Source organism: Natrarchaeobius chitinivorans (assembly GCF_003841505.1).
Lineage (GTDB): Archaea > Halobacteriota > Halobacteria > Halobacteriales > Natrialbaceae > Natrarchaeobius > Natrarchaeobius chitinivorans.
Map to the genome: position 1 here is coordinate 55093 of NZ_REGA01000008.1, position 56373 is coordinate 111465.

Consider the following 56373-nt stretch of genomic DNA (forward strand, 5'->3'; position numbering starts at 1 on the left):
GCCCGACAAGACGATCCGTGTCTCCGAGGAGACGTGGCGGAGACTGCGGGCTCGCAAACGGGGCGAGGAGAGTTTCGACGCCGTCATCGAACGTGAACTCGAAGACGGTGATCCACTGGCCGGTTTCGGTGAGTGGAGTGATACGACGATCGACGACGCCGTCCGAGAGGTCAAATCCGAACTGGACGAGGATTTCGAAGTCGATCCATGAAAATCCTCGACAGCAGTTACTTCGCCGACTTTCTGCGCGGTCGAGAGTCGGCGAAACAGTACCGTCTCGACCACCAACACGAGAACTTCGTGCTCCCGTCGGTCGGCCACTACGAACTGTATCACGGTGCTGTCAAGGAACAGCGCGATCCCGTTCTCGTCGACGACCACCTGCCGTGGGTCGAACGCCTCGAATACACTCGAGAACACGCGCTCGAATCGGCCCGCATCCGTCAGGAACTGGAAGCAAACGGACTGCGTATCCAGCACCCGGATATGATGATTGCCGGTGTCGCGCGAACGCTCGGAGCCCCGATCGTCACGTCAGACGCCGGATTCGAGCGTATCGACGGCCTCGAAATCGACAACCACCGCGAACTGTACTGAAACTGACTCCGTCTCGAGACGCTCGCTTCGCTCGCCGACCGGGTCCAAACTACCCGCTCACTCCTCGTCTTCGAACACGAACGTCCCGTCCTCCTGGACCCGTTCGCCGTCGACTTCGATGAACGAATCGCTCCGAACTTTTTCGCTGGGTCCTCGCTCACGTCGTTCGCTCGAACCCAGCCAAAAACTTCGATGAAAAAGTCCACGACTCACTGACGTTCGTCGCAGCCAATACTCTTCACGGCTCGCTTCGCTCGCCGACCGGGTCCAAACTACCCGCTCACTCCTCGTCTTCGAACACGAACGTCCCGTCCTCCTGGACCCGTTCGCCGTCGACCTCGATGAACGAATCCTCGCTCATGTCGACGATCATGTCCACGTGGACGGCGGAGTCGTTTTGCTCGTTGCCCTCGCCGACGGTGTCGTCGTAAGCCCGGCCGACGGCCATGTGGACGGTGTCGCCCATCTTCTCGTCGAACAGCATGTTGTACGTGAACTGGTCGATGTCGCGGTTCATCCCGATACCGAGTTCGCCGAGTCGGCGCGCGCCGTCGTCGGTGTCGAGCACCTCGGTGAGGACCGCCTCGTTTTTCGCCGCCGAGTGATCGACCACGTCGCCGCCCTCGAACTCGAGGTAGACGTTCGTAATCTCCCGGCCCTGATGGTAAAGCGGCATGTCGAACAGCACCTCGCCCTCGACGCTGTCGGGTTGCGGGGCGGTGAAGACCTCGCCGCCCGGCAGGTTGTGCTCGCCGTGGTCGTTCAGCGTCGGATTCCCCGAAAGCGACATCGTTACGTCCGTGGTGTCGCCGCTTTTGATCCGGATCTCGTCTGCCGGATCGAGGATCTCTACCATGTTCGCCTGATGCTCGCGCTGGGCCTCCCAGTCTTTGTTGACCGCGTCCCAGACGAAGTTCTCGTAGGCCTCCGTGCTCATCTCGGCGAGTTGCGCGTTCGCCGGAGCGGGATACTGCGTGAGACACCAGCGTTTCGAGAGGCGCTTTTCGAGGATCGGTCGCTGGGCCTGACTGTAGGCGGCGCTGGTCTCGGGATCGACGTCCGCAGTCTGGGTGACGTTGTCGCTCGCCCGGATGGCGATGTAGACGTCGGTGTTCTCGATGAGCGCGAGTTCGTGTTCGGGCGTCTCGAACTCGAGATCTGCGTCGTCGGCTGCAGCCCGGAGGTACGCACGCTGCTGTCGTTTGCCGGTTCGCTGACTCGTCGTCACCGGGTTCGCACCGCGGTCCCCGACGACCTCGTGGAGTGCAACGACGAGATCCTCGGCGACGGGATGGGCGTCGATTACGACGTTATCGCCCTCCTGCAGGTCGACCGAGTGGTTCGCGATGATCTCGGCGTGTTCGCGAATGCGCGGGTCCATGTGCCACACGTACCCGAAGCGCCGGGATACCGTTTTCGAATCGGCCCTCGAGAGGGGATCGTCATCACGGGACGTGTCCCCTCAGAATCGAATCGCCCGGGACCGAATTCGAAAGAGCGTGTCCAAACCGAACGGAGCGCCACCCCCGCGACGAAGTCACGCCGCAACCACCCCGTTGCTTTCTACTTCGTGTGCAAGTGTTTCGCCGCTTCGCGTACAACCTCGAAAGAACGTGACTAATCATGAGCGTTACCGTAGAGATTGCCGAAGGTCAGAGTATACGGGTCGTCGAAGACCGGATCGAAACGCAACCACCAGATCGACTCGCGTTCGAAATCGAAGGAGTTCTATCGATGACCGACCAGTTGTTGGCCCAGTTCGAGGGAACGACGCTGAAGCCCTCGCAGATCGAAATTTCGACCGGTGACGCCGAATCGGTCGAGATCGATCTCACAGAAGAGCCGTCGCTCAGACTCACGGCAATGGACGTCGGCGTACAGACGCCGGATTCGGACGATCTCTCGGAGGGGATCGACACCCTTCGGTCGACGATGGGCGATCCAACGGAGATCGTCGACGCGAAACCGGCTGCGCTCGCGTTTACCGTCGAAGGTTCGATTTTGGACGTGTCCGAGGAGACGTTCGACACACTCACCGAGGGGGACGTATCGATCGAAACGCTCAGCTTCGCCGTCGAAGACGCGAAGATGAGCGACGGTGGGTCGGCCGACGACGTGATGCTCGAGATTGGTCTGCTCGGATACGGCATCACTGTCCGCCGGGACGGGACCGTCACCATCGGTATCCCGGGAGTTTCGGCCGGAACCGGGCTTCTTTGAGACGGGACGGTGCCCGTCAGTATCGGTGCGACCGCGGAGAAGCCGACCCCACCGCCGAAACGGTACAACAATCCGTATGAGAGGCGACAGTCGGAGTTCTACCGGGAGTATCTCCGAACCCTTTCGACCAGTTCGAGGATAAAATGACCCGATACATTTCGAGGTTCGCCTGTCTCCGTGGCATCCTACCGACGGTTCTCACAATTGCCATAGGGAAGCCGAGCGGTGGACAACCAGAACGTCTTGAACGCTCGAATCGTCGTTCGAAGCTCGTCGGGACCGTCCGGTCTCGGTAGACAGGCGTTCACGTTCAGTTCATACACCTCGCGAACCTGTTTCTCGGTTACTGTTCCAGTAACGACGATAACGGGGATGTGTGCGTGAGCCGGATCGTCGTTCAATTCAGAGACGACTTCTTTGGCGCTCAGTCCTGAAAGGTGCCAGTCGAGAATAACGAGATCGGTCGGTGGGACGTCGGAGTGCTCACCACGCTGGTTTACGAAGTCGAGTGCTTCCGATCCAGTAGAAACAGTGTGAAGTACGCTCGAGAGGTTCAGATCGTCACAGATCTCTTCGACGAGACGCGCGTCGCCCGGGTTATCCTCTACGAGCAGGATGGTCCGGTGTCGACTCGCGTCGTCGTTACAATCAGCCATGTTATCAGTTACCGTGTGATGGTCATGAACATTGCCTCTTCTCGCAACGGTTATATCATTTAGCTGATATCACTCCGGCGGCTACTGTACGTCGCCTGTACTTCGACTTGTCCAAACAATTACAGAAGATGTATCATAAACGTATCGTCGAACAGGCAGATTTGGGTCGATCCTTCCTCCGGAGGAAATCCATCAGCGGGTTCGACGGGAATTACATGAAGTCCTCGATCCCCGACTGCTTGTTCTTGTCGTTTTCGAAGATACTCTCGAGGGCCCGTTCTAACACCTCGAGGCGCTGTTTGGTGTAGTCCCGGCAGTCGTACTCGTCGGCCACCTGGATCGCGGTCTGCATGTACTTGTTCACCGATCCCTCGTGGACGGTGAGGTTGACCCGGCCGCCACACTCCCGGCAGTCGCCGGTCAACGGCATCCGCCGGAACTTCTCGCCACAGTCCAGACACCGGGTTTCCTGACGGGAGAACGCACGGAGGTTGCCGATCAAATCCGGCAGGAAGTGGTACTCGATCACCCGCTCGGCGACGTCGGTCTCGTCGACCGCCTCGAGTTTCCGCGAGAGCTCGAGCTGGGCGTCCATCTTGTCCATCATCGAACCGAGCGTCTTGTACGCCGAGAGATCCGGCCCCATCGCGATGTCTGTCGTGTCGTGGGTGTGCTCGAAGCCGGTGTACTCGCCGTCGGTGCCCAGCGTGTCCTCACCGATCTGGATGTCGATGGATTCGGGATCGGCCTGCTCGAGGGTCGCCTCGTAGAACTCGCGGGGATACCGCGAGACGATGTCCATGTTGTGTGCCTCGTCGTCGATCTCGGAGGGATCGATGCGCGAGGACATGACCAAAGGTGCGTCCATACGCCCGCCCCGTTTATTTGGCAAGAAGCTGATGCTAAAGTTCAGTAGGCCGTCCATGAGCAGCATCACACAATCTTCGTCACCGTCGCAATTTCGGCGTTTCGCGGCGTGAAAGTACGGATGTGCGTATCCGACCGCGGCACTCGTGAAACCAATCACTCTCCCGACAGTTGCCGCGCTCGTGTGGGGCGCCATCCCGAACACCAGTTCCCCCACGAGGTCCTGGCGATCCTCGAGTTCGTAAAACGGCTCGAGGCCGTAGTACTGCTCGAGCAGGTCGTCGACGAAGTCGGCGGTCTGTAGCATGTGCTCGGCTGCGCCGTCCGAGAGGACGACGTCCTGTACTCTGAGTTCGACGAGCTGGTCTTCGTGGGTGAGCGGATCGCCGTGGACGTCTTCCTCGTAGCCCAGTGCCTGCAACTGGCCGACGTCGATATCGAGTTCGCTGGCCCGAACCGACGTGACGGGGAGGTCGGTCATGTCGTAGCGGACGGTGCCGTCTTTGAACGAACTCACGTCGTGTTTCGCCCGGAGAATCCCTTTCTCGATCGGTTCTGGGATTTTGTTCGCCGAGGAGAGGCCCTTGACGCCTTTCAGAATCTCGAAGGCGTTCTCGCGTTCCCCGACGGACTCGAGGGCGTCCCGGTACTCCTCGTGGACGTCGATTGCCCGGGATTCGACGCAGGTGGCTTCGCGCTCGCAGTGACCGCACTCGACGCGGCCGGCCTCGTCCGGCTCGATTCGCTGGTCGCAGTCGGGACACCGGTAGTCGGGGACCGTCCGGTCGTTGCACTCGGGACAGCGATTCTTGAACGTCTCCGCTCCGCAGCTCTCACAGCGCTGTCGGCCGATCTGTAGTTCGACGACGCCGGGCGTGTCCGACATCGTCTCGGCGTGTTTGGCGGCGTCGGCGACGTTTCGCTGTGCGCCCCCGGCCTCGCCGATCGGAAACAGCGTGTGGACCGGCGGACTCAGGTCCCGGCGCTCGGATTTCTCCGGCCGACCCATGCGATTCCCGACTCGTGTGGGCGCACGCTCGCGAACATCGAACGGAGCGACCTCGTTGACGGCCTCGATCGCGTTCGCGCCGTCGGGTTCGTCCTCGTGGCCCCAGTTTCGAGCGCGTTCGGAGAGGTCGTCGTCGCGCCAGGTTCGCTCGAGTTCGATACTCGGCGTCCCGTCTCGCTCGCCCGAGTCCATCGTCGCACCGTCGGCGACCGCCCGCCGAGGTTCACAGCCGACCGTCCGCACGAACGGCCGCCAGTCGTCGAGTTCGATCCGGTTTTCGTCCGGACGCTGGCGGTGTTCGACGATGATCGTCTCGAGGGCGTCCCGAACGGACTCGCTGTACTCGAGGACGAGCGGTCCGCCGTCGTCGGGGTCGCCTTCGACCCGGCCCTCGGAGACGGCGGCCGCGAGCTCACAGAAGGCGTCGACCGAGAGGTCGTGCCAGAGGTAGGTGTACTGTGGATGCAACGGCGCGTCGTACGTCGTGGCCCACTCGAGGGCCTCGTCTGGGTCGGGATCCTCGAGTTCGATCCTGGGATCGTCTTTCAACGCCTGCGTGTCCGCGCCCGCGGCGTCCATGTCCTGAATCCACCACTCGTAGACGTAGGATGCCGGCGAGAGGGGGTGGTTGTTCTCGACAAACTCGCCGTAGTTGACCAGATACTCCCCGGTGTCGAGGATCTTCTCGACGCCGTTTCTGATCTCGAGGGCTTCGGCGGGGTCGTCGATCCGGCGAACGTCGCCGTTTGCGAGTTTGACCGTCGGTCCGTCGATGGTGTCGACGGGGACGATTCCGTGGGCTTTCCCCGGCCGCTCGGTTTTGATCTGTGTGCCCGTCGCGAGGAAGTCGTCGACGAGGTGCATCGTCGCGGGGTGGATCCCACCGGTCGCGAAGCCGTGATTGCGCGCACGGCCGTACCGGAGTCGAAAGCCGCCTTTGGCGCTGGGGTGAGAGAAGACCGGACGCCCGGCGATCAGGTCCCGGAGGAACTTCTTCGAGGGCTCGGCGCGTGGCGGTCCGGGCGGTTCGTCGTCGTCGACACCGTCTTCGTCGGCCGCCCCGTTCGCTTCGCCCGCTTCGTCGTCCGACTCCGCGTCGTCCTCGAGTTCCCCCTCGTCGACTGTGTCGTCCTCGCCGTCACCGTAGTTTCCGTCGATGAGATCCTGCAGCCACGGCCAGTCGATCTCGTCCAGGTTACGGGTGTATCGCTGTATCTTCGGCGCTTTCAACGCGATTCCCTCGCCGAGGACGAGACACATACCACCGCGGGCGCTGTTCGTATCGACCCGTTCGAGGTCCCGAAAGCCCGACACCTCCTCGTCGCCGGTGGCCTCCCCGTCGAGCATGATCGGGATGTTTTTCGCGATGAACTTGGCCTCCTTCGGCTTCGGAGTGTACTGGAGTCCGGTCTCCCTGTCGTAGAGGGCGATCTCCTCGGCGTAGCGTTCGACCTCCTCCGCGCGGGGGTCGTACTGTTCGATGCCGACGAGCGCACGCGTATAGTCCGCGACGAGCACCGAAAGTGCCTGTGCCGTCCCGCCAGCGGAGCGGATCGGGCCGGCGTAGTATACGTTGACGAACTCCGTCCCGTCGTCGTTCGTCAGGATCTCGACCCTGTCGATCCCCTCGATCGGCGCGGCGACGACGCCCTCGGTCAGCAAGGCGACCGCAGTCCTGACAGCGCCCTCGACCTTGCCCGCTTTCGTCTCGTAGTCGCCGACGCGGCCCTCCGCAAAGTCCTCCGCGAGTTCGAGGGCGGCCTCCTCGCGAGACATCTGCCCCTCGAGTTCGCGGACCCGCGTTGCGACGCCGTCGATGCCGAGGATGTTCTCGACGCGGTCGGCCATGTCCTTGGCGACCGGAATCTCGACCTCGGGTTCGGGATCGCCCCCCCGTTCTTTCGCACGCTCGGCGACGTCGAGCGCCTCCTCGAGCCCCGTTTCGAGCCGGTCGAAGTATCGTTCGTCTTCCGGGCGCATCTCAGAGCCAGAGGTCGAGGTCGGTCGTCTCGTCGCGCTGGCGCTCGAGTGCGCCCTCGAAGACGCGCATGTACACTTCACCGGCCCAGACGGTTGCTTCGTTCAGGTGGCCCGCGACCGCGTTCCCGTCGGGATCGGAGAGTACTACGTGCGTGTGCGCGAACCGGTCGCCGTCCAGAAGCGAGACGTTCCCGACGCAACTTGCGACCTCGAGGGGTTCGTCGAACGCGATCGGTTCGTACTCGCAGGTGTCCTGATCGTAGAACCAGCACTCGGCATCCTGGACTGCGCCCAGTGCGGTAAACCACGCTGCGTCGGCGTCGACTTCCTCGGCCAGCGACTCGATCTCGGCTCGCCAGTCGGCCCCCGTCTCGAGGCGAGCGACGTACTCGTCGGTGGTTTCGACGGCTCGATAGTTCATACGCCACTACTGTGTGCGCGGGGAGAAAAAGGTCACCGGTCGCCGAGGACGTCGGATCGAGGCCGCGGGTTGGCGGGGGCGTTCACGCATCGACCGCCCCAGTCGGTATCGGACACCGGCTCCGAGACGCGGTTAGTCCGTCGATTCCCGAGCGAACGGGCGACTGACATCGCTGACCGGGTCCCAGTCCCGTTCGCTCGTCGACCGATGACCGAAATCCGGCCCTACCGGACGAGTTCGCTCGTCGGTTCGGGTTCGAAACGTTACCTGACTAGATAGATATGTCCACTGATGTACAGAGATACACTTCCCAATACATACACGATTTCTGATGATAATAATCGTTCACAGACGACTTTGTTACACATAGATTGTTAAATGAATATTCGTGTTAGACGAACAAAGACCAAAACCAATAAGGGTTGTCCCCACGGCAATATGCGTATCATGGGAACTAATCACCATGACCTCACCCGGCGACGCTTACTCGCCTCGGGTGCGACGGTCTCCGCAGCAACAATCGCAGGGTGTATCGGTGGGAACGGCGAAGGAAATGGCAACGGCAACGGTAACGGTAACGGTGCCGACGATGGGAACGGCGGGGCCGGCGACGGTCAGGCCACGCTGGAGTTTACCCAGGAACTGGAACGGGACGAGGACTTCGACCCGATCCACTCCAACGACGCCTACAGCACGCAAGTGTTCAAGCTGGTCTTCGACGGCCTCTACACGTGGGACGAGGGCCTCGGTCTCGAGCCACAGCTCGCAGTCGACATGCCCGACGTCGAACGCGACGGGACGCGCTATCTGTACGAGATCCACGACGGCGTCGAGTTCCACAACGGCGAGGAGATGACGGCCGAGGACGTCGCTCACTCCTTCATGGCGTTCCAGGAAGAAGAGAGCGTCAACGAGGCCCAGTACGACATGATCGACTCCGCCGAGGTCGTCGACGACTACCAGGTGCAGGTCGACCTCGATCACCCCTTCGGTCCGTGGGAGCTCCAGACGATGGCGATCTACGTCGTCCCGGCGAGCGAACGCGAAACCGAAGAGGACCGCGAGGAGTTCAACACGAACCCAATCGGTTCCGGTCCGTTCGTCTGGAGCGACTTCGCGCACAACGAGTACGTCACTCTCGAGCGAAACGACGACTACTGGGGCGAACCGATGCCCAACCTCGAGGAGATCACGTTCGTCGACAACGTCGACCCCGCCAGCCGTATCAGCGAGATCCGCGCCGGCGACACCGACGCCATCGCCGACGTTCCGAACGACGACTTCGACGATCTCGAGGCCGAAGACGGCGTCGACGTCCACATCTCCGAGAGTCCGTCGTACATGCACCTGACGTTTAACTGTCGGGACGACGCGCCGACGGGCGACGCCGACGTCCGCAGAGGGATCTGTCACGCCTTCTCGATGACGGACTTCGTCGAGTCCCGGCTGGAGAACGTCGCGGACCCACTGTCGGCACCGATTCCGCCGATCACGAACGAGCAGTGGGAGTTCCCACTCGACGACTGGCACGAGGAGTACTACCCGGACTACGATCCGGATCAGGCACAGGAACTGCTCGACGGTGCGGTCGACGACGACTGGAGTCCACGCATCCTCGCGCCCGGCGACCACCGGGGCGATCTCGCAGAGCGGATCGTGACCCGCCTGCACGAGCTCGGCTACGACGGCGCCGAAGCCGTCACGCTCGAGTTCGGGCCGCTGCTCGATCAGACAGTCTACAACGAGGATCCGAGCCCGGACGACTTCCAGGCGTACCTGCTCGGCTGGACCGGCGGTCCGGACCCCGACGCCTACCTCTACAACCTCTATCACGAGAGCCAGGAGGGAATCAACCAGGCGCACTTCTACGAAGGAAGTGCGGACTTCCACGACAACATCGCCGCCGCCCGCGAGTCGGCGGACTTCGACGAACGGTACGACCTCTACGAGGACGTCATGATCGAGATGCTCGAGGAGCTGCCGTCGCTGCCGGCCTACTCGTTCCGTAACACGATGGCATCGCGTGATTACGTCCAGGACATGCAGGCACACCCGATGACCCAGCAGAACCCGCGCATCGTCTCGGGCTACTCGAACGTCTCGATCGAGTAATCGCGGCCGGTCGGGGCCATCTTTATAATGAGTGAGCGACCGACGAACGAACAACGGCGGGACACAGCGAACACATACGACACTACATGGGACTGCTCCGATATACGATCGGCCGCTTGATCCAGGCGATTCCGGTGCTGATCGGGATCACCGTGATCACGTTTATCCTCGCGAATTTAGCGCCCGGTGACCCCGTTCGGCTCATGTTACAGGGCCAGGAGGTCGATCAGGAACTGATCGAGCGCGTCGAACAACAGTACGGCCTCGACAGACCGATTCACGAACGGTACGCGACGTACATGATTAATCTCCTCCAGGGAGACCTCGGGTACAGTATTCACCGCGACCGGCCCGTAACCGATCTGGTCATTCAGCGATCCGGGCCGACGCTCATGCTCGTGCTGTCTGCGTACGCGTTCGCACTCGCGACCGCGATTCCACTCGGGATACTGGCCGCGACCAGACGAAACGAGCCGACCGACCACATCTCGCGAATCGTCGCCCTCATCGGCGTCAGCACGCCGTCGTTCTGGATCGGCATCATGCTGATCCTCGTCTTCGCGATCCAACTCGGCGTGTTGCCCTCGAGCGGGCTGGTCTACCCCTGGTGGGGGCCGGACCACTACGGCTACAGCGGCTATCCCGAGTTGATCTATCAGACGATCAGACACCTGCTGTTGCCGATGATCGCACTGGGAACGCTGCAGATGGCGACGCTGATGCGCGTCGAGCGCACTCAGATGATCGAATCGCTTCAGGGAGAGTACGTCAAACTCGCACGCGCCTACGGCGTTCCGGAACGAACCATCCTCCGGAAACACGCCTTCCAGGTCGCCCAGCTCCCGATCATCACCATCGTCGGACTCAACCTCTCGACGGCACTTGGCGGAGCCGTCCTCATCGAGTACGTCTTCAACATCAACGGTCTCGGAAGACTGCTCCTCGAGGCGATCATCGGGCTCGACTACCAGCTGATCATGGGGATTACCGTCGTCATCGGAACGATGTTCGTCGTGGGCGTCATCATCACCGACATCTCGTACGCCTACGTCGACCCCCGCGTAACCTACGGAGACCGTGATTAACGATGGCAATCGGAGAATCACAACTCGACAGTGACGGCCCGTCCGAGGACGTCGACGCACAGTTCGGCTGGCGGTACACGTTCGGCAAGGTCATGCAGGACACCACCGCACGGTGGGGGCTGTACGTCGTCGCCTTCGTGTTGCTCGTCTCGGCGTACACGCTCATCGACAGCAACCTCTCGCGTCTGACCTTCGGTGCGGTGTCGGATTTCGCCGCAGCGGAGGCGCTTCCGATTTTCGAACACCCCGAGCGGATTCCGCCACCGGGAGAGATAGACGGAAACGTCCCGCCGGCGTTTCATCCGGACGGAACGCTTTCGCACCCACTCGGAACCGATCCCGACGGTCGGGACTACTTCACCAGAATCGTCTACGGCGCACAGGTGTCGGTCAGCGTCGGCATCGTCTCGACGATGATCGGCTTCGTCGGTGGAACGATCATCGGTGCCGTCTCCGGGTTCTACGGCGGACGGGTCGACGACATCCTGATGCGGATCGTCGAGATCATTTACGCGATTCCGCCACTGATCCTCATCATCGTCTTCATCGTCTTCGTCAGCGGTGGTACGCCGGACATCAGGTACGCAGTCATCGGCGTCGGAATCACGTTCATCCCGATTTTCGCCCGGATCATCAGAAGCGAGGTGCTCTCGGTCCGGGAGATGGACTACATCGAGGCCGCGAGAGCCTCCGGCGTCAAAAACCGAAACATCATCCTCAGACACGTCATTCCGAACAGCTTCGCGCCCGTGCTCGTCTACGCCAGCCTCCAGATCGGCGTGACGATCCTCGTCGTCGCGGGACTCTCGTTTCTTGGCTTCGGCGCACAGCCGCCGACGCCAGACTGGGGCCAGATGCTCAACGTCTCACACGGCTACATGCACTCGAACGTCTGGCTCTCTATCTGGCCGGGGGTCGCGATCCTCGTGACGATCATGGGGTTCAACCTCTTCGGTGACGGCCTGCAGGACGCACTCGATCCACGAATCAACGACTAACCATGGCTGAACCACTACTTCGCGTCGAGAATCTCAAGACGCAGTTCTTTACGGACGCCGGTACAGTGCGCGCGGTCGACGGCATCTCCTTCGAGGTTCACGAGGGCGAAATCGTCGGTCTCGTCGGGGAAAGCGGCGCGGGCAAGAGCGTCGCCTCGATGAGCCTGCTCAGGCTCGTCGAGAGCCCCGGCGAGATCGTCGGCGGCGAGATCACCTACAAGGGAGAGACCATCTTCGGCCTCGAAGAGGGGCCGGACGGCGACCTCCGCGAACGTGAGGACATGCTTTCGAACGTGGAGATGCGCGATCGGATCCGCGGCAACGAGATCGCCGTCATCTTCCAGGATCCGATGGAGTCGCTCAACCCGGTCTTCACCGTCGGCGGCCAGTTACGGGAGTTCATCGAACTCAACCGCGGACTGGGCAAAGACGAGGCTCGCCAGGAAGCGATTCAGATGCTTCGCGAGGTCGGCATTCCCGATCCGGCCGAACGGTACCACGAGTATCCCCACCAGTTCTCCGGCGGGATGCGCCAGCGGGTGCTGATCGCGATGGCGCTTGCCTGTGAGCCGAATCTCATCATCGCCGACGAGCCGACGACCGCCCTCGACGTCACCGTCGAGGGACAGATCCTCGAACTGGTCGACGACCTCCAGGAGAAATACGACACGAGTTTCATCTGGGTCACCCACGACATGGGCGTCGTCGCCGAGATTTGCGATCGGGTGAACGTGATGTACCTCGGCGAGATCATCGAACAGGCACCCGTCGACGAACTGTTCCACGCGACGAAACACCCCTACACCACCGCCCTGTTGAACTCGATGCCCCGACCCGATCGAACGGTCGAGGAACTCGAGCCGATCGAGGGCGTGATGCCCGAAGCGATCACGCCACCCTCCGGCTGCCGATTTCACCCACGCTGTCCCGACGCGAGGGAGGTCTGCAAACGCGTCCATCCCGACAACGAGGTGATCGAACACGCCGCAGGATATCCTCACCGAGCGGCCTGTGTCAAACACGACGTCTTCGACGTCGGCTACGACGAGAGCGTCCCGCTCGAGAAAGAGCCACAGGTAACGGCGGGAACCCCTGGCGGGGGTGAAGAGCAATGAGCCAACGCGGTGGACTCGGCTCCGAGATGACGGGCGAAGACGTCCCCTTCGGCGAGACGCTCGTCGAAGTCGACGGACTCAAAAAGTACTTCACCCAGAGTTCGGGCCTGTTATCGGGGCTCTCGCTCGAGCCCGACCAGTTCCCGCCGATCAGCGTCGGTCGACAGCAAGTCAAAGCCGTCGACGACGTTAGCTTCGATATCCGACGCGGGGAGACGCTCGGACTCGTCGGCGAATCCGGCTGTGGCAAGAGTACGCTCGGGCGAACGATCCTTCGATTGCTCGAACCGACGGACGGAAGCATCCGCTTCAAGGGAGAGGATCTGGCCGACGTCAGCGGTGAAACGCTCCGACAGAAACGCTCGGAGATCCAGATGATCTTCCAGGATCCCCAGTCGTCGCTCGATCCGCGGATGAAGATCGGCCAGATCATCGAGGAACCGATGCGGGCTCACGACATGTTAGACGACGAGGGTCGGGAGGATCGAGCCAAGATGCTCCTCGAGAAGGTCGGTCTCGACCCACACCACTACAACCGCCACCCGCACGCGTTCTCGGGCGGCCAGCGCCAGCGGGTCAACCTCGCGCGTGCGCTGTCGGTCAACCCGGATTTCATCGTCTGTGACGAACCAGTCTCGGCACTCGACGTCTCCATCCAGGCTCAGGTGTTGAACACGATGGAGGAACTGCAAGAGGAGTTCGGGCTGACCTACCTCTTTATCGCCCACGACCTCTCGGTGATTCGTCACATCTCCGATCGCGTGGCCGTGATGTACCTCGGCAACGTCGTCGAACTCGCCGGAAAGGAAGAACTGTTCGAAAATCCCCAACACCCCTACACGAAGGCGTTACTCGAGTCGATTCCGGTGCCCGACCCGCGCCAGCGGGACGTCCGCGGCGTACTCGAAGGCGAAGTGCCGAGCCCGCTGAATCCACCGTCGGGGTGTCGATTCAGGACGCGATGTCCGCGGCTGATCGCACCCGATACCTACGAGTGGACCGACGAGGAGTGGGACCGAACGCGGGCGTTCATGCGCGCGGTCAAGCGACAGACGTTCGAACCGATGACCGCAAGCGAGACGCGCGCGGAGTTTTTCGGTGGCGACCTCCCGGACGGTGCGGCCGGCGACGTGGTCTCCGAGGCGATCGACCTGATCGCGACCGATCGGACGAACGGCGACGATGGCGACGAGGCAAAACTCGTCGAGGGCGTCGACTGGGACGGCGCGACGGAACTGCTGCTCGAGTCCTTCGCCGAAGAGAGCATTTGCGCGCGCGAACAGCCCGCATACGAGATCGAGTCGCAATACGGCGACGAGCCACACCACGCGGCCTGTCACCTCCACCGATAACCCACACGGACGATCATCGCGAAAACGCTTATGGAAACCGGGGGCGAAGTTACTCGTGTATGAGTAAACTTCTCCACGCGATCGCGATCGGGACGACCACCGGCGAAAAGATTCGACGAACGATCGAGCACTCGCCCGACCTCGGCGACGGACAGGCCGACGACCGGCCGTCGGGACGGATTCCACCCGGCGGATACCTCACCGGGTGATCTGACGGCCCGTCGTGAGTCGACCACATCGACAAACTCGTTTTGAGACGTTTCGATCGGGGAGGGAGACGGTACGTTCCTCGAGGACGCCTATCACAGGACTCGAGAACGCGTTCGTCAGGAGCACATCGGCCAGACTCGGGAGTGGAAAACGAGGGAAAACGGAGAATTCAGGGCCGAAAGCCGAGAAACGAGCCGAATCCGCTACCCGAGGAGGTAGCGCAGTTTCGGGAAGCGTTCGACGATCGGGTGTTCCTCGATGTAGCGGTCGAGGCCGACGATTCGACCGGCCGCGAACGCGCCGAGTGCGAGGAAGACGGCGGCGTAGACCAGTTGATCGTTGACCAGCCCGGTGGCGACGTCCCAGCTGCCGAAGTAGAACAGCACCATCTGGGTGGCTGCTCCGAGGGCAGCGAGTCGGACGAAGACGCCGGCGATCAGCGCCAGTCCGATCAGCAACTGCGTCCAGGGGACGATGACGTCGACGGCGGCCATCATCGCACCGCTTTCGGCCATCAGCGCGAAGAGCCCGCTCGCCGGACTCGCCGCGTCGACGTTGGCGAGATAGCCGTAGGCGCTGAACTCGCCGGTAACCTTCCCCCAGCCCGCGCTCAGCATGATCCAGCCCATGATGAGCCGGAGTCCGACGACCGCCCACGCGCTCAGCTGGTGTGGACGACCGTCTATCGTTACGCCACCGAGCTTGCTTTCCAACCGGTTGACCGAAGATGTTTCCATAATCGTTCACCTCTCACGGTTTTAGCTTGGACGGATACCCACATATAAGTGGAATACGATTCCCAGAACTGAGGAACGGTCGTCACAACCAGGGAAGCGGTCCCCACGCGGCGAACCCGAGGAACGCACCGACAACGACGGCGGCCACCAGTCCGCGGGTGAGCCACGGCTCGAGGCGCTCGCGCCGAGTTGTCACCCGAACCCGGGGGACGCGCTCGACCTGTCTGATCCCGCTGTCGGAGCGGTAGGTAAACACCACCGGAATCGCGTACTCGCCCGGCGGAGTCGAATTCCGCGTGTTGATCTCGAGGAGGTAGGCCGGTTCGCCGGTCCGGTTCCCGTCGAGGGGTTCCCACCGGAGCGTCCCCCCGGCGTCGCTCGAGTCGCGTCGAAACAGGGTCGACTGGCCGCCGTCGGTCGGCTTCCCAGCCTGACCTGCTCGAGCGGCTTCGAGGCCCGCGTCGGCTGCTATCTCCGCTGATTCGGCTGTCCCGAGGCCCGGATTCCGTCTGACGACGCCGGGATCGTCGAGGTCGATCAGTTCGTCGCCGTCGTAGAATACGCTGAGATCGTTCTCGGCGACGCGGCCGGTGCCGGAGACGAACACCCCCAGTTCGATCGGTTCGCCGGGATCGACGCGATCCGTTCTGAGAAAGACGTCGAGTTCGTTCTCGTCGATCTCGGCGGTTCCGGCGACGGAAACGGCGATCTCGAGTTGCCCGTCGGAATCGATTCGGGAGCGCTCGAGGAGGGGGGCGATCGGGTGTCCACCGTCGTCGCTTGCGTCGCCGTCTGCCGAGTGGCCCATTGAACATCCGACTATTACGGCCACCCGAGTTGAGCGTAACGGCCGATTCGCCGTCTGACGGCACTGACGCCAGCTGTTCGTTTCGCCGTCTGGCGGCACTGACGACGGCTGTACGTTTTCGCCCTACGTTCCGTGATCCCAGCTTCCCATGTACTCGCGCTGGGTAGCAGAAAGCGAGTCGTACTCGACGCCTTCGGCCTCGAGTTTGATCTCGGCGATCTCCTCGTCGAGTTCGTCCGGGACGTCGTGGACGCCCGCGTCGTACTCGTCGCTGTTCTCGAGCATCTCGCGCACGCAGACGGCCTGGACGCCGAAGGATTGATCCATCACTTCGACGGGATGGCCCAGCGAGACGGGGGCAGCGAGGTTGACCAGTCGCCCCTCGGCGATGACGTTCAGCCGGCGACCGTCCTCGAGTTCGTATGCGTCGACGCCGTCGCGGGCCTCGTAGCGGTCGACCGCGAGGTCGTCGAGGGCCTCGAGATCGATCTCGATGTCGAAGTGGCCGGCGTTCGCGAGCAGGACGCCGTCTTGCATCTTCTCGAAGTGCTCCTCCACGATGACGTCGCGGTTTCCGGTGGTCGTCAGGAAGACGTCGCCCACCTCGGCGGCTTCGGCCATCGGCATGACCTCGTAGCCTTCCATGTGTGCCTCGAGGGCGCGGCGTGGCTCGACTTCGGTGACGATGACGTTCGCGTTCTGGCCCGCGGCCTTCTTCGCGACACCCTTTCCGCAGTAGCCGTAGCCCGCGACCACGACGTTCTTGCCGGCCCACGAGAGGTTCGTCGTCATCGCGATGGAGGCCAGCGAGGACTCGCCGGTGCCGTGGACGTTGTCGAACAGACGCTTCATCGGCGTGTCGTTTACGGCGAAGACGGGATACTCGAGTGCACCGTCGTCGTCCATCGCACGCAGGCGATGAACGCCGGTCGTCGTTTCCTCTGCACCGCCGACGATGCCGTCGATCAGCTCGGGATAGTCCTCGTGGATCGCCGCGACGAGGTCCATTCCGTCGTCGACCGTCACGGTCGGCTCGTGGGCGATGACGGCCTCGATAGCGGCGTAGTACTCCTCGTCGTCGACGCCGCGTTTGGCGTAGCAGGTGATGTTCTCGTGGGCGTCGAGGGCCGCGCTGACGTCGTCGTGCGTCGACAGCGGATTACAGCCCGTGACTGCGACCTCCGCGCCGCCGTCCGCGAGCGTCTCGACGAGGATCGCCGTCTTCGCTTCCACGTGCATCGCCATCGCGATCCGCTCGCCCTCGAAGGGCTGGTCTGCGAGGAACTCCTCGCGAACGTGCTCGAGAATCGGCATGTGCTGGGCGGCCCAGTCCATCTTTCGTCGCCCCTCGGTTCGGGCGTCGTCGACGTCGTCCAGCTGTTCGCTGATCGGCGGATACGAACTGTCTGTCATACCTCGACAGAGAGCGACCGGAGGCAAAACGCTACCGAACCAGAGACGCCACGGATCGATCCGAGCCGGCTCCGAAGCCGGTTCGTCCAGGTTCGGTGATCGAGAGTGTGCCCGGACACGTCTCCGGTCGGAGCCGCGAGCGCACGGGCTCGATGCTCGTGCGTGCGGGCGAGACGACACCGGCGACGACCGTGCCTCTGACACTGGCGTCCGTTCGTCGTCGGCCGGTATCGGTCGGGAAACGAGAGCGGACGTCAGGGCGGACCGGCGTGGTCCGGTGGCCCCTGACCGTCGTTGGCGTCGGACTGCCCGTTGCCCACGCCGTTCGGTCCGGCGGATGTCTCGTCGTTCGCATCGACGTCCTCGTCGTCACCGTCTTCGTCATCACCGTGCGGACCAGCGTGGTCCGGCGGGCCCGTTCGGTCGGACTGACCGGCGTGATCCGAGCCGTTACCGAGGTTGTTCTCCTGGACGAAACTCGAGACGAGGAGGCCGAGCGGACCGGATTCGTTCTGGTGGTCGTGGACGAACGACGAGACGAGTTGCCCGAAGGTGCCCTCGTCCGCGTCTTCGTCGTCTACGGGCTCGAGCGTCGCCGTCGTCTCGGCGGACGCGTTGCCGGCGGTCGCGTTGAACGAAACGTCGACCGTCTCGGCCGGGGGCTCGAGCGACAGGGTTCCGTTCGCGTCAGTTTCGTACGTTCCTTCGTTAGCGTACGATGCGTTCTCCTCGACGACCGTCACGTCGACAGTCGCCTTCGCGACGCCGTCGTCTTCGCCATCGGTGACGGTGACGGTCACACCGTCAGTTCCGTCGACGTCGATCGAGAGGTTCTCGGGGGCCGAATCGTCCGGCTCGTCTGCCGGCTCGAGTGTCACGCTCGTTTCGGCAGTTTCGTCGCCGGCTGATGCAATGATGGTAACGTCGATCTTTTCGTCGGGGTCGGGAAGCGCGACCGTGCCGTTTTCGTCGGTCACGTGTTCGCCCGTACCCGCGTACGATTCGTTGCCGTCGACCGAGACGTCGACCGTGGCGTTTTCGATCGGCGTCTCGTTCGCCGTCACGGTCACGTGCCCGTCGCCCTCGACGAGTATCGACAGATCGTCGACCTCGTGTTGATCGGCTGTGGCCGCGCCGGCTCCCAGCGGAGCCAGCAGGGATATCGTGACGATCACCGCAAGCGTCGTCGCAATTCGTCGGTCTCTCATAACCCGGCCGGATCCACCGGCGATCGGCGAATAAACCCCACCGGCAGTTACCGACGGTTTTCGATCTCTACAACTTGTCGAGAACTGTTTGTAGCGTTTATCGTCCGCTTTGACGGTTCAATTTTCGTTCACGGAATCGTGAACGTCTAGTCCTCGAGACGTGTGCGCAGATCCGCGGCCGCCTCGCGTGCTCGGGAGAGAACGCTCGCCTCCTCGAGCGTGAGAACCTCCCGGTCGCGCATGAGAACGCGACCGTCACAGACGGTGTGACGGACGTCCGATGCCGCGGCTGCGTACGCGAGGTGGCTCACCAGGTCGTAACGAGGCGTCAGGTGTGGAGCGTCGAGATCGATGACGGCGAGATCGGCAGGCGCACCCTGCTCGAGGCGACCCGATTCGAGACCGAGCGCATCGGCGCTCCCGCGAGTCACCAACTCGACGACGGATTCGGCCGGAACGGCACTGGCATCCTCGGCGGCGAGTTTGCCGAGCATGGCCGCATCGCGTGCTTCGTCGAGCATCGAGAGGTCGTTGTTCGACGCCGCACCGTCGGTTCCCAGCCCGACGGTCACGCCCGCCTCGAGCATCCGCTGGACCGGTGCCATCCCGCTCGCGAGCTTCATGTTCGAGGCCGGACAGTGGATCACGCCCGTTCCAGCCTCTGCGAGTAACTGAATCTCGCTCTCGTCGACGTGGACGCCGTGTGCGACGAAGTCCTGGGAATCGAGCATTCCCTTCTCTGCGGCGTAGGCGAGCGGGCGAACGCCGCGTTCTTCGACGATCGGTGTGACCTCCTCGCTCGTCTCGTTGGCGTGGTAGTGAATCGGGATCCCCGCCTCGCGGGCTCTGGGGACGTACTCGGCGAGGTACTCCTCGCCGACAGTCGTCAACGAGTGTGGCATGAACGCCGCCGAGATCCGGCCGTCCGCAGCGCCGTCGTACTCCCGGGCGATCTCGAGGCTGGTCTCTGCGTCCTCGCGGGCCTCCTCCTCGTCCTTGGCGACGGTAACGATACCGTGGCCAAGCCGGGCGCGAACGCCGGCCTCCTCGACCGCCGCGGCGATCTCGGGCACCTCGAAGTACATGTCCGCAAACGCCGTCGTTCCGGATTTGATCATCTCGAGCACGCCGAGTTCGGCCCCGGCGCGGATGTCCTCGTCCGTCAGTTGCGCTTCCGCCGGCCAGATGTCCTCGCGAAGCCAGTTCTCGAGGGGTTTGTCGTCGGCGTATCCGCGTAGCAACGACATCGCGACGTGACAGTGGCCGTTGACGAACCCCGGCGTCACGAGCGCGTCCGACCCGTCGAGCGTCTCGTCGCCGTCGAGGTCGGGTCCGATCTGGAGAATCTCGCCGGCGTCCTGATCGATCAGTACGTCCGCACGCGTGATCGTCGCGTCCGGAAGCAACACCCGGCCCCCGGTGATCGCAAGCGTCGTCATCGAGTAGGAGTTCTCGAGGGAGTTCCTTATACTGTCGGACAGAACTCAGTGAGTAGTTAGTCGCGGATTCGCGGCCGTCACCGGGGGTGACGGCCGCAGTAGCGCGACCGATCTTCAAATAGTTCTGTCTGACGGTAGTATAGTATCGATCGGCGACGGGGATCACCGGCCGCTCAATTCGCCGTACAGATTGACCAGCGTCACGAGAAGTACGACCCAGCCGACGAAGACGAGAACGGCCCCGCTCCCCTGGTAGAGACTCTGTCGGGACCACGAGTGAGCCGTCGCGAACAGCACTTCGTTCACCCCGTAGGCGACGAGGAGAGTCCCGAGCGTCCCGCCCACGGAATACTTTCCGACGAGAAGCGCTACGTTCGATCCTGACATCGTACTCCTCGTTCGGAACCGAGACGTGTGGTTCTTTCGAAGCGTTCGACGCGCTAACCATCCGACAGCACCCGAAAGCGGTGTGTCGGTGGGACTACTGCTGGTCGTCGTCCACCGCTCCGTCGGTTCCGGGCGGGGTCCCCTCGCCCGGCACGCCGTCGGCGTCGCCCACGTCGTCGCCACTCGAGGACGCCGTGTCTTCGACGTCGTGCGTCCCGTCGCCGGCGTCGCCAGTCTCGCCGGTCCCACCTGCGGTCTCTCCTGTTCCGCCCTCGGGGTCGGAAACGTAGCCGAGTTCGAACCAGAGTCTTGCCGTACACTCCATGCGCTGTTCGTCGAGTTCCGTCTCGCCTTCTCGCTGGTCGAGATACCCGTTACACCGTCCGTGAGAGATGACGTTCGAAAGCGTCGCCGCCGACCCACACTCCGGACAGTCGATGTAGTATCCCTCGTCGTTCTGGTGCCACGAGTCGGGTGTCAGTTCGGTGTACGCGGCCTCCTCGTTCCGGTCGCTCATGTCAGAGCGGACGGTCTCGAGGTCGGTAAACGCAAGCCCGGAGTGCGCAACCACTGACGAGACTGCTGGGGTCGATGCGATCACCGCGACCGGCCGATCCGCGGCAGCCAGCGGGGAACCGCCTCGCGGTACTGGTCGTACCGCTCTCCGTGTTTCTCGGCGAGATGTGGTTCCTCGTACTCGAGGACCCTGTTATGAAAGCCGAGCCAACAACCGGCCGCCCACCAGAGGACCGAAACCGATCGGTACCGAAGCGCCTGTCCGACGACGACCAACAGGACGCCGACGTACATCGGATTCCGGACGTGGTCGTAGAGTCCGCCGGTGACGAGGTCGTCCGGTTCGTCGGACGGCGACGGCGTTCCACTCCCCTCAGCGGCGAATCGCCACGCGGTGTGAAGGTACACCACGGTACCGACGAGGATCGAAGCGGTTCCGAGGACTCGTCCAGTCGAAGTCCCGATCGGAAGTCGGGGGTGTTCGCGCCACCTCGCGAGAACCCGAGGGATCACGCCGGCGACCGTGACCGGCACGAGAACCGTAAACAGTACCGTCTTCAGGAGTACTCGCGGTGACACCATACGGAACGCAACCCGACGTGACGAAATATAGGTTGTGACGAGAGAGGAAGCGAAACGCGGACGGAGGAAGGACCCGGTCGGTCCAGAACGGACGGTAAGAACTCGATCGGTCCAGAACGGGCAAGAAGGGAGCAGACAGTCCGATACGGCGAGTGTCGGTTGGACAGTCCGGTCAGACGAGCGGGGACACGAGTTCCTGACCGGCCTCGAGGAGTTCGTCGACCCTCGCCTCGTCGGTCGCCTCGGCGTACACCCGTAACACGGGTTCGGTTCCGCTGGGGCGGACCAGTAACCACGAGCCGTCGGCGAGTTGGAGTTTGAAGCCGTCCGCGGTGTTCACGCCCTCGACGGTCGTTCCGGCGACGGTCTCCGGAATCTCGTCCTCGAGATCCCCGATGACGCGGGCTTTCTCGTGATCCGGACAGGCCACGCTCGTCTTGTTCTGAACGACGGTGCCGTGGGTCTCGAGCAGGCGGTCGACGCGCTCGTCGAGCGGTTCGTCGGCGTGCATGGCGGCCGCGAGCAGGGCCACGAGGACGCCGTCTTTCTCGCGGACGTGGCCGCGGACGGTGAAGCCGCCGGACTCCTCGCCGCCGATCAGGGCGTCGGTTTCGGCCATCGCCTGGGCGACCCACTTGAAGCCGACCGGGACCTCGTGGACGGATTCGCCGTGAGCGTCCGCAACCCTGTCGATCAGGAACGTGGTCGACACCGAGCGAACCGCCGCGCCGGCGTCGTCCTCGAGGAGGTACTCGTACAGCGCCGCGAAGAACAGGTTCTCGTCGAGGAATCCGCGTTCGGGCGTGACGAGCGCGATACGGTCCGCGTCGCCGTCGTTTGCGATACCCAGATCCGGACCGTCGTCGTCGGTCACGAGATCGACCAGCTCCGTCAGGTTCTCGGGTGCCGGCTCGGGTGCGCCGCCGCCGAACTCGGGGTCGCGCTCACAGTGAAGACGCTCGAGGGATGCACCGGCTCGAGAGAGCAGCGTATCCGTGGTTTCGCGACCGCTGCCGTACATCGCGTCGTAGGCGACGGTCAGCCCGGAGAGGTCGACCTCACCGGTGATCGATTCGACCAACTCGAGCGCGGCGTCGGCGTGAGGGGAGACGAGATCGACCTCGCGGACGGTACCGTGTTCGCTGTCCGGAAGCGCCTCCGGTTTCGCGAGGCGCGCTGCGATCGCGTCGGTTACCTCGGGGAGCGCCGGTGCGCCGTCGTCGGGGATGAACTTCACGCCGTTGTACTCCGGCGGGTTGTGCGAGGCCGTGACCGCGAACCCGCCCGCGAGGTCTCTGTCGACGATCGCGTATGCCACGAGCGGGGTCGGGCGATCGCGTTCGGGGAGCAACACGTCGAATCCGTTCGCACACAGCACACGCGCGAGTTCCTCCGCGAAACCGCGGGAGGTTTCACGAGCGTCGTAACCCACGACGACCGGTTCCTCACGCCCCTCATCGGAGAGATACGAGGCGACCGCCTGTCCGACCATCCGTACCCGGGGCGTCGTAAACTCCTCGAGCGGTGCCCGCCAGCCGTCAGTACCGAACGTAATGGCCTCCATACGCGTGTCTCATCGGCCGACGCGAAAAAAGCGACGCCATCGTGCACGCGCGGAAAAGGGATAGGAAGAGCACAGGCGGGTCGCGCTCGTACGGTACCGACTGACGGCAGATCGTACGACAGCAACGCCGTTATCCGCCGGCCGACCGTATCACCGGTATGGCCGACGCCCCACTCGTCGTCGCCGTCAACGGTAGCCTTCGCGAGGAGAGCTACACGCGGACGGCGCTTCAGTACGCCCTTCGTGCCGCCGAGGACGCTGGAGCGGAAACCAGACTGCTCGACCTCCGCGAGTACGACCTCCCCGTCTACGATCCCGACGTGGACGACCAGGGCGACGGGAGCAAGGCGACCAGCCTCGTCCGCGAGGCCAACGCCGTAGCCCTCGGAACGCCGGTCTATCACGGGTCGTACTCCGGCGCGCTGAAAAACTTCCACGACTACTGTGGCTTCGACGAGTACGAGGATACCACCGTCGGGTTACTGGCGACGGCCGGCGGGGGGAGCTACGGATCGACGCTCGATCACCTCCGAATCACCGTCCGCGGCGTCCACGGCTGGGTCCTCCCCCACCAGGTCGGTATCCGCAACGCCTCGAGCCGACTCGTCGATGCCCAGGACGACGATGCGATCGACGGGCGGACGTTCGCCGACGCGAGCCTCCAGGATCGCGTCGAGAAACTCGGGCGGATGCTCTCCGAGTACGCGTTCATCGAACCCCACGTCGAGTCCCATCGTGCGGCAGCCGACGACGACTGATACGAACTGCTGTAACTGTGTACCGGAGCGACCGGGTGCCGTCCCGGGGTCGCCCCAGTGGGATCGCAAACCGTCCCCGGTAGGATCGCGAACCGTTTTCGGTGTCGCCGGACCTGGCGGCAAGCGGACCGACTGTCGGCCCTCCAACCCCCGATTCGAGACCGGTCCGACGCCCCGTCCTCGCCGGTTCGTTACTCGAGGCCGATCAGACGCTCTTTCTGACGGCGGCTGAGTTGCTTGATCTCGTACTCGCGTGACATCGCCGCCGACCGCGACTCGTACCGTTCGTGATGCTGGAGTGTGACGGGCGTGCGCCCGCGCGTGTACTTCGCTCCATCACCGGCGTCGTGTTCGGCGAGTCGGCGCTCGAGATCGGTGGTGTAGCCGGTATAGAGCGTCCCGTCGGCACACTCGAGGACGTAGACGACGTGGTCGGCTCCGGACATCGATCGGCCGTACGAGGGAGGCGACGAAAAGCGTCCCGACTACGCATCGGTCGTGTTCGAAAAGGGGTCCACCGGTAGTTCGACGCGTTTCCCGTCTACGTGCCGCGAGCGCGCTCTTTTGCGACTTCAGCAATTCCGGCGTTCGCAGAACAGCTGATACACGCGTGGATTGTTCCGTGCTCGTCGGCGAAGACGCGTGCGAATCGTTCGGAAACGTGCGCACTACAGTGGTTACACTTGGGCATTGGGCACACCGGCCGAAGCCGGTACCCAAAGATACCCAGTGAGTGTTTAAAAATCCTTTCCCATACACCGTATGGTGGTTCGGTAGAAGGATAATTTATTTATCGATTCGTTAACCGAGTGGGGTATCGTTTTTCGCTCGAGGACGCACCACCAGACGGACGAGAGTGAAAACCAGCCAGTCGAACCAGGACCTTCGCGAGCGGACCCGACAGCGCGCGCGAGCGCAATTTTGCCGCTCGAGTCGGTGAGAGTTCGACAGCGGGATTCATCAAACATATACTTTCCGGTGGTACCGGTCGACGAAACAGGCGAATCAACCCCTGCATCACCGGTATTTCCACAGATAACCAGAACTTTTATATGAGGTAAAGGGAAATCGATACATCGTATGGCAGACCTTATCGTCAAAGCCGCCGTGAAGGAAGCGCTCGATGACAAGAACGTCGCCTCGGACTTCTACGATGCACTCGACGAGGAAGTCGACGAACTGCTCGAGGACGCTGCCCGCCGAGCAGAAGCAAACGACCGGAAAACCGTTCAGCCGCGCGACCTGTAAGGGACGCCACCAGAACGATTTTTTATCGACGCAATCGTCGGATAGTGTCGACTATCCAGTCCGCGGGTGATGCGACTATCGTAGCAACTGCACGTCAGCGCACGCTCGATCGAACGACTACGAGTTTACTGTCACCGGCGTTGCTCGAGGTACTCCTTCGTCCGACCGAGAACGACGTACTCCGTCGACCGCAGCTCCGAGAGTGTCGCCGATCCGGTGACGAACATCGCCGTCCGCAACTCGAGTGAAAGCTGTTCGATGAGGTCGACGACCGCGTCGGTTCCCCGGCCTGCTGGTCCGAGAAACGGCTTCGCGAGGCCGCCGGCTCTGGCACCGAGGGCGATCGCCTTCGCAACGTCTAACCCGGAGCGGACGCCGCCGCTCGCGACGACCTGGTCGTGGACCGACGCCGCCTCGAGGGTGCTGATCGCGGTCGGGACGCCCCAGGCACGAAACAGGTTGCCGATCGCCTCCTGTCGGTCGGCACCGACGGCGGCGGCCCGGTGGGATTCGATCCCCGACCACGTGGTTCCGCCCTGGCCCGCGACGTCGATGGCGTCGACGCCCACATCGGCCAGCCGGCTGGCGGTTTCCCGAGAGATGCCGTTGCCCGTTTCCTTGACGACGACCGGGACCGACAGCCCTTCCGCGACGCGTTCGATCTCCGCCAGACAGCCTCGAGCGTCGACGTCGCCCTCCGGCTGGACCGCCTCCTGGAGGAAGTTGAGGTGGATCGCCATCGCGTCGGCGTCGATCATCTCTACGGCCGTCTCGACCGCCTCGAGGTCGTACTCGAGCAACTGGGCCGCGCCGACGTTGCCGTAGAGGCAGGCGTCGGGTGCGACCTCGCGGACGACCGTATACGACTCGAGGAGTTCCTCGTCGTCGAGTTCGAGGCCGGCGCGTTGACTACCGACGCCCATGGCGACGTTCGTCTCCTGGGCGGCCTCAGCGAGCGCTCGATTGATTTTCGTCGTGTTCGGGTGGCCGCCGGTCATGGACTCGATGACGATCGGAACCGCCAGCTCGTGCCCGAACAGCGTCGTCGTCGTGTCGATCTCGTCGCGGTGGAGTTCGGGGAGCGCCTCGTGGACGAGGTCGACGTCCGCAAACCCCGCACCGGAGGTCTCGACGTCCTCTTCTTCGATGATTCGAATGTGGTCGTCTTTTCTGTCGGATGTCTCGGGCATCGGATCGTCTCGATCGGAAGATGTTGCGACGGGATAGAAAAACCCGTTCATTCCGGCCGCGCCGGGACTCCGGAATCGCCACGATTTGTGCAGAGTTCTCCCAGACGGACTACTGGAGGACGTTCTCCGGGTTCGAGACGGGCCGAGCGGTCACCGATCGAGTTCGCTCGCCGCCGGGAGCACAATCGAGAACGTCGACCCCTCGCCGGGTTCCGACTCGAGTCGGATCTCGCCGCCGTGGCGTTCGACGATGCGCTGACAGAGCGCGAGTCCGATACCCGTCCCCGGGTGTTCGTCGTGTGTATGCAGTCGCTGGAACACCTCGAAGATGCGCTCTTGCTCGTCAGGAGCGATTCCGATTCCGTCGTCGTGAACCGAGATGATCCAGTCGTTGCCGTTGCGTTCGGCGGCGATGTCGATCCGCGGTGGCCCGTCGCCGCTGTACTCGATCGCATTACTCACGAGATTCTGGAACACCTGATGCAGTTGACCGGCGTCGCCCGCTACACGCGGCAACTCGTCGGTCGTGATCTCGGCGTCGGTTCTCTCTATTTGTATCCGGAGATCCTCACGAACGGTTTCGAGCACGTCGTTCAGGTCGACCGATCCGAACTGATCTCCGCGCGTTTCGACCCGCGAATACGCGAGCAATCCGTCGATCATCTCGCGCATACGGTCGGCCCCGTCGATGGCGAACTCGAGGAACTCTTCACCGTCTTCGTCGAACGCGTCTCGGTATCGGCGGTCGATCAACTGAAGGTAACTCGAGACCATCCGGAGAGGCTCTTGCAGGTCGTGGCTGGCGGCGTAGGCGAACTGCTCGAGTCGTTTGTTCGACTCCTCGAGGCGCTCGTTTGATTCCTCGAGGTCGGCAACCAGCTGTTTGAGTTCGCGCTGGTATCGGTGGCGTTCGATGGCCTCGGCGAGGATGTTGGCGACGCTCTGGACGAAGGTGACGTCCTGTTCGGTGAACGTCCGACGGTCGGTGTCGTGCGTGCCGAGGATCCCCCACGGCTCGTCGAACGATCCGATGACGGTACTGATCCCACTGCGAACGTCGTGGCTCCGCAGCAGGTCGGGGCCGCTGAACCGCGTTTCCGTCCCGAGGTCCTCGACCACGATCGGGTGATCGTTTGCCAGGGTGTACGCAGCCTGGGAATCCGTCTCGACGGAGGAGACCGTCGCCTGACCGACGATCCCGTCGTGCCAGCCCACGCCCTGGCGCAACAGCAGTTCCTGCTCGTCGGCGTCGAGATCGAGCACCTTGCAGTACTCGTTGTCGAGGACGTCCGCCACCTGCCGGGCTGCCTCGTCCATGAGTTCGTCCAGATCGTCGGACTCGAGTGCGAACTGCCCGAGGTCCGCGACGGCCTGTTGCTGGCGGGCCCGCTGCTCGAACGCGCGTTCGCGCTCTTTTCGCTCGGAGATGTCGCGGACGACACCTGTGCGACCGATCGACCCATCTTCGAGCACGTACGGGCCGAACCGGCCCTCGACGGGGATCGTATCGCCGCCGTCGGTTTCGATATCGAACTCGAGCGACGCGTACTCCGCGCTCTCCGCGACGACGTCCTCGTTCAATTCCTCGGCTCGGACGTCGACCGTCTCGTCGTGGACGAGCGTGACGTGTGCACCCAGCAATTCGTCGCGGTCGTACCCACTCATCTCGCAGAACGTGTCGTTGACCATGACGAACCGGCCGTCGGCGTCGACCGTTGCGACACCGTCCCAGATCGTTTCGATCGTCTGTTCGTACCGTTCTAGCTCTCGCTCGCGCTCTTTTCGCTCGGTGATATCAGTGAAGTAGACCGACAGTCCCGTTTCGGACGGATAGACGTTCACTTCGGCCCAGATATCGAGCGGTTCGGAGTATCGCTCGAACGCGATTGCCCGCTGGTTTTCCATCGCATTCGTGTAATTCTCGTAGAGATCCGACCCGACAGCCTCCGGGAACACGTCCCACAGGACGTTTCCGCGCAACTCCTCTTCTGAGTAACCGAGGAGGTCTTCCGCATGGGAATTGACGTGGGTGAATCGATACTCGCCGTCGAGTGTGTAGAACGCATCGGAGAATCTATCGAATATCCGCTGGAGTTCGCCCTCGAGTTCCTGCTCGCGTCGATGACGCTCGGTCATATCGCGCGTGACCTTCAGGTAGCCACGGTGCGTTCCATCGTCGTCTCGGATCGCCGTAATCGTCACGTTCGCCCAGAACCGGCTGCCGTCCGCTCTGACGCGCCAGCCTTCGTCTTCGACCGATCCGGTTTCGGTCGCCTGCTCGAGATTCCGGGTCGGAACGCCCGCCGCTCGATCGTCCTCGGTGTAAAACGCCGAGATGTGCTCGCCGAGGATCTCCTCGCGGTCGTAGCCCTTGATCTCCGCCGCACCTTCGTTCCAGCTGATGACGTGTCCCTCCGAATCGAGCCGAAAGATCGCGTACTCCTCGACGGCATCGACCAGCGACTGAAACCGCTCTCGGGTTTCGCGGTGGGCATCCTGGGATTGCTTTCGGTCCGTGATATCGTAGTAGAGTTCGATGCGACCGCCGGCGTACTGACCCGACTCGATCGGTTTGCTCTGGTGCTCGAGCCAGCGTGCGTCACGGGTTTCACCCGCGGTGACGCGACACTCGAACGTCTCGAAGTGACGGTTCTCTTCGTACGTTGCCCGAACCTTCCGTCCGAATCGGTCCGGGTCGTCGAATCTGTGCTTGATCGTTTCCTCGAGTACGATTCGTTTGTCCCGGCCGATCAACTCGTCGCGGTCGAGACCGAGGTACTCGCCGATGGTCTCGTCGGCCCACGCGATCGAGAACTCGTCGTCGAGAACGAAGACGCCGATGTTGGCCTCGTCGAGAACGTTCGCGATCGATTCGACCGACGCCTGTGCCGACTCGAGTGACTCGAGGCGTTGACGGTCCTCCGAGAGGTCGCGTGCGACGCCGATCGTCCCCTGAAACTCCCCCGCGTCGATCAGCACACTGACCCGTAATTCACAGGCAAACACGCCACCATCGGCAGTCTGCATTCCGAGTTCGAACGGAGCGATTCCGCCGTCATCCGTTCCGATTTGCCGTTCGATCTCGCGGTCGATACGTTCGACGTCGCCATCGGTGAGAACGAGCGAGACGTGCTCGCCGAGAAGTTCCTCGGGTGAACGTCCCGTCGCCTCGACGAGCGCGTCGTTGACCGCAACGAAGTGGCCGTCCGAATCGAGCTGATACACGACGTCGTCGATCGTGCTAACGAGTGTCCGATACCGGTGGAGCGCCACGTCGTCGTCGACGTCGTCCCAAAATGCTCCGTCGGGAGCACCCGATCGCGTACTCATTACCCTTCGAAGATCATTGACCGAGTTAAAACGCTCGACGCTCGAGGGCTTCGAGGAGCCCCTGTCGTAATCCGATCGAACTCTCGAGACGGCGGGGTTTTTGTCTGGCGTCGTGGAACGTCCGACCGAAATGGTGGGCAAACTCCTGGTCGGCTTCGGCCGCTTCGAAATCCTCAGACCGGAGCCCGTCGTCTGGGTGATGGCTCGCGGCCGACAGGGATCGCCACTCGTCACCGCGGCGCTCGCACTCGCCGGTGTGATCCTGGTCTTGGTGCCGCGACGGATCGTCCACGCCGCCGAGCGAGTCGCGTTCGAGAACCCCGACGCCGGACGGCTCCGGCCGTGGACGGTTCCGATGGCCCGACTCGAGGGGATCGTCTTCGCCTGGCTGCTCGTCCGCGGCGACGGCTGGAAGCGGCTTCGAACCCCCCTCGCAGCGCTTGGATTCGTCATGGCGCTGGTGCCGCGGTCGGCCGCGGCGTTCGGTCTCGAGGTCGCCTACGAGAATCCCGACGAACTCGAGGTGAAATCGTGGGTGGTTCCGGTCACCCGACTGCTGGGGGCGTGGTATCTCGTCGTCGGTCTACTTGCCGGACGGGCGGACGCTCCCGAGGACGGGGATAGTAGTCGTTAAACGTCATACGGATTACTGTAACTGTTTACCGGCGCACCCGCCGCCCGGGTCGCGGGTGCGCCGGCAATGACTTACAGTAAACCGTATCAGTACTCCCGAATCTCGACGCCGTCGTCGGTCCCGACGTACGTCGTATCCGCCATACCGACGAACAGCCCGTGTTCGACGACTCCCGGAACGCTCGAGAGTCGCGTCGCCAGTTCGCCGGGATCCTCGATCGATCCGAACGCACAGTCGAGGACCAGGTTGCCGTTGTCGGTAACGATCGGGCCGTCCTTGTGCGAGGCGTCCCGAAGCGTCGGATCGCCGCCGAACTCGCGAACGCGGTCGGCGACGACGGTGTGGGCATCGGGAAGGACCTCGAGCGGGATCGGGCGCTCGAGGCGGTCGGTCAGCTTCGAGGGATCGGCGACGACGACGAACCGGTCGGCCGTCGCGTCCACGATCTTCTCGCGTGCGTGGGCTGCCCCGCCGCCTTTGATCAGTGCGCCGTCAGTGCGCGCGTCCGGCGCGTCGACGACCTGGTCTGCGCCATCGATCGCGAGGTCGACAGCCTCGACCGCGTCGAGCGTCGTCAGCGGGATCCCGACCTCGAGCGCCAGTCGTCGTGACTGAAACGACGTCGGAATTCCGCGAACCGCGAGGCCGTCGGCGACGGCGCGTCCGATCGCGTCGATCGCGTACGCGGTCGTCGAACCGGTGCCGAGACCGACGACGTCGCCGTCTTCGACCGCTTCGGCCGCCCGTTCGCCGGCCCGTCGCTTCGCCGCGTCCGAACCACCCTCCGTCTTCATGATTGCTACCGCGTGCGGCGGTGGGAAAAGCGTTACTCGAACTCCGGCTCCCGGTCCTCGAGAAACGCCTCGACGCCCTCGCGTTGATCCGGCGTTCCGAACAGGCCGGCGAACGCTCGCTTTTCGTACGCGAGGCCGCTCGTTTTCGATCCCTCGTACTGTTGGTTGATCGACTGTTTCGCGGCCCGGATCGCGGTCGCCGGCTTGGCCGCGATTCTGCCCGCGAGGTCGTCGACGACGTCCTCGAGGTCGTCGTCCGGGACGACCTCGCCGACGAGGCCAACCTCGGCCGCGCTCTCGGCGTCGAGGCGTTTGCCGAGATAGATCATTCGACGCGCTGTCTCGTCGCCGACGATCCGCGGAAGCCGCTGGGTTGCCCCCCAGCCGGGGATTATCCCGAGGTCGATCTCCGTGTTGCCGAGGACCGCCGACTCGGCTGCGATCCGGAGGTCACAGGCGAGCGCCATCTCACAGCCGCCGCCGAACGCGTAGCCGTTGACGGCGGCGATCGTCGGCGCGGGAAACGCCTCGATTGCGTCGGCGACGGTGTGGCCGAGTTCGACCCACTCGCGGGCCTCCTCGACGGAGAGGTCTTTCATGTGTGCGATGTCCGCACCCGCGATGAACGCGTCGTCGCCCCCGCCCGTGAGAACGAGCGCGCGGGCGTCGTTCGCTTCTGCCTCCGAAAGCGCGTCGACCATCGCCTCGAGCGTCTCGACGTTCAACGCGTTGAGCGCATCCGGTCGATCGATCGTCAGCGTGGCGACGTCGTCGCCGTCGTTCCAGTCGAGTCGAACCGTCTCCCAGTACATACCCAATCGCTCCACTGCCAGGGTGAAATGGGTTCGGTCCTGCCGGCGTCTCCGGACGCGTTCGCAGACGGGTACTGGACAGCAGTATCGGCGCACAACAGACCGGCACACATCAGTACCCGCACAACAGACCGGCACACAACAGTACCCGCACAACGACGGGCGGTCCACGAATGCACCGGGACGCCGGGACAGCAGCCCGTATCACTCGTCGGGATACGGGTCGGCCTCGAGTCACCTCCCGGAGCGGCGTCTGGAAGGTTTTTCCCCCTCTTCGTGGTCGACATCCCATGGCGAGTTCGGACACCGCAGTCTCCCTCGAAAACGTGCGCAAGACCTACCGGCTGGCCGAGCCCGTTCACGCCCTCGACGGCGTCTCGCTTGCGGTTCCTCGAGGGTCCTACACCGCGATTATGGGACCGAGTGGCTCCGGGAAGTCGACGCTGATGAACCTCGTCGGCTGTCTGGATACCCCGACGGAGGGGACCGTGATCGTCGACGGGCGGGACGTGACGGCCCTCGACGGAAACGAGCGAACCGCGCTGCGCGGCGAGCAGGTCGGATTCGTCTTCCAGACGTTCAACCTGATGCCCCGACTCACCGCCCTCGAAAACGTTGCCCTCCCCCAGTTGTTCCAGAGCGTGAGCCGAGGGGAACGTCGGGAGCGAGCGCGGACGCTTCTCGAGCGCGTCGGTCTCGGCGACCGGGCCGACCACCTGCCCAACGAGTTGTCCGGCGGTCAGCGCCAGCGGGTCGCGCTGGCCCGGGCACTGGTGAACGATCCGGCGATCGTCCTGGCCGACGAGCCCTCCGGAAACCTGGATACTGGGACGGAAGCCGACGTTCTCGATCTCTTCGACGAGTTCCACGAGGCCGGGACGACGATGGTCGTCGTCACTCACGAGCGCCACGTCGCAGAGCGTGCCGAGCGGATCGTCCACTTGCTCGACGGTCGAATCGAGCGGATCGAAGAACTCGAGTCCGACGGTAAGACGACGAGACCGGGGGGATCGACGACCCCGAACGTCACTGGTGAGACCGACTCGGAAGCCGGGGACGGGCGCTGATGCAACCGATCGAGCATCTCCGACTCGCCTGGCGCTCGATCCGCGGTCACGCGCTCCGGTCAGCGCTGACGACGCTCGGAGTCGTGATCGGCATCGCTGCGGTGATCGCGTTCGTCACGCTCGGCGCGAGCCTGCAAGCGGGGATCATCGGCGACATCAGCCCCGACGATCAGCGCAACCTCTACGGGTGGGCCGCCGATCCCGACACGGAAGGCGGCCCGCTGGCCGGAGCCCAGCCAGTGGTCAGCGACGCCGATCTCGAGGAACTCGAGGAGTTCGACGAGGTGACGGCAGCCTACGGCTACGCGACGATTCCCACGCAGACGGTGTCTGACGGCGACGAGGAGGTGCCACAGGGCGACGGCCTGGTCGCGACCGGACCGTCCTACGTCCGGGAGGATGATATCGAGGACGGTCGGAGCTTCGAGATGGGCGAACGCGAAGGGGTTCTCAACCCGGCCGCCGCTGAACAGTTCGAGGAGAACGCAAGCGTCGGCGACGAGTTGACGATCACGACCATCGGCGGCCAAGAGACGACCGTCGAGGTCGTCGGCATTACGACGACCTCCGAAGGGCTGAGCCCCTTCGAAGGGTTCGAAGCCTCGCCGCGGATCTACGTGCCGACCGACCCGTACTACGCGGAGGGAACGGCCGGCGTGGGGATCGGCGACGGGGCCGAGGGTGACGACGGGGTCGGAGACGGAACGTCCGACTCGAACGGCGACCTTCGATTCCTCGCGGTCGTCGTCGAAGCCCAGACTGCGGCCGACGAAGACGTCGACGCCGCTCGCGATCGGGCGATCGCACACCTCGAGAGCGACGACGCCGACGCGAGCGAGTTCGTCGGCGAGGACGACGACCTCGAGATGACGTTCCAGACGAGTACCGAACTGCTCCAGCAGTTACAGGACGTCCTCGACCTTCTGCAGAACTTCATCGTCGGCATCGCTGCCATCTCGCTGCTCGTCGGCTCGATCGGGATCGCGAACATCATGCTGGTGAGCGTCACCGAGCGGACCCGCGAGATCGGGATTATGAAAGCCGTCGGGGCACAGAACCGGGACGTCCTCGGGTTGTTTCTGGCCGAGGCGGTGATCCTCGGCGTGATCGGCGCGATTCTCGGGACGGGGCTCGGACTGCTCGCAGGATATCTCGGCGCGCTGTACATCGATCTGCCGCTTGTCTACCCCTACGAGTACGTCGCTCTCGCGATCGTCGTCGGCGTTCTCGTCGGCGTGATCTCGGGGCTGTACCCCGCCTGGCGGGCGGCCAGAACGGACCCGATAGACGCGCTCCGGTACGAGTGATACGGTTTACTGTAAGTCCTTGCCGGCGTACCCGCGACCCGGGTCGCGGGTGCGCCGGTAAACAGTTACAGTAATCCGTATGAGAGGCCACCGTCGGAGCGTGCACGGACGGGCAAACATCAGCCATTTCCGTCATTCGACCCGGAGACGTCGCCTTTCGCTGGCACTCGTCCTGGAGACGTTCCCGCTCGACGTCACTCGTCTCGGTCCGTTTCGCGCTCCTCCTGCCACCGCGTCGGCTCGGTCCGATCGTTCCTGGCGTCGGTCGCCGGCGGCCGGTCGGAGTCCGGGGCCTCGAGGTCCGTCGGCTCCGGCGGCCCCCGCCGATTCCGTCGCCCTGCAGGCGGTCGACCGGCGCGTTCGTCGGCGCTCATTCCGATCGTTCGGCGGGTGTTGGTCCGCTTTTCGGGGTACTCGCGGGCGAGATACGAACCGACGTACCCGCCGAGCAACGCCACGCCGACGGTGTAGAACAGAAGGGTCGTCGTGGCCACGATGACGACGAACAGGAGGAACACGAGTCCGCCCGTCGGGCCGCCACTGGCTCCGAACCCGAACCCGAGAAAGACGAGGACGAGAAACGCGCCAGCGGCGACGGGAACGAACGTGATCGCACCGGCCAGCGCCCCGACGAGCGCACCGTCGCGCGTATCCGGCCCCTCGAGAAAGCCCGCGACTGCGCCGCCGATAACCGTCGAGAACGGGATAAACGAGAGGACGACGCCGACGACCGCGCCGATAATCGCGTGAACGAGCGTTCGACTACTGACCATACCGAACGAACGACAGGCAAGGAGAAAAGTGTCGGTGGTCCAAAAGACGGCGGGCGAGACCTCGGTCGAATCGGCGGCGTCGGTCGCCGTCGCTCGAAGACGAAATCAGTCGTCCGCCGCACGAGAGGGCGATTCCTCGTAGGACGCTTCGGTGTCGGTCACGAGTTCGTCGCCCCGGTCACCGTGTTCGAGATCCGGCTCGAGGAGGTCGGAGACGTCGGTATCGTCGTTGACTTCGTCGGCGAGGAGGTCGACCGCCTCGACGAAGACGGCGACGATGAGCGGGCCGACGACGATGCCGATCGCGCCGAGCGTGAACAGTCCGCCGGTGAAACCGACGAAGTAGAGGCTCCCGGGAAGCCCGGCCGACCGACGGGCGAGGCGCGGTCGAACGCCGACGTCGGGGAACCACGCGACGAGCGCGATTCCCAGGACTGCAACGAGCACCGCGGCCACCAGTTCGCCGGCGACGACGTGATAGATCGCGATCGGAACGATCAGCAGGCTCGGACCGATGATCGGAACGAACTGCAAGATCGCCGCGAGGAGCGCGAGCGTGAACGGAATGTCGTAGCCGAGCGCCCAGAACAGCGGGTACGCGATTATCAGCGTCACGACCGAGGTGGCCAGTTGCAGTACGTAGATCGCGTACAGCGTCTCTCGAGCGCGTTTGGCGAGCGCGTAGACCACGTCCCGATACTCGTGGGGGACCGGGGCGACGGCGGCCCGGGCGGCGGCCTCCCCTTTGAGAACGAGCGCGAACAGCAGGATGACGAACAGCGCGAACTTGATGGCGAGTACCGGCAACGAGGAGGCGAGCGCGATGGCACTGGTCGTGAGGAAGTCGATCGCGAGGCCCTGGACCTCCGCGACGTCGACCGTGTACGTGACGTCGAAGGCAGTGATCGGAACCTCCGGCGGAATGGCCTCGAGGAATCCGATGATCTCGTCGAGTCTGAAGTAAAGCGTCGCGGCGATCGGCGAAAAGACGGCGACGACGACGACGAATCCGACGACGGTCGCCCCGACGGCCCCTGTCCACTCCGTAAACCCGCGCCTGACCAGCCACTTCTGGACCGGAATCAGGACGTACGCGGCCGTTAACGCGAAGAGTATCGTCCCGAGGACCTCGAGCAATATCCCCGCCGTGAGGACCCCGAGTGCGACGACGATTCCCGCGAGGACGTATCGCCGGGTTCGGTCGCGGTCCTCGAGTTCGTTCGGTTCCACACGAGTGACTCACACTGGACGGTGAAAGTCTTTCCCTCCGAACGAACCGAGCGCGTGCGAGGACAGGACCCTTATGCCGCTTCGCACCGAGATCCGAACGATGAGACGACGGACCTTCGTCCGGGGCGTCGGCGGCGGGTCGATGCTGGCCGTCGCCGGCTGTCTCGAGCGCGAGGACGAAGACGACGAACCCGAGGAGGCACAACCGGAAGACGAGAACACGCTCCGGGTCGTAACCTACTCCTCGATGGTGACCGGCGAGACGCCGGCCGGAGCCGTCCTCGCGGAGGCGTTCGAGGAGGAGCTTCCGGACGCCGAAATCGAGTGGATCGTCCCCGAAGCGGGGATCGAACACTACGCCCAGCGGGCCCGACTCGAAGCGGAGATGAACGCGGACGTCTATCTCGGTCTGACGCCTGCCGAACTCGTCTTCCTCGACGAAGCCGTCTCCGCCGACGTGTTCGAACGCCTCGAGAGGGAGCGACTCGAGCGTGACGGTCGGATCCGCGCTGATCTGTCGTTTGGCGACCCGGACGACAGGGCACTTCCGATCGATTCGGGGTACGTCGGCCTCGTCTACGACGAATCGGTCCTCGAAGCACCCGAGACGTTCGAGGACCTGCTCGCGGAGGAGTACGCCGGAACGGTACTCGCACAGGATCCACGTCGATCCGCCCCCGGCCGAGCCTTCCTGTTGTCGACCGTCGCGGCGTACGGAAACGAGTTCGTCGACTACTGGGAGGGCCTCCGGGAGAACGACGTCGACGTGTACGAGCGCTGGACGGACTCGTACGTCGACGAGTACCTCGAGGAAACCCGGCCGATGGTCGTCTCGTATACGACCGATCGGATCGCTGCGAACGCGGCCGACAGGAGTATGGAACGCCACCAGATCGCAACCCCCGACGGCCAGGGGTACGAAAACGTCGAGGGAGTGGCAGTCTTTGCGGACACCGGACGACGGGAACTCGCCTACGAGTTCGTCGACTTCCTGCTGTCGAGTCAGATACAGACGGAAATCGCCATCCGAAACGCACAGTTTCCCGCACTCGAGCGCCAATATCTCGACCTCGGCACGGAGTTTACGGCGTTCGCTCGCCAGCCCGAGCAGCCGGTACGGTTTACCTACGACGAACTTCACGGGAACCTGACCGGTTGGCTCGAGGAGTGGGGTGAGGAGTTCGGGGAGGACGTAATCGACGACCGCCCCGAAATCGACGACACAGGCACCGATTAACTGGCGGCGGACGGCGAAAGCCCGGCGCAGCTTTAAGAATCCCACCGTGGTACGTCGCGGCGCATGGCGTTTCGACGACTACTCAGCGGCGACCCGGCGAAGAGCTCGAAGCTCTATCTCGCGATCGGAATCCTCTCGCTCGTGAAAGCGATCGCGATACGAGACGACCGAGAACGGTTCCGACGCGAACTGATGGACGCGGGCCTGTTCATCGGCGTCGGCCTCGTCCTCCGGAAGTACAGCCAGCTCAAAGCCCAGAAGCGCGACGAGATCGAATCACAGCTACCGGAGTGGCTCGCCGGACTCGGCGACTCCGGATCGACGTCGACCGACTCCGGACTCCAGTCGCTGGCGAGACGGCAATTCGAGAGTCAGTCCGAAGAGGAACCGAGCTTTCGAGACCGCGCTCGTGGAATCGTCTCGAGTTAGACTGCTCGAATCAGGAACCCTCGAATCGACGGCCCACTCGAATCGGCAACTCGCTCGAATCGACAGCGCGCTCGACGACCGGTTGGGTTTCCATCGACTCGAGTGAACCCGGACGACTACGCCAACGGCTCGAGCCCGGCCGTGAAGTGACGGAGTTCGGGGATTTCGGGTTCGGCGGCGATCTCGAATCCGACGACCTCCTCTCGTTTCTCGAGGACGGTAGCGGCGGTTTCGGCCACGTGCTCGAAGTGCTCGCGGCTGTAGGTTCGCCGCGGAACGGCGAGTCTCACGAGTTCGGGTCGATCCGTTTCCGGAAACGCGAAGCTGCCGAGTTCGACGCCGCGAACGCCGCCCTCGCGGTACAGTTCACAGACGAACGCCTGTCCCGGAAATGCTTCCGCCGGGAGGTGTGAGAGCGCCGACCCCGCGTCGAGATAGACGGCGTGACCGCCGGTGGGGCCGTAGATCGGCACGCCGACGTCCGCGAGCATCTCGCCGAACGCTGCCACGCGATCGATTCTGTCGGTGACGTACGCCTCCTCGACGGCCTCGCGAAGCCCGACGGCCAGCGCGGCGACGTCCCGGCCGGCCATGCCGCCGTAGGTCGGAAACCCCTCGTAGAGGATCGCACGCTGTTTGCACCGTTCGTAGAGGTCGGCGTCGTCGGTCGCGACGAAACCGCCGGCGTTGACGAGGCCGTCTTTCTTCCCGCTCATCACGACCGCGTCCGCGTGCCCGAGCTGTTCTCGTGCGATTTCGTCGATTTCCCGGTCGGCGAACTCCTCCTCGCGGCGGCGAACGAACGCGGCGTTCTCCGCGAACCGGCAGGCGTCGACGACGAACGTCGCGTCTATCTCGTCGGCGAACTCGCGAACTCGACGGGTGTTCTCGACGCTGACCGGCTGTCCCGCCGCCGAGTTGTTCGTGATCGTCTGGATCACGAGCGGAACGCGTTCCGGGCCGACGTCGTCGACCACCTCCCGCGCTCGCTCGAGCGAGAAGTTCCCCTTGAACGGGTCGGAAGCATCCGGATCGAAGGCGCGATCGACGGGACAGTCGACCGGCTCTGCCCCCTGGTTGGCGACGTGAGCCCGCGTCGTATCGAAGTGGGTGTTGTTCGGAACGACGTCGCCCTCGGAGAGCACCGTCCCGTAGAGGACGTTCTCAGCGCCCCGGCCCTGGTGGGCCGGAATTACATGGGAAAAGCCCATCACGTCCTCGACGGCCGACTCGAGGCGGTCGAACCCACGCGAACCGGCGTAGGCTTCGTCGCCCCGAATCAGTGCGGCCCACTGCGAATCGCTCATCGCACCCGTTCCGCTGTCGGTCAACAGATCGATGAAGACTTCATCGGCGTCGAGATTGAAAACGTTGTAGCCGGCCGCCTCGAGGTTTCGCTCTCGGCGGTCCCTCGGGGGGAGCGAGATCGACTCGACCATCTTCGATTTGTACGCGACCATACACCTCACTGAGACGTCCAGCGAGTTGAAATCGAGTGACGTGATTCGGTGACCGACGAACCGATCGAATCGACCACGGACAGGTTCGCTCACCGATGGAGAGGTTCGGGGATTCGTTACGGACCGCCAGCCGGGGACAGCCGTCAGTCGGCTACCGGAGCCCAGACGGTTTGCTGTTGGTCACCGCCGGTGAGACCGGGAGCCGCGGTTGAGACGAGACAGCGATCCGTATCAGGACGAGAGTTCGACCTCGTCACCGAACCAGTGGAACTCGGACGCTCGACCGGTTCCGAACGCGTCGTTTTCGACCCGGTCGGGACTCGGGGTGGGACCGACGAGTTCGATCCCGCCCGCCGACCGCGATTCCGGTCGGGACTCAGTTCCGTCGACCAGTTCCTCGAGCCCCGCGTCGGTCGGTCGGGCCGTGACCGTCGGCTCGCCGATCAGAACCGCGTCGTCTGCCGCTGTCGGATCGGCGGACGATCCGGTGTCCGCCCCCCGTCGATCCTCGCCCGACGAACGATCGTCCACCGACTCGAGTGACTCGGACCGATCGGGAACGGCGCTCTCGAGGCCAGCGAACAGTCCCTCGAGATCGTCCGGGTCCGCGTCGATCTCGTCGTCGATCGTCGGGTCGTGTTCGCCGCCGCTCTCGGCGAGTTCGTCCGGTGACTCGACGCCTGCGGCCGCGAGAACCGCGTCCGGGTCGGGCTCGACGTCCTGAAACACTTCGGTTACTGCGGGGTCCGTGCTCATGGCCTCGAGTCCGCCACGCCAATCCTTCGTTACGAGCCCGTTTCTTCCGGACAAGGGACCGACTACCGTCACCAACGTGGACTGTCTGAAAACCCCGTGAGAGAGTCTATCGACGGGTTCAGTCGGTTTCCGTCGCTGTATCGGTTGATTATTATCCGAAATATGATCGTTCAGAGTTCGCAAACGGTCGTCGAGATCTAGAAGAGTTCCTGGGTCAACTCGAGGGTCTTCTCGCGGTCGTCCCAGTCGACGAACACCGCGACGCTGGTCGCGCTCGTGATGACGTCCTGCAGGTGGATTCGTTCCTCGGCGAGCGGGGCGATGATCTCGCTGACGACTCCCGGCTGGTTCGGCAGTTCGCCGCCGGTGACGCGTACGACCGCAACCGGCGAGTCGACGGTGACACTCGAGAGTTCGTCGCGGGCGATGACCTCCCGGTGGAGGATGTTCTCGGCGCGTTCGGCTTCGTCCTCGTCGATGTAGAACGTGATCGTGTCCATCCCGCTGGCTACGGCGTCGACGTTGACGTCGCTCTCGCTCAGCGCCGAGGACAAGTGGCTGAAGACGCCGGGCTGGTTACGGATCGCCCGGCCGGCGACGGTCAGACACGCGAGCGGGCGCTCGCGCAGGTCCACGAGGTTCTTGAACTCGCCTTCGATGCTCGTCCCGCCGGAGAGCAGGTCGCCGTGCTGGTAGTGGACGACGCGGACGTCGAGTCGGCCGTCCTTATACGACAGCGCCGAGGGGGCGACGACTTCGGCACCGCGAAAGGAGAGATTTCGGAGTTCGTCGACGGAGATTTTGCCCACGTTTCGTGCGCCTTCGACGACGCGGGGGTCCCCGGTCATAACGCCTTCGACGTCGGTTACGATGACGACCTCGTCTGCGTCCATGTAGTTACCCATCATGACCGCCGTCGTGTCGCTGCCACCGCGACCGAGCGTCGTGACGGAGTCGTTCGGACCCTCCGCGAGGAAACCGGTGAGAACCGGTACCTCCTCGTCCATCGTTTTCGCGACCTCGAGGGCACGTGCTTGCGTTTCCTCGACGTCTACCTCGCCGTACTCGTCGGTGATCACCGGCCAGTCGTCTTTGCCCGGCTCCAGAAATTTGGCGTCGATCCCGCGGGCCGACAACGCCGCTTTGAGCATCCGAACGGACGTTCGCTCGCCCATACTGACGATCTGTGCGCGATCCGCTTCGTCCGTCTCGAACGTGATGTCGTCGAGCAGATCGTCGGTCGTCGACCCCATCGCACTCGCGACCACCGCGATTTCGTGTCCGTCCTCGACGGCCGCGGCGATCGAATCCGCCGCACGGTCGATCCGTTCACCGCTGCCGAGACTCGTTCCCCCGAACTTGGCTACGACGCGCATACTGTCACCTCACAGCGTGGCTGTGAACTGTTACCGATGTTGTGGCTCATACTCGGTTCGTTACCAGAGCGGGCAGATAACTGTGTCCCATTGTCCCAGTGGGGCTCGTCCGGGACTTTATATTCGTGCGTAGCATTACCACACGACGATGAACGTACGGGACGCACTCGAGGCAGACGCCGACGCGCTCGCGGCGATCGCCGACTCACCCACCGACGTGATGCGAAATCTCGTTCACGATCGGACGGTTCGCGTCGCCGAAGACGGCACCCACGATCCGAACGCTGACGTCTCGAGATCGCAGTACGACGGCTCCGATCCCGAGGATCTGCTTGGATTTATCAGCTTCGACGCGAAAGAGGATACGGTACACGTCACACAGCTCGACGGCACCGACGAGGCCTGCAAACGACTGCTCGCGGAGCCGGTTCGGTTCGCCGAACGGGAGTCGATGGCCGTCGAACTGCTCATCTCCTCGGACGGCGAACACGTCCGAACGGCAGCCGAAGAACTCGGGTTCGAACACCGGGGACCGGGGCCACGGTTCGACGGCTCCCGAACGGTGAAGTTTCGATTGGATCCGTGAGCCGATCCGGAGCGGTTCGCGCGGGGTGACCCCGAACGCCGGATCACGATAGAGTGGATATCCGGACAGACAGGTAAATCCGATACTAGCTTTATCGCCGCTCGTAGCGTCTCTCCGGTATGAACGTGAGATCACACCGCTACGAGACCGTCCTCGGCGTGCAGGTACTCGGCACCATAATTTTCGGTATCGGCCTCCTCCAGGGTGGGCTCACGCCATTGACCGTCTTCGGCGCGGTCATCATCTTCCTGAGTATCGTCGCACTCGCTCTGGAAGCCGCGATAGGAGAGCCGGTCGGTGCCGAAAGTTCGCGGGACGACGAGCCCAGTACGAACGGGGTCCTGGCACGGGTGAAAACGATACGTCGATGACGATCGGATAGTCGATGCGTGGAACGGGCTAGCTAAACTTCTGGACGGTCACGTCGAGCGTATCGAGGTCGACGATCGGCGCATATCCCGCGTCGGGGTCGATGTTGACGGACGCCTGGAAGTCCGTCTGGGCCTGCCAGCAACCCGAGTTGATCGCGAGCACGTTGTGGTACTTGCCGAATCCGAGTTTGTGAACGTGGCCGGTGTGAAAAATGTCGGGGACCTCCTCGATGACGAGGTGGTCTTTCTCTTCCGGTGCCAGGCGTGTGTGGCCGCCGAACTGCGGGGCGACGTGGCGCTTTTTCAGAAGCTGGTACATCGCTTTGTGAGGTTCGTCGTAACTGGCCTTCTCCTCCGGAAGTTCGGCGATGACCTCGTCGAGGGAGACGCCGTGATACATCAACACGGAGACGCCCTCGAGGGTCACGGTCGAGGGGTTGCTCACGATCCTCGAGTCGTGAGCCGACATGATCTCCCGGAGGTCTTCGTCGAACCCCGGTTGGGGTTCGGCGAGTCGCACCGCGTCGTGGTTGCCCGGGATCATGACGACCTCGATGTTGCCTGGGACGGATTTGAGCCGTTCGCTGAACGCCTCGTACTGCTCGTAGATGTCGACGACGTCGAGTTCCTCGTCCTGATTCGGATAGACGCCGACGCCCTCGACCATGTCGCCCGCGATCAGCAGGTACTCGACGTGCTGGGCCTCCTGGGTGTGAAGCCAGTCGGTGAACGCACTCCAGGCGTCGGCCATGAACTCTTCGCTGCCGACGTGGACGTCGCTGATGAGCGCCGCCTGTACGTGACGGTCGGCGGTCGACGGCTCGTGGGTCCGGGGGACGTCCGGAAAGTACATCGAGTCGACGAACGCGATTCCGGCGTCGTCCGAGAGCGTTCCTTCCATCGCCAGCGCTTCGTCACAGAGCAACTCCTGGACCAGATCGGCGTACTCCCGATCTTTCATCACCAGCCACGGAAACGTCCCCGTGGCGTCCTCGAGTTCGATCAGCCAGTGACCGCTCGCCGTCGAGCGGATGTCGTTGACCAGCCCGACCATGCCGACCTCGCTGCCGCCGGGCATGCTCTGGATCGCCGTCGCCGGCCGGTGGTTGACCCGCCCTTTCAGTTTCGAACCGAGTCGCTCGAGACGGTCGCGAAAGACCGCCACGAAATCCTCGTACTCGCCAGTTCCGGTGCTCTCACCGGTCATGTCGCCGGTAATCTCGAGCGATCGGAGCGCGGGATCGCTCGATCGACCGGCTCCGGACCCCTTCGTTTCAACTGGAGACGTGTCGCCGGTATCGCCGCCCATCGGCGGGGTAGTTCCAGTTGAAACAGAGGGGTGTTCGTCGTCGCTCCCCCGACCGCCATCCGAGTGGTCAGCGGACGGACCTACGTCGGACGGGTCTGTGTCGGACGGATCCGCGTCGGACGGGCCTGTATCGGGCGGATTCGCGTCGGAGGGTCCCGCGTCGGTCGATCCGCGTTTACCCTCGGATGAGGTCGGTTCGGTGAGAGGTTCTTCACTCGAGAGCACCGATTCGACGTGGCCGGTTCGGACGACCAGTGCGTCGTCGGGCATCGTCTCGATCACCTGCTCCAAGACGGCCGCGGGGCGGTCCGCCGAGGCGATCTTCGTGACCGCCTCACGCTCCGCGTTGAACCCCATGCTGGTGAGTTCGTCGACGATTTTCGCGGGTCCCTCGAGTGGCACACACCTCGCATTCGCGACTGGATAAAAAAGGATAGCGAACTGCGCCCGGAAAAGGAAACGGCGGTTCCGCCGGCACACGATCGTATTCGAAACCGGCGGATCGAAATCCGACCGGTGTCTGGGGACTCGAGAGGTGATTCCGATCCATCCCCGAACGAACAGAACCTTGATTGCACGCCCCGGCAAAAGGCGAGATAATGAGCGGTCCCCACTCCGGTGATCCGGACGCCGGCGACTCCGACTCCGAGGGCCCCGACTGGGACGGCCCCGACGACTCGAGGCGAAACGCCGAGCGAACGACAGACACCGGCGACGGCGACGTTACGATCGAAGACGACGGGATCGTCCGGTGGTTTCTCGGAACCGACGACGGCACGGTCGTCGCCGTCCGGGACGTGTTGAGTAGCGTCGCCATCGTCGCGGTAATCGCGCTCGTTCTGTTCGCGATCAGCGGTATCTGGCCGCCGCTGGTCGCCGTCGAGAGCGGGAGCATGGAGCCGAACATGGAACGAGGGGATCTGATCTTCGTCGTCGACGACGACCGATTCGCCGGCGATCAGGCGACCGACGGTACCGGCGTCGTGACCCTCGAGGACGGACAGAACGCCGATCACGAGAAGTTCGGCCAGCCCGGCGACGTCATCGTCTTCAAACCGGACGGCAGCGAGTATCGGACGCCGATCATCCACCGTGCACACTTCTGGGTCGACGAAGGCGAAAACTGGGTCGACACCAGGGCGAACGACGAGTACGTCGCCGATGCCACCTGTGCCGAGGTGCCGACCTGCCCCGCGCCACACGACGGCTTCGTGACGAAAGGCGACGACAACAGCGGCTACGACCAGTACCACGGCGGGGCCGGAACCACCGTCGTCCATCCCGACTGGGTCACCGGTAAAGCGATGATCCGAGTTCCGTGGCTCGGACACGTTCGACTGTTCTTCGACTCCCTGTTCGGCGGGATGATCGCCCCCGTGTCGTTTTCACAGCCCGCTTCATACGGGTTTTTGTCACTGTAAACCGGATCGACACGACCGAAACTGGAGCGATCACGACCAATTTCCGACCGCCTCGAAAAATCGAGACAGGAGTTCATGCGACAGGAGTTCGGACCAGACACGATCGCCTCGAGCGGCCCTACACTCGAGTTCGCCGGCCGGCTGAATCAAACCCTGTCACGTCCGGATCGCTCCGAGACCTGTACTGTAACCGTCTCTCGTCCCGGTTCGAACCGCATCGACACGGCCAGTAGTACTACCGACAGAAAAGCCAAACCACCGAACGCCGCGGTGTACCCGCCGGTGACGTCCAGAAGGACGCCCGCGGCGGCCGGACCGATCGCGGCGATGAAATATCCACCGCCGAGAATCATCGAAGCGAGTCCGTCCGTCGCCGTCGGTCCAGCGGCGTAGATCACCGGCAAGGTAAGCCCCAGCGTGAACAATCCGCCGGTGCCGATACCGAGGAGAACCGCCCAGATCCACGGGACAAACTGTGGAGCGATCACGACGCCCGTCGCCCCGCCAATGACCGAAAACAGCATCAGCGCAAACAGCGGTCGCTGGTCGCTCAGCCGGTCCCCAACCGCCGACACCGCCAGGTTTCCACCGAGCTGTGCGACGACGAACGCCGAGAGAAGCATCCCAGCGTGACTCGCCCCCCATCCCAGCGCCACGTACCTCGGAGCGAGCCAGGCCAGTACGACGAAGAACATCGTCGACGAACTGCCGAAAAACAGCGTCAGTACGATCGCCCACCGATTTCGCCACGGAAGGCGTACTCGATCCCCACCGTCGTCACTCGCGGGTTTCCGGCGGACAGCCCACCGCCAACTCAGATACCAGAGAGGAACACCGATCGCTGCGAGGACAGCCCAGACGGCCAGCGCCGCCGGCCAGGAGCCAACGAGATCGCCGATCGGGGCAGTCACCCCGCCGGCGAGCGCCGCACCCACCGTCAAACTCGCCGTGTACACACCAGTCGCGAACGATTCCCGTCCTGGCAAGTACTCCGTGACGAGCGACGGAAGCAGCGACTGAGTGACAGCGATACCGATTCCGACCAGGAGAGTGCTTCCGAACAGTACCAAAACGTGTCGACTTCCCAGACGGATTCCCGTTGCAACGGTGATGAGAACGATGCCCCAGAACACGCCCCGCTCGCGACCGACCCGATCCGTGATCGCCGGAACCGTCAGTGCGAACGCACCCATACAGAGGATGGGGATTGTGGTGAGCAAACTGAGTGCCGTGTACGAAAGACCGAGATCGGCTCGAATCGTCTCTAGAACGGGCGAGACCGAGGCGACGGCGGGGCGGAGACTTATCGCCACGACCACGATCCCGAACAACAGAACCCACTGAAACCGTTTCATCTGACGGTCACTCGCCATCCCGAGTCGTGACTCTCGGTTTAGCGAGTTGTTCCTCGAGAGCGATGAGACGATCGATTCGTTCAGTGGCTGCCTCGAGAGAGACTGGGGTATCACCACTGGTCGTCAGCCAGCTATCGGCCCCAAACGCAAGCCGACAGACCGTGACGACGGACTGTTTGCACTTCCACATGGTACACACTCGCAGAGTTCCGTGAAAAAGACAATGCTTTTTAGAGTTTGTAATATATACGCCCGCAACCACATACACAAAACATTCATGAACTATTAAGGATTATATCCCCACATATTTAGAAAATTAGTGCTCATTCGAACAATAGTCATGACGGGTCAAGCTGACTCGATCGGACTCTCGTACCAAAGACGTTTCGACGGAGAGGGCTCCATTACAACGGCGTCGACACAACCGAGAGACCCATACTCCGAGCCGATGCGAGAGAGCGTACTCGAGACCGCAAGAGATCACCCGCCAGTACTGATCTCGAGCAGCAGGTCGTCGCCGTCCTCGAGGACGTACTCGGTCGGCTCGACCTCGTCGTCGTCGACGCGAAATCGCAGCTCCGTTCCGGATTCGTCCCCGTGATACGCCGTTCCGTCGTAGGTTACGACGTGGGCACCGGCGTCCTGCCGGTACTCGAAGTACGGAATGGCATCGATCCCTTCGGCGAACGTCACCGGTTCCTCTCCCTCCATATACCAGAAGTCCGTCTCCTCGTGAAAGTGAAAGTCCATCGAGTAATTGTCGGCATGTTCGGCCTGGAACCGGTCTTCGGAGAGATCGACCGGCGAACCGTCGATGACGATCTCGAGACGACCGATTCCGTGGAGTTCGGGCGCTTTGGCATCGCCCTCGTCGTCGAGTAGACAGCCGGAAATCGCAGAAAACGTCGCCGATCCGACGATGAGAGTCCGTCGTCGCATACGCGAATGCAATCACTCCACCTATTTCGATTCGTCGATGATTCCAGATCAACTGGAATCGAACCCTAGTTCTCGAAGCGGGCCTGGACGAACGGCTGGACGTCGTCGATGTCAGAAAGCCGGGAGTCAGAAAGCAGGACGGCCTCGGTTTCCTCGAGTGGAACCGAGAGGCTGATCTCCTTGGTCCGGCCGTACCGGCCCTTCGAGACGACGACCGCGTTGACGATCCCGAGCATGTCGAGTTCGCTGATGAGGTCAGTCACGCGCCGCTGGGTGAGGACGTCCGCATCGATCTCCTCGCAGAGACGCTTGTAGATGTTGAACACCTCACCGGTGTTGATGCTGTGGACGCCGTTTTTCTCGAGCAGGATGATCGAAAAGAGGACGAGTTTGCTCTGGGTCGGGAGCGTCCGGACGACCTCGACGACGCGGTCGAGTTCGATCTTGTCCTGGGCCTGTCTAACGTGTTCTTCGACGATCGTTTCCGCCTGGGAGCGCTCTGCGAGTTCACCCGCGGTTCGAAGCAAGTCGAGCGCGCGACGAGCGTCGCCGTGTTCCTGTGCGGCAAAGGCCGCACAGAGCGGGATTACGTCGTCTGAAAGTGCACTGCCTTTAAACGCGACTTCCGACCGGTGCTGGAGGATGTCCCGCAGTTGATTTGCGTCGTACGGCGGGAAGACGATCTCTTCCTCACCGAGGCTAGATTTGACGCGGGGATCGAGGAAGTCTGTGAACTTCAGGTCGTTCGAGATACCGATGATCGACACCCGTGAATTCTCGAGTTCGGAGTTCATCCGTGAGAGATTGTAGAGGGTGTCGTCGCCGCTTTTCTCGACCAGTTTGTCGATCTCGTCGAGCATGATGACGACGACTCGCTCGTCGTAGTCGACTGCGTCGAAAAAGACGCTGTAGACGCGATCCGTCGGCCACCCCGTCATCGGCACTTCCTCGAACGACTCTTTATCCTCCTTGAGGTCGACGATGCGGTCTTCGACCGCCTGGCGGGAGTCAAAAGACGTCGACTCGAGCGGGTGATCGGACGGGAAACGTGCGTCAGGAGTATCGTCGGTATTGGCGGGACCCGTTGCTTCGGGTCGAGCACGTCCCTCAGCCTCCGAAACCCGACGGTCGGGATCCGATTCAGCGTCGGAAACGTCGTCCGTCGACCGCTCCGCCGGAGACCCCCCTGTTTCAGGTGTGAAATCACCATCAGTATCGGAGTTGGTAGTTCCAGTCGAAACGTTGCGTTCGCTCCCTCCGTCCGCCGTGGGATCGGCGAAAAGCTCCGACTCGTTCTCGGATGCGATTTCGAACTCCGGTGACTCGGATCCCGGATCGTAATCGTCGACGGCCGCGAGTAACTCCTCGAGTGAGTCGATCCGATCGTCTATACGCTGTTCGTTCTTTTCGATGAACTTGTTCGCAAGCTGTGCGAGCACGCGATACTGCGTATCGGTAACCTCACAGTTGATGTACTCGACGTCACACGGGACGCTGTACTTCTTGGACGTGCTCTCGAGTTCTTTGCTGACGAATTTCGCGCTGGCGGTCTTTCCGGTTCCCGTTTTGCCGTAAATGAGAATGTTCGACGGCGTCTCACCACGGAGGGCGGCCACGAGGATCGTCGCCATCTTGTTGATCTGGTCGCTGCGGTGTGGGAGTTCGTGGGGAGTGTACGACGGCCGGAGAACTTCCTTGTTCTCGAAGATCGGCTCGCCGCTGAGCAAATCGTCGAACAATCCCTGATTCGACTCCTCGTCGCCGATATCGGTCACACCGAGTTCCGTCGCGAACCCGCGCGTACCGTCTATCTCGTTCGAACCGGTCGTGTTCATATCCTCGTCTGACATTCGTCGTACACGCCCCCCTCATTTCGAGTGGAATTCCGAAGCCGGGAGCCGGATTAGACGGGTGTAGATGGGGAAATACGGCCAACCTACGAGATAACCGTCCCAGTTCGGATCCAGTTGATGCAAACGAAGCAGAGGAACACCTCGATAATAAATTCTTCCCTTCAATTCAGCATCGCAGACTAGATACGATCGGGCGAATATCCAATATTCGGCCATCTCATGCCACTATAAGCGTTGATTTGGAAGGTATTGGTCAGGCATTTCTCGAACAGGCGGTTACGTTGGGGTTACGCACGTTACGCTAGCGTCAATCTCGCGGGGGTATTTCGGTGATTTATCGAGTACGGTTCGACACGTGACGTCGATCCGCTTCCAGCTGATCGGTGAATGACCTCTCGAACGTCTTTTCGATCGTCTCGGAGCAGGGGTTCGGTTCTCGAGTGAACACGCGAACGAATGATGAGATGGCCGGGTGACAGATGATGAGATGGGTGTGTGATGAGTGATTGACTGATGATGATAGTGATGGGTGATCGATGGGTGTGTTGGTTGGTGACTGATGACACCCCTGACCCCCCACCCCTTCGTTTCAGGTGGAACGGTCCGAACAAGGGAGGAGGCTCGAAGGATTTTATAATGGAAGGTTTTATGTTGGTTGGTTAGAAATAAGGTCCGTACCACTAGCAGAATAATATATTTACTAGAGTGGTTTGGTTTATTTACTAGATCGAACTAGATCTACCCGAAAATACCTTCCAAGTTACTAGTTCTGTCGTATCCGCCAGAATCGTTCGAAAGAGCCCTCAGTACGTCGGTTCTCACGACAATCCCTTTCCAGCAACGGTTCACTCACGCCCATCGAACGGGACGTCTCTGTTACTCTCCAGTCGAAACGAAGGGGTGGGGGTGGTTAATCTCGGTTCTCCGTCAATAACTGGTTGCGGTTCTGGCTGCCAACTAATTGGAAACCTGAACTATCTACGGTCGGCCTCCTGAATGGTAACTGGTTAAATGTTTGGACTATCTTCAGTTGAGTTTCTGAGCGGTCATTGGCTGATCTCCGGTTAGTCATTGATCGACCTACAAAATAGTCACTGGGAAGATTCCAGCCAGTTTCCCCGGCATCGCAGACGTGAATTCTGGCATCTACCTCGAGATCAATTCGGTGGGAGTTTGATTCAGTGACCGGACGACACCGCCACCATATAAAAGATGGAGTGGTGAACATTCACTCCTGTCCGAGAGTCAACTCGTTTGACGTAGGCTTAAGTGAGTTCGGTTCAGTAGTACGCGCAGACACACCCCGTGTGCTGGAGGCCCTAACGATGGGACTGTTCACAGAACTCAAAGATAGTATATCTCGGGCTACGGACCGCCTGTTCTCCGAACAGGAGCCCAAACGAATCGGTATTTATGGTCCGCCGAACGCTGGAAAAACGACCCTCGCGAACCGGATCGCTCGAGACTGGACCGGCGACGCCATCGGGACTGAGAGTCACATCCCGCACGAGACTCGTCGCGCGCGTAGAAAAGAAAACGTCGAGATCGAGCGAAATGGAAAGACGGTGACGATCGATATCGTCGATACGCCCGGCGTGACGACGAAGGTCGACTACGAAGAGTTCACCGACGAGATGGAAGAAGACGACGCGATCCGTCGCTCTCGAGAGGCAACCGAAGGCGTCGCCGAAGCGATGCACTGGCTCCGGGAGGACGTCGACGGCGTCATCTACGTTCTCGATAGCGCGGAGGATCCGATCACGCAGGTCAACACGATGCTGATCGGCATCATCGAATCCCGCGACCTCCCCGTGCTCATCTTCGCGAACAAAATCGACCTGGACGACTCGAGCGTCAAACGGATCGAAGACGCGTTTCCACAGCACAAGACCGTTCCGCTCTCCGCAAAAGAAGGCGAAAACATGGACGAGGTCTACGCGAACATCGCGGAGTACTTCGGGTGATTTCCGATGCCCAAAGCAACTAACGCGGACGACACGGATCCGTCGGACGGCATCCAGATCGATCTGATCAGCGGCGAACGCATGGAGAGTATGGCGACCATGGAGAAGATCAGAATGATTCTCGATGGCGTCCACGACGGCAACATAGTCATCTTGGAAGAGGGGCTGACGCCCGACGAAGAGAGCAAACTCATCGAGACGACGATGGCGGAGATCAATCCGGACGAGTTCAACGGGATCGAAATCGAGACCTACCCGAAATCGGATAGTAGCGACTCCTCACTGCTCGGACGGATCATGGGAAGTGACGGTTCGGAAGCGAAATTGACGGTGATCGGACCGGCAAACCAGATCGAGACGCTCCACAAGGACGAAACGCTCATCAGCGCACTCGTGTCCAGAAACTAATGCCTCACGAATGTACGAACTGCGGCCGGACGTTCCCGGACGGCTCCAAGGAGATGCTGTCTGGGTGTCCGGACTGTGGCGGAAACAGGTTTCAGTTTACCCCCGCCACGCCGTCCGGAGCGGATCGCTCCGACTCCCGGAGTGAAATCGCCGATAAAGGAGGTGAACCGGATAGATTCGACGGGTCCGGATCGCCCGACCCGTCGTCCGAAACCGGTACCGACTGGGTATCGGCCGATCAAAAAGCGAACTCGGAGTTCGACCGACCCCGAACCGAACCCTCGAGCGATCGCCTCGAGAAGTCCGACGTTTCGGACCGGGCGTGGCCCGAGACGGCTCGTCGCCCGGAAGACCGGGCGGAAGCAAAACGGTCTCGACCGGAAACCGACCCGTCCCCGCCGTCGGCGTCCGAGCAGGACTGGACGGAGGCCAATTCGAACGGAACTGCTGGTGAAGAGTCGCCGACGCTCGCTGAGACGGAGGAGTCGGCCCAGGCGGACGCCAGAAGCGAGGTCGTTCCCAGGGACGAACTCCCGACGGCGTCCGACCGCCCCCCGGCCGAACGCCGGCAATCTGATTCGGATGACGACCCGGAAGACGGGACGGAGGAACCGCCAGATCCTGACAGCGAAGCGGCGCCGGAAAACGGACGCGTCGTCAGCGAACCGACCGGTGATCAGCCGTCGATCGAAGATCTCCGGGCCGAACTCAACGAGCAGTTCGAGAGTATCAAGATCCTCAACCCCGGCCAGTACGAACTCAATCTGATGGAACTGTACAACCGCGAGGAGTACATCATCTCCCTGCAGGAGGACGGCCGGTACGTCATCGACGTTCCGGATTCCTGGCGCGACGGCGACGAGTAACCCGTTCGGTGACGACCGCCCCGTTCTCTAGCCTTCTTCTCCAAACCAGTGTTTCCCCTCGAGACAATCTTCCTTGTACAACTTCTGTATTGTGCGTTAGTGGCTTGTTTCTACGCGAAACAGGAGGGGTTGTATGACGATAATTGCGGATACCAGTCTTCATAGAGTATTGATCGACGACGGTGTGCGATCGGTTTCAGTCGTGACGCTATCCACCGGCGTCGATATACGACTCGACGGGCCGGAAACCGGCGAATCGAGGGATGACACCGAGCAAGGGGGAAACCGAGCGACGACGCCGAGAAAGATGGATTTAAGCGACGTCGGCGACTGGCTTCGGGTATGAGTACTGCAACCAAGATCGTCGTCGGTACGGTCGCCATTTCGGCCGTCCTGTCGCTTTTGCTCGTCTTCCAGACAGTCTTCGCCTGATGTTCGACGCCCACGACCTCTCGAGTTCCCTCGAGGGGGTTCGGGACGATCACGCGCCGGAGGCCCTGGTCTTCGACTGCGAGCGGGACTTCGAGACCCTCTCGCCGGAGGTCGCGGAAGAACTGGGTCTCGTCGTCGACGCGCTCGAGCCGGCCACCTATCCCGCGGAGTGGCTGCCGGAGGACGCGCCGACGTTGCTCGCCCGTTACGCGGGATCGGAGTTTACGATCGGGATGCCGGGTGACGGAAGCATCGTCTGGACGCGCCAGGCCGAGCCGCCGGTCGTGTTGATCAAGGCCCGGGTCGAAGGGGCCCCCGAACCGTTCCTCGAGTTCCTCCTCGCCGAGGCGTTCGTCGAACTCGGCCTCGAGATACCCGACCACTTCCTCGGATTCTTCGAGGAGGGCTACCGCGACCTCGACCGCGCGGTCGACCTCGGGCCCGGCGACACCTATCAGGTCGGCGCTGCGCTGTACGACGGCTGGATCGGACTCCATACTCGCGAGGTATTCGCGGGATGGGAAGACGATCGACCCGCCCTCGCGGACGCCTGGCGCGACGCCGGCGACCGCCTCGAGGGCCGCGTGTCGGAACTGCCTCGAGCGGTCGCCCGCGGCGAGACCGACTTCGCCGACGCGACGGAACTCGCGTGTGCGGCGATCAAACACGACCTCGAGTTACCGGCTCCGTTCGACGCACTCGACACGGAGGCGTATCGCGATCACGCTCCCGAGTACGCGATCAGGTGGGCCGAGAAGACGTTCGACTCGCTCGCCGAGTGAACGCAGTTCGAAGGAGGGTCCGGCGTTTCAATTACGACCACTCCGGTTCGAATCCAGAGCTACGACTCGTCGACGCACTCGAGGACGATACCGTCCTCGAACCCGCCGCGATCCGATCGCTTCTGTCGGCGTCGCTCCTCGAGATCGGATAGCCCCTCCCCGCGGGCTTCGAGGATGGCGTGGACGACCTCGAGAACGTCCGCCAGTTCCTCGAGTTCTCGGAGTCGTCGAACTCAACGGCTTCCTCCCGGAGCTTGGCCGCGAGCCGGTCGGCGTACTCGTCGCCGTCCACGACGTGGGTTTCGGGTCGTTGGTCGTTTGCGTAGATGATCTCCGGGATACGGTCGCGAACGAGTTTGTCGTATTCGGGCATGTAGATCGGTCGATGCTGTATTCGGGCGTGTGGAGCGGTCGATGTCGTGGGTCGCTGGTGGATTCGATACGGATCGATTCCGTTCTCCGTGTCCGGAACTCAGAATTCGGCGTCGACGCTTCCGTCCTCGTCGAGGTCGATCACGCCGTCGAACCGGTTGCGGAAGTCCTCGACGATCGAGGGGTCGTGGGGTTCCTCCGAGAGGTGAAAGAGGCCGACCGCGTCGTGTTCTGCGAGTAATTCGAGGATGCGGTCGACGGCCTCGAGTGCGTCGTCGTCGCCGGCGTAGTAGGCGAGTTCGGTGACGGAGTCGAAACTGAGGCGCAGTTTGCCGTCGTGGGACTCGAGGAAGCCGTCGATGTGTTCGACGATGCCGTCGACGTCGTCGGGAGCGGCGACGTAGTGGACGGTATCGGTCTTGCGCCGGGAGTAGCCGCGGTCGATGCTCAGCGTGTCGAGGATCTCGGCGCGTTCCTCGTCGACGTCGTAGTACTCGAGTTTCTGTCTGACCTCGCGGGCAGTGGTTCGCGTGGAGACGACGAGGAAGTGGTCGGTATCCGTCTTCAGAAAGTCGGTATCGATTCGGTCGGTCTCCCCGGTACTCGGGTGGAGCAAGAGGACGCCAGTCCCACCGGGAATCGTCTCCGGTGTTCCCTCGATTTCGAGCCGATAGTCCATGTCGGCCTGAACAACTTCCGGAATCGACTTAATAGTGCGGATTCACGGCCTCGAGCGCGGTTGTCGAAGTGCACGGAATCCGGACTCCCGTCCGGATGTCAACTCAGGTCGGATCCTTCCTGTCGTAACAAGACCAGCATCGAGAGTCCCGAGATGAGGACGAGAAACAGCGCCGGGATGGCCGCGTACCGATACGCCAGCGCATCCTGGGCGTCCCAGATGATGATGACGAGCGTATCCATCCCGACGGGTCCGACCATCAACGTCACCGGGAGTTCTTTCATCGTCGTCAGGAACACGAGGATGCCGCCGGCGATCACTCCCGGCATGATCTGGGGGAGGGTAACCCGCCGGAACGTTTCGAGTCGACCGACGTTGAGGGTGCGAGCTGCCTCGATCGTTCGGCTGTCGACCTGCAGGACGGACGACCGGACGGTACCGACTGCCTGTGGCAGAAATCGAATAACGTACGCGAACACGAGCAGCCAGACCCCCCGTCTGTACAGCGAGGGGAACGTTCGGGTTCCCAGAAACACCAGCGCGAGTCCGATAACGACCCCTGGAACGGCGAAGCCGACGTAGGTTGCCCGCTCGAGGACACGAGACACCAGAGAGTTCGTCCGCCCGGAGTAGTATGCAACCGGCAGGGCGAACGCGCACGCTACCACTGCCGCCAGGAGTGCGAGCCGAACCGAGTGGTAGACGAACTCCCACTGAAACTCGAGGGACGGAATCCGGTCTCCCTCGCTGCGGAACAGCCAACTCGTAAAGATCGTGACTGGAACGACGAGTGTGAGAAAGCCGAGAAGCGAGACGAAGCTCATCGCCGGCCACTTCCAGTTGCCGAGCCGTATCGTACTCCCGCTTCCGTCCGTGTCGCCGCTGGCGTCTTCGTCGCGTCCGATGCCAGCTTCGATGACGAGGACGACGGCGACGATCGCCACCAACTGTAACGCGAGCAACGCTGCGTACTCGGGGGCGAATCCGCTGAACTCCCAGTATATCGTGCTGGTAAACACGCTGGCTTGCATGAACGCCGGCGTTCCGAAGTCCGATATCGCGTAGAGACCGGCGAGCAACGCCCCGGCGGCGATTCCGGGTCTAATCTGGGGAAACGTGACCCGGCGGAACGCCTCGAGCGGACCAGCGTTGAGCGTGCGAGCCGCATCAACGAGGGAACTGTCCATCGAAATGAGGGCGGCTCTGGTCGTCAGAAACACGTACGGATACGTGTACAGTGTGATGATGAATACGGAGCCTCGGAGCCCGTGTACGCGGGGAAGCGTGAACCCGAGCAGGGAGTCGACCTCACCGCCCGAGCCGAACATGGAGACGAACGCGATCGCGCCGATGTAACTC

Annotated in this window: 55 protein-coding genes (2 of these 55 cut by a window edge); 24 read left to right on the forward strand and 31 right to left on the reverse strand. The window is 62.8% G+C overall.

Annotated features, from left to right (window positions below; translation table 11 throughout):
• Both EA473_RS10680 and EA473_RS10685 read left to right on the forward strand, forming a co-directional pair.
• Window positions 1-211, forward strand: partial view of an antitoxin VapB family protein gene (locus tag EA473_RS10680; RefSeq protein ID WP_165875260.1) — the 3' portion only. Its footprint begins 2 nt before the window's first position; 211 of the gene's 213 nt are visible here — the last part of the coding sequence; only part of the start codon is in view: it crosses the left edge, with 1 base visible at window position 1; it ends in the stop codon at window positions 209-211.
• The gene (locus EA473_RS10685) at window positions 208-597 is read left to right on the forward strand and encodes a PIN domain-containing protein (protein WP_124195655.1); all 390 of its coding nucleotides are present in this window, start codon (window positions 208-210) and stop codon (window positions 595-597) included. The genes EA473_RS10680 and EA473_RS10685 overlap by 4 nt, the downstream gene beginning before the upstream one ends.
• A 280-nt stretch (window positions 598-877) precedes the next feature.
• Here the strand turns inward: EA473_RS10685 and EA473_RS10690 are convergent, their stop codons facing one another.
• Window positions 878-1978, reverse strand: a complete 1101-nt coding sequence (locus tag EA473_RS10690) for an aminopeptidase (RefSeq protein ID WP_124195656.1) — start codon at window positions 1976-1978, stop codon at window positions 878-880.
• A gap of 242 nt (window positions 1979-2220) precedes the next feature.
• On the opposite strand from EA473_RS10690, the gene EA473_RS10695 reads away from it, so the two are divergent.
• Entirely contained in the window at window positions 2221-2817 is a 597-nt protein-coding gene (locus tag EA473_RS10695) for a hypothetical protein (RefSeq protein ID WP_124195657.1), read from the forward strand.
• Between the two features lie 185 nt (window positions 2818-3002).
• Here the strand turns inward: EA473_RS10695 and EA473_RS10700 are convergent, their stop codons facing one another.
• The 3 genes from EA473_RS10700 to EA473_RS10710 form a co-directional block, all read right to left on the reverse strand.
• Window positions 3003-3473: a response regulator gene (locus tag EA473_RS10700; protein WP_124195658.1), complete on the reverse strand. Its 471-nt coding sequence runs from the start codon at window positions 3471-3473 to the stop codon at window positions 3003-3005.
• Window positions 3474-3684: 211 nt separating this feature from the next.
• The gene (locus tag EA473_RS10705; protein ID WP_124195659.1) at window positions 3685-7329 is read right to left on the reverse strand and encodes a DNA polymerase II large subunit; all 3645 of its coding nucleotides are present in this window, start codon (window positions 7327-7329) and stop codon (window positions 3685-3687) included.
• Between the two features lies 1 nt (window position 7330).
• The gene (locus tag EA473_RS10710) at window positions 7331-7750 is read right to left on the reverse strand and encodes a PPC domain-containing DNA-binding protein (RefSeq protein WP_124195660.1); all 420 of its coding nucleotides are present in this window, start codon (window positions 7748-7750) and stop codon (window positions 7331-7333) included.
• A gap of 447 nt (window positions 7751-8197) precedes the next feature.
• Between EA473_RS10710 and EA473_RS10715 the strand changes: the two genes are divergently transcribed.
• From EA473_RS10715 to EA473_RS22265, 6 genes are all read left to right on the forward strand, one after another.
• Window positions 8198-9862 (forward strand): ABC transporter substrate-binding protein, encoded by a 1665-nt coding sequence (locus EA473_RS10715; protein ID WP_124195661.1) that lies wholly within the window; start codon window positions 8198-8200, stop codon window positions 9860-9862.
• Window positions 9863-9948: 86 nt separating this feature from the next.
• Entirely contained in the window at window positions 9949-10947 is a 999-nt protein-coding gene (locus EA473_RS10720; protein WP_124195662.1) for an ABC transporter permease, read from the forward strand.
• A 2-nt stretch (window positions 10948-10949) separates the two neighbouring features.
• Complete coding sequence (locus tag EA473_RS10725) at window positions 10950-11945, forward strand: ABC transporter permease (RefSeq protein ID WP_124195663.1); 996 nt, start codon at window positions 10950-10952, stop codon at window positions 11943-11945.
• Window positions 11946-11947: 2 nt separating this feature from the next.
• The gene (locus EA473_RS10730; RefSeq protein ID WP_124195664.1) at window positions 11948-13060 is read left to right on the forward strand and encodes an ABC transporter ATP-binding protein; all 1113 of its coding nucleotides are present in this window, start codon (window positions 11948-11950) and stop codon (window positions 13058-13060) included.
• Window positions 13057-14412, forward strand: a complete 1356-nt coding sequence (locus EA473_RS10735; RefSeq protein WP_124195665.1) for an ABC transporter ATP-binding protein — start codon at window positions 13057-13059, stop codon at window positions 14410-14412. Before EA473_RS10730 ends, EA473_RS10735 begins: the two co-directional genes overlap by 4 nt.
• A gap of 59 nt (window positions 14413-14471) precedes the next feature.
• Window positions 14472-14621 (forward strand): hypothetical protein, encoded by a 150-nt coding sequence (locus EA473_RS22265; protein WP_165875261.1) that lies wholly within the window; start codon window positions 14472-14474, stop codon window positions 14619-14621.
• A 204-nt stretch (window positions 14622-14825) separates the two neighbouring features.
• Here EA473_RS22265 and EA473_RS10740 read toward each other — a convergent pair whose 3' ends face one another.
• The 9 genes from EA473_RS10740 to EA473_RS10780 form a co-directional block, all read right to left on the reverse strand.
• On the reverse strand, window positions 14826-15359 hold the full coding sequence (locus tag EA473_RS10740) for a DoxX family protein (protein WP_124195666.1): 534 nt from the start codon (window positions 15357-15359) through the stop codon (window positions 14826-14828).
• Window positions 15360-15441: 82 nt separating this feature from the next.
• Window positions 15442-16167 (reverse strand): hypothetical protein, encoded by a 726-nt coding sequence (locus EA473_RS10745; protein ID WP_124195667.1) that lies wholly within the window; start codon window positions 16165-16167, stop codon window positions 15442-15444.
• A 123-nt stretch (window positions 16168-16290) separates the two neighbouring features.
• Entirely contained in the window at window positions 16291-17580 is a 1290-nt protein-coding gene (locus EA473_RS10750; protein ID WP_124195668.1) for an adenosylhomocysteinase, read from the reverse strand.
• A gap of 254 nt (window positions 17581-17834) precedes the next feature.
• Entirely contained in the window at window positions 17835-18788 is a 954-nt protein-coding gene (locus tag EA473_RS10755) for a hypothetical protein (RefSeq protein ID WP_124195669.1), read from the reverse strand.
• A 146-nt stretch (window positions 18789-18934) separates the two neighbouring features.
• A complete protein-coding gene (locus EA473_RS10760; protein WP_124195670.1) occupies window positions 18935-20227 on the reverse strand; it encodes an amidohydrolase in 1293 nt (430 codons plus the stop codon).
• Between the two features lie 162 nt (window positions 20228-20389).
• On the reverse strand, window positions 20390-20614 hold the full coding sequence (locus EA473_RS10765; protein WP_124195671.1) for a hypothetical protein: 225 nt from the start codon (window positions 20612-20614) through the stop codon (window positions 20390-20392).
• Between the two features lie 94 nt (window positions 20615-20708).
• Window positions 20709-21131 carry a hypothetical protein gene (locus tag EA473_RS10770; RefSeq protein WP_124195672.1) on the reverse strand — a complete coding sequence of 141 codons (423 nt, stop codon included), beginning with the start codon at window positions 21129-21131 and terminating at the stop codon, window positions 20709-20711.
• A gap of 80 nt (window positions 21132-21211) precedes the next feature.
• Complete coding sequence (locus tag EA473_RS10775) at window positions 21212-21712, reverse strand: methyltransferase family protein (RefSeq protein ID WP_124195673.1); 501 nt, start codon at window positions 21710-21712, stop codon at window positions 21212-21214.
• A gap of 172 nt (window positions 21713-21884) precedes the next feature.
• Window positions 21885-23276 carry a phosphoglucomutase/phosphomannomutase family protein gene (locus tag EA473_RS10780; RefSeq protein WP_124195674.1) on the reverse strand — a complete coding sequence of 464 codons (1392 nt, stop codon included), beginning with the start codon at window positions 23274-23276 and terminating at the stop codon, window positions 21885-21887.
• 158 nt (window positions 23277-23434) lie between these two features.
• Between EA473_RS10780 and EA473_RS10785 the strand changes: the two genes are divergently transcribed.
• A complete protein-coding gene (locus EA473_RS10785; RefSeq protein WP_124195675.1) occupies window positions 23435-24034 on the forward strand; it encodes an NADPH-dependent FMN reductase in 600 nt (199 codons plus the stop codon).
• A 191-nt stretch (window positions 24035-24225) separates the two neighbouring features.
• Here EA473_RS10785 and EA473_RS10790 read toward each other — a convergent pair whose 3' ends face one another.
• Window positions 24226-24480, reverse strand: a complete 255-nt coding sequence (locus tag EA473_RS10790; RefSeq protein ID WP_124195676.1) for a GIY-YIG nuclease family protein — start codon at window positions 24478-24480, stop codon at window positions 24226-24228.
• A 95-nt stretch (window positions 24481-24575) separates the two neighbouring features.
• Window positions 24576-24725, reverse strand: a complete 150-nt coding sequence (locus tag EA473_RS23390; RefSeq protein WP_449289215.1) for a DUF7563 family protein — start codon at window positions 24723-24725, stop codon at window positions 24576-24578.
• Between the two features lie 389 nt (window positions 24726-25114).
• Between EA473_RS23390 and EA473_RS10795 the strand changes: the two genes are divergently transcribed.
• Window positions 25115-25282, forward strand: coding sequence for a DUF1931 family protein (locus tag EA473_RS10795; protein ID WP_004267503.1), 168 nt, complete (start codon window positions 25115-25117; stop codon window positions 25280-25282).
• Window positions 25283-25413: 131 nt separating this feature from the next.
• On the opposite strand, the gene fni is transcribed toward EA473_RS10795, so the two are convergent.
• Both fni and EA473_RS10805 read right to left on the reverse strand, forming a co-directional pair.
• Window positions 25414-26472, reverse strand: a complete 1059-nt coding sequence (gene fni / locus EA473_RS10800; RefSeq protein WP_124195677.1) for a type 2 isopentenyl-diphosphate Delta-isomerase — start codon at window positions 26470-26472, stop codon at window positions 25414-25416.
• Between the two features lie 150 nt (window positions 26473-26622).
• On the reverse strand, window positions 26623-29802 hold the full coding sequence (locus EA473_RS10805) for a PAS domain-containing sensor histidine kinase (RefSeq protein ID WP_124195678.1): 3180 nt from the start codon (window positions 29800-29802) through the stop codon (window positions 26623-26625).
• Between the two features lie 130 nt (window positions 29803-29932).
• Here EA473_RS10805 and EA473_RS10810 point away from each other — a divergent pair, with 130 nt between their 5' ends.
• Window positions 29933-30436 carry a hypothetical protein gene (locus EA473_RS10810; RefSeq protein ID WP_394341306.1) on the forward strand — a complete coding sequence of 168 codons (504 nt, stop codon included), beginning with the start codon at window positions 29933-29935 and terminating at the stop codon, window positions 30434-30436.
• Between the two features lie 86 nt (window positions 30437-30522).
• On the opposite strand, the gene rpiA is transcribed toward EA473_RS10810, so the two are convergent.
• Both rpiA and EA473_RS10820 read right to left on the reverse strand, forming a co-directional pair.
• Entirely contained in the window at window positions 30523-31230 is a 708-nt protein-coding gene (gene rpiA / locus EA473_RS10815) for a ribose-5-phosphate isomerase RpiA (protein ID WP_124195679.1), read from the reverse strand.
• A gap of 32 nt (window positions 31231-31262) precedes the next feature.
• Window positions 31263-32042, reverse strand: coding sequence for an enoyl-CoA hydratase/isomerase family protein (locus EA473_RS10820; protein ID WP_124195680.1), 780 nt, complete (start codon window positions 32040-32042; stop codon window positions 31263-31265).
• Between the two features lie 290 nt (window positions 32043-32332).
• On the opposite strand from EA473_RS10820, the gene EA473_RS10825 reads away from it, so the two are divergent.
• Window positions 32333-33109, forward strand: coding sequence for an ABC transporter ATP-binding protein (locus tag EA473_RS10825; RefSeq protein ID WP_124195681.1), 777 nt, complete (start codon window positions 32333-32335; stop codon window positions 33107-33109).
• On the forward strand, window positions 33109-34416 hold the full coding sequence (locus EA473_RS10830) for an ABC transporter permease (protein ID WP_124195682.1): 1308 nt from the start codon (window positions 33109-33111) through the stop codon (window positions 34414-34416). Before EA473_RS10825 ends, EA473_RS10830 begins: the two co-directional genes overlap by 1 nt.
• A gap of 194 nt (window positions 34417-34610) precedes the next feature.
• Here the strand turns inward: EA473_RS10830 and EA473_RS10835 are convergent, their stop codons facing one another.
• Window positions 34611-35189, reverse strand: a complete 579-nt coding sequence (locus tag EA473_RS10835; RefSeq protein ID WP_124195683.1) for a DUF5518 domain-containing protein — start codon at window positions 35187-35189, stop codon at window positions 34611-34613.
• Between the two features lie 105 nt (window positions 35190-35294).
• Window positions 35295-36419 carry an AI-2E family transporter gene (locus EA473_RS10840; RefSeq protein ID WP_124195684.1) on the reverse strand — a complete coding sequence of 375 codons (1125 nt, stop codon included), beginning with the start codon at window positions 36417-36419 and terminating at the stop codon, window positions 35295-35297.
• A gap of 100 nt (window positions 36420-36519) precedes the next feature.
• On the opposite strand from EA473_RS10840, the gene EA473_RS10845 reads away from it, so the two are divergent.
• On the forward strand, window positions 36520-37656 hold the full coding sequence (locus EA473_RS10845) for a thiamine ABC transporter substrate-binding protein (protein ID WP_124195685.1): 1137 nt from the start codon (window positions 36520-36522) through the stop codon (window positions 37654-37656).
• A 63-nt stretch (window positions 37657-37719) separates the two neighbouring features.
• The gene (locus EA473_RS10850; RefSeq protein WP_124195686.1) at window positions 37720-38085 is read left to right on the forward strand and encodes a hypothetical protein; all 366 of its coding nucleotides are present in this window, start codon (window positions 37720-37722) and stop codon (window positions 38083-38085) included.
• Window positions 38086-38201: 116 nt separating this feature from the next.
• Here EA473_RS10850 and EA473_RS10855 read toward each other — a convergent pair whose 3' ends face one another.
• The 3 genes from EA473_RS10855 to EA473_RS10865 form a co-directional block, all read right to left on the reverse strand.
• Window positions 38202-39545 carry a tryptophanase gene (locus EA473_RS10855; RefSeq protein ID WP_124195687.1) on the reverse strand — a complete coding sequence of 448 codons (1344 nt, stop codon included), beginning with the start codon at window positions 39543-39545 and terminating at the stop codon, window positions 38202-38204.
• A gap of 231 nt (window positions 39546-39776) precedes the next feature.
• Window positions 39777-40301 (reverse strand): hypothetical protein, encoded by a 525-nt coding sequence (locus EA473_RS10860; RefSeq protein ID WP_124195688.1) that lies wholly within the window; start codon window positions 40299-40301, stop codon window positions 39777-39779.
• 197 nt (window positions 40302-40498) lie between these two features.
• Complete coding sequence (locus EA473_RS10865) at window positions 40499-41677, reverse strand: aspartate kinase (protein WP_124195689.1); 1179 nt, start codon at window positions 41675-41677, stop codon at window positions 40499-40501.
• Between the two features lie 148 nt (window positions 41678-41825).
• Between EA473_RS10865 and EA473_RS10870 the strand changes: the two genes are divergently transcribed.
• Window positions 41826-42263 carry a hypothetical protein gene (locus EA473_RS10870; protein WP_124195690.1) on the forward strand — a complete coding sequence of 146 codons (438 nt, stop codon included), beginning with the start codon at window positions 41826-41828 and terminating at the stop codon, window positions 42261-42263.
• 119 nt (window positions 42264-42382) lie between these two features.
• The gene (locus EA473_RS10875) at window positions 42383-42634 is read left to right on the forward strand and encodes a hypothetical protein (protein ID WP_124195691.1); all 252 of its coding nucleotides are present in this window, start codon (window positions 42383-42385) and stop codon (window positions 42632-42634) included.
• A 28-nt stretch (window positions 42635-42662) separates the two neighbouring features.
• On the opposite strand, the gene EA473_RS10880 is transcribed toward EA473_RS10875, so the two are convergent.
• A complete protein-coding gene (locus EA473_RS10880; RefSeq protein ID WP_124195692.1) occupies window positions 42663-44345 on the reverse strand; it encodes a DNA-directed DNA polymerase II small subunit in 1683 nt (560 codons plus the stop codon).
• 197 nt (window positions 44346-44542) lie between these two features.
• Between EA473_RS10880 and EA473_RS10885 the strand changes: the two genes are divergently transcribed.
• On the forward strand, window positions 44543-45364 hold the full coding sequence (locus EA473_RS10885) for a S26 family signal peptidase (protein WP_124195693.1): 822 nt from the start codon (window positions 44543-44545) through the stop codon (window positions 45362-45364).
• Between the two features lie 146 nt (window positions 45365-45510).
• Here the strand turns inward: EA473_RS10885 and EA473_RS10890 are convergent, their stop codons facing one another.
• From EA473_RS10890 to EA473_RS10900, 3 genes are all read right to left on the reverse strand, one after another.
• Window positions 45511-46719: an MFS transporter gene (locus EA473_RS10890; protein WP_165875262.1), complete on the reverse strand. Its 1209-nt coding sequence runs from the start codon at window positions 46717-46719 to the stop codon at window positions 45511-45513.
• 480 nt (window positions 46720-47199) lie between these two features.
• Complete coding sequence (locus EA473_RS10895) at window positions 47200-47658, reverse strand: hypothetical protein (protein ID WP_124195695.1); 459 nt, start codon at window positions 47656-47658, stop codon at window positions 47200-47202.
• A gap of 65 nt (window positions 47659-47723) precedes the next feature.
• Window positions 47724-49508, reverse strand: a complete 1785-nt coding sequence (locus EA473_RS10900; protein WP_124195696.1) for a Cdc6/Cdc18 family protein — start codon at window positions 49506-49508, stop codon at window positions 47724-47726.
• 1328 nt (window positions 49509-50836) lie between these two features.
• Between EA473_RS10900 and EA473_RS10905 the strand changes: the two genes are divergently transcribed.
• The 5 genes from EA473_RS10905 (at window position 50837) to EA473_RS10920 (ending at window position 53963) form a co-directional block, all read left to right on the forward strand.
• The gene (locus EA473_RS10905; protein ID WP_124195697.1) at window positions 50837-51475 is read left to right on the forward strand and encodes an Era-like GTP-binding protein; all 639 of its coding nucleotides are present in this window, start codon (window positions 50837-50839) and stop codon (window positions 51473-51475) included.
• A 6-nt stretch (window positions 51476-51481) separates the two neighbouring features.
• Window positions 51482-51883, forward strand: coding sequence for a DUF2073 domain-containing protein (locus EA473_RS10910; protein ID WP_124195698.1), 402 nt, complete (start codon window positions 51482-51484; stop codon window positions 51881-51883).
• Window positions 51883-52749 carry an OapC/ArvC family zinc-ribbon domain-containing protein gene (locus EA473_RS10915; protein WP_124195699.1) on the forward strand — a complete coding sequence of 289 codons (867 nt, stop codon included), beginning with the start codon at window positions 51883-51885 and terminating at the stop codon, window positions 52747-52749. The genes EA473_RS10910 and EA473_RS10915 overlap by 1 nt, the downstream gene beginning before the upstream one ends.
• A 342-nt stretch (window positions 52750-53091) precedes the next feature.
• Window positions 53092-53181 carry an adenosine deaminase gene (locus EA473_RS23235; RefSeq protein ID WP_394341307.1) on the forward strand — a complete coding sequence of 30 codons (90 nt, stop codon included), beginning with the start codon at window positions 53092-53094 and terminating at the stop codon, window positions 53179-53181.
• Window positions 53181-53963, forward strand: coding sequence for a DUF7089 family protein (locus EA473_RS10920; RefSeq protein ID WP_124195700.1), 783 nt, complete (start codon window positions 53181-53183; stop codon window positions 53961-53963). Before EA473_RS23235 ends, EA473_RS10920 begins: the two co-directional genes overlap by 1 nt.
• A 31-nt stretch (window positions 53964-53994) precedes the next feature.
• On the opposite strand, the gene EA473_RS10925 is transcribed toward EA473_RS10920, so the two are convergent.
• The 3 genes from EA473_RS10925 to EA473_RS10935 all read right to left on the reverse strand — a co-directional run.
• Window positions 53995-54336, reverse strand: a complete 342-nt coding sequence (locus EA473_RS10925; RefSeq protein ID WP_243645232.1) for a nucleoside triphosphate pyrophosphohydrolase — start codon at window positions 54334-54336, stop codon at window positions 53995-53997.
• 99 nt (window positions 54337-54435) lie between these two features.
• Entirely contained in the window at window positions 54436-55014 is a 579-nt protein-coding gene (locus EA473_RS10930; protein ID WP_124195701.1) for a DUF7090 family protein, read from the reverse strand.
• Between the two features lie 98 nt (window positions 55015-55112).
• Window positions 55113-56373, reverse strand: the 3' portion of a protein-coding gene (locus tag EA473_RS10935; protein ID WP_124195702.1) for an ABC transporter permease. It continues 362 nt past the right edge of the window; 1261 of the gene's 1623 nt are visible here — the last part of the coding sequence; its start codon lies beyond the right edge, outside the window — the gene reads right to left on this strand; the stop codon is at window positions 55113-55115.

What these genes read in the sequence shown, in the direction of transcription:
- EA473_RS10685 (WP_124195655.1), top strand. Translation starts at nt 208, where the DNA reads ATGAAAATCCTCGACAGCAGTTACTTCGCCGACTTTCTGCGCGGTCGA.
- EA473_RS10690 (WP_124195656.1), bottom strand. Translation starts at nt 1,978, where the DNA reads ATGGACCCGCGCATTCGCGAACACGCCGAGATCATCGCGAACCACTCG.
- EA473_RS10695 (WP_124195657.1), top strand. Translation starts at nt 2,221, where the DNA reads ATGAGCGTTACCGTAGAGATTGCCGAAGGTCAGAGTATACGGGTCGTC.
- EA473_RS10700 (WP_124195658.1), bottom strand. Translation starts at nt 3,473, where the DNA reads ATGGCTGATTGTAACGACGACGCGAGTCGACACCGGACCATCCTGCTC.
- EA473_RS10705 (WP_124195659.1), bottom strand. Translation starts at nt 7,329, where the DNA reads ATGCGCCCGGAAGACGAACGATACTTCGACCGGCTCGAAACGGGGCTC.
- EA473_RS10710 (WP_124195660.1), bottom strand. Translation starts at nt 7,750, where the DNA reads ATGAACTATCGAGCCGTCGAAACCACCGACGAGTACGTCGCTCGCCTC.
- EA473_RS10715 (WP_124195661.1), top strand. Translation starts at nt 8,198, where the DNA reads ATGGGAACTAATCACCATGACCTCACCCGGCGACGCTTACTCGCCTCG.
- EA473_RS10720 (WP_124195662.1), top strand. Translation starts at nt 9,949, where the DNA reads ATGGGACTGCTCCGATATACGATCGGCCGCTTGATCCAGGCGATTCCG.
- EA473_RS10725 (WP_124195663.1), top strand. Translation starts at nt 10,950, where the DNA reads ATGGCAATCGGAGAATCACAACTCGACAGTGACGGCCCGTCCGAGGAC.
- EA473_RS10730 (WP_124195664.1), top strand. Translation starts at nt 11,948, where the DNA reads ATGGCTGAACCACTACTTCGCGTCGAGAATCTCAAGACGCAGTTCTTT.
- EA473_RS10735 (WP_124195665.1), top strand. Translation starts at nt 13,057, where the DNA reads ATGAGCCAACGCGGTGGACTCGGCTCCGAGATGACGGGCGAAGACGTC.
- EA473_RS22265 (WP_165875261.1), top strand. Translation starts at nt 14,472, where the DNA reads ATGAGTAAACTTCTCCACGCGATCGCGATCGGGACGACCACCGGCGAA.
- EA473_RS10740 (WP_124195666.1), bottom strand. Translation starts at nt 15,359, where the DNA reads ATGGAAACATCTTCGGTCAACCGGTTGGAAAGCAAGCTCGGTGGCGTA.
- EA473_RS10745 (WP_124195667.1), bottom strand. Translation starts at nt 16,167, where the DNA reads ATGGGCCACTCGGCAGACGGCGACGCAAGCGACGACGGTGGACACCCG.
- EA473_RS10750 (WP_124195668.1), bottom strand. Translation starts at nt 17,580, where the DNA reads ATGACAGACAGTTCGTATCCGCCGATCAGCGAACAGCTGGACGACGTC.
- EA473_RS10755 (WP_124195669.1), bottom strand. Translation starts at nt 18,788, where the DNA reads ATGAGAGACCGACGAATTGCGACGACGCTTGCGGTGATCGTCACGATA.
- EA473_RS10760 (WP_124195670.1), bottom strand. Translation starts at nt 20,227, where the DNA reads ATGACGACGCTTGCGATCACCGGGGGCCGGGTGTTGCTTCCGGACGCG.
- EA473_RS10765 (WP_124195671.1), bottom strand. Translation starts at nt 20,614, where the DNA reads ATGTCAGGATCGAACGTAGCGCTTCTCGTCGGAAAGTATTCCGTGGGC.
- EA473_RS10770 (WP_124195672.1), bottom strand. Translation starts at nt 21,131, where the DNA reads ATGAGCGACCGGAACGAGGAGGCCGCGTACACCGAACTGACACCCGAC.
- EA473_RS10775 (WP_124195673.1), bottom strand. Translation starts at nt 21,712, where the DNA reads ATGGTGTCACCGCGAGTACTCCTGAAGACGGTACTGTTTACGGTTCTC.
- EA473_RS10780 (WP_124195674.1), bottom strand. Translation starts at nt 23,276, where the DNA reads ATGGAGGCCATTACGTTCGGTACTGACGGCTGGCGGGCACCGCTCGAG.
- EA473_RS10785 (WP_124195675.1), top strand. Translation starts at nt 23,435, where the DNA reads ATGGCCGACGCCCCACTCGTCGTCGCCGTCAACGGTAGCCTTCGCGAG.
- EA473_RS10790 (WP_124195676.1), bottom strand. Translation starts at nt 24,480, where the DNA reads ATGTCCGGAGCCGACCACGTCGTCTACGTCCTCGAGTGTGCCGACGGG.
- EA473_RS23390 (WP_449289215.1), bottom strand. Translation starts at nt 24,725, where the DNA reads ATGCCCAAGTGTAACCACTGTAGTGCGCACGTTTCCGAACGATTCGCA.
- EA473_RS10795 (WP_004267503.1), top strand. Translation starts at nt 25,115, where the DNA reads ATGGCAGACCTTATCGTCAAAGCCGCCGTGAAGGAAGCGCTCGATGAC.
- fni (WP_124195677.1), bottom strand. Translation starts at nt 26,472, where the DNA reads ATGCCCGAGACATCCGACAGAAAAGACGACCACATTCGAATCATCGAA.
- EA473_RS10805 (WP_124195678.1), bottom strand. Translation starts at nt 29,802, where the DNA reads ATGAGTACGCGATCGGGTGCTCCCGACGGAGCATTTTGGGACGACGTC.
- EA473_RS10810 (WP_394341306.1), top strand. Translation starts at nt 29,933, where the DNA reads ATGGTGGGCAAACTCCTGGTCGGCTTCGGCCGCTTCGAAATCCTCAGA.
- rpiA (WP_124195679.1), bottom strand. Translation starts at nt 31,230, where the DNA reads ATGAAGACGGAGGGTGGTTCGGACGCGGCGAAGCGACGGGCCGGCGAA.
- EA473_RS10820 (WP_124195680.1), bottom strand. Translation starts at nt 32,042, where the DNA reads ATGTACTGGGAGACGGTTCGACTCGACTGGAACGACGGCGACGACGTC.
- EA473_RS10825 (WP_124195681.1), top strand. Translation starts at nt 32,333, where the DNA reads ATGGCGAGTTCGGACACCGCAGTCTCCCTCGAAAACGTGCGCAAGACC.
- EA473_RS10830 (WP_124195682.1), top strand. Translation starts at nt 33,109, where the DNA reads ATGCAACCGATCGAGCATCTCCGACTCGCCTGGCGCTCGATCCGCGGT.
- EA473_RS10835 (WP_124195683.1), bottom strand. Translation starts at nt 35,189, where the DNA reads ATGGTCAGTAGTCGAACGCTCGTTCACGCGATTATCGGCGCGGTCGTC.
- EA473_RS10845 (WP_124195685.1), top strand. Translation starts at nt 36,520, where the DNA reads ATGAGACGACGGACCTTCGTCCGGGGCGTCGGCGGCGGGTCGATGCTG.
- EA473_RS10850 (WP_124195686.1), top strand. Translation starts at nt 37,720, where the DNA reads ATGGCGTTTCGACGACTACTCAGCGGCGACCCGGCGAAGAGCTCGAAG.
- EA473_RS10855 (WP_124195687.1), bottom strand. Translation starts at nt 39,545, where the DNA reads ATGGTCGCGTACAAATCGAAGATGGTCGAGTCGATCTCGCTCCCCCCG.
- EA473_RS10860 (WP_124195688.1), bottom strand. Translation starts at nt 40,301, where the DNA reads ATGAGCACGGACCCCGCAGTAACCGAAGTGTTTCAGGACGTCGAGCCC.
- EA473_RS10865 (WP_124195689.1), bottom strand. Translation starts at nt 41,677, where the DNA reads ATGCGCGTCGTAGCCAAGTTCGGGGGAACGAGTCTCGGCAGCGGTGAA.
- EA473_RS10870 (WP_124195690.1), top strand. Translation starts at nt 41,826, where the DNA reads ATGAACGTACGGGACGCACTCGAGGCAGACGCCGACGCGCTCGCGGCG.
- EA473_RS10875 (WP_124195691.1), top strand. Translation starts at nt 42,383, where the DNA reads ATGAACGTGAGATCACACCGCTACGAGACCGTCCTCGGCGTGCAGGTA.
- EA473_RS10885 (WP_124195693.1), top strand. Translation starts at nt 44,543, where the DNA reads ATGAGCGGTCCCCACTCCGGTGATCCGGACGCCGGCGACTCCGACTCC.
- EA473_RS10890 (WP_165875262.1), bottom strand. Translation starts at nt 46,719, where the DNA reads ATGAAACGGTTTCAGTGGGTTCTGTTGTTCGGGATCGTGGTCGTGGCG.
- EA473_RS10895 (WP_124195695.1), bottom strand. Translation starts at nt 47,658, where the DNA reads ATGCGACGACGGACTCTCATCGTCGGATCGGCGACGTTTTCTGCGATT.
- EA473_RS10900 (WP_124195696.1), bottom strand. Translation starts at nt 49,508, where the DNA reads ATGTCAGACGAGGATATGAACACGACCGGTTCGAACGAGATAGACGGT.
- EA473_RS10905 (WP_124195697.1), top strand. Translation starts at nt 50,837, where the DNA reads ATGGGACTGTTCACAGAACTCAAAGATAGTATATCTCGGGCTACGGAC.
- EA473_RS10910 (WP_124195698.1), top strand. Translation starts at nt 51,482, where the DNA reads ATGCCCAAAGCAACTAACGCGGACGACACGGATCCGTCGGACGGCATC.
- EA473_RS10915 (WP_124195699.1), top strand. Translation starts at nt 51,883, where the DNA reads ATGCCTCACGAATGTACGAACTGCGGCCGGACGTTCCCGGACGGCTCC.
- EA473_RS23235 (WP_394341307.1), top strand. Translation starts at nt 53,092, where the DNA reads ATGAGTACTGCAACCAAGATCGTCGTCGGTACGGTCGCCATTTCGGCC.
- EA473_RS10920 (WP_124195700.1), top strand. Translation starts at nt 53,181, where the DNA reads ATGTTCGACGCCCACGACCTCTCGAGTTCCCTCGAGGGGGTTCGGGAC.
- EA473_RS10925 (WP_243645232.1), bottom strand. Translation starts at nt 54,336, where the DNA reads ATGCCCGAATACGACAAACTCGTTCGCGACCGTATCCCGGAGATCATC.
- EA473_RS10930 (WP_124195701.1), bottom strand. Translation starts at nt 55,014, where the DNA reads ATGGACTATCGGCTCGAAATCGAGGGAACACCGGAGACGATTCCCGGT.